This is a genomic window from Chitinophaga filiformis (assembly GCF_021646545.1).
Taxonomy (GTDB): domain Bacteria; phylum Bacteroidota; class Bacteroidia; order Chitinophagales; family Chitinophagaceae; genus Chitinophaga; species Chitinophaga filiformis_A.
In genome coordinates this window covers 115,344-173,014 of sequence record NZ_JAKIRP010000018.1, presented here as the reverse complement: position 1 = coordinate 173,014, position 57,671 = coordinate 115,344, and the positions used below count along the sequence as shown (strand labels likewise).

Annotated in this window: 41 protein-coding genes (2 of these 41 cut by a window edge); 13 read left to right on the top strand and 28 right to left on the bottom strand. The window is 43.2% G+C overall.

Annotated elements, in window-relative coordinates; all coding sequences use genetic code 11:
* A protein-coding gene (locus L3C95_RS30645; RefSeq protein ID WP_236394261.1) for a DUF3472 domain-containing protein crosses the window boundary here: on the bottom strand, positions 1-1,162 show its 5' portion. Its footprint begins 275 nt before the window's first position; only the first 1,162 of its 1,437 coding nucleotides appear in the window; its start codon is at positions 1,160-1,162; the stop codon falls past the left edge of the window.
* Between the two features lie 475 nt (positions 1,163-1,637).
* On the opposite strand from L3C95_RS30645, the gene L3C95_RS30640 reads away from it, so the two are divergent.
* From L3C95_RS30640 to L3C95_RS30625, 4 genes are all read left to right on the top strand, one after another.
* On the top strand, positions 1,638-1,973 hold the full coding sequence (locus tag L3C95_RS30640) for an EthD domain-containing protein (RefSeq protein ID WP_236394260.1): 336 nt from the start codon (positions 1,638-1,640) through the stop codon (positions 1,971-1,973).
* 206 nt (positions 1,974-2,179) lie between these two features.
* A complete protein-coding gene (locus L3C95_RS30635; protein ID WP_236394259.1) occupies positions 2,180-2,671 on the top strand; it encodes a helix-turn-helix domain-containing protein in 492 nt (163 codons plus the stop codon).
* Between the two features lie 280 nt (positions 2,672-2,951).
* Complete coding sequence (locus tag L3C95_RS30630) at positions 2,952-3,563, top strand: class I SAM-dependent methyltransferase (RefSeq protein ID WP_236394257.1); 612 nt, start codon at positions 2,952-2,954, stop codon at positions 3,561-3,563.
* Between the two features lie 199 nt (positions 3,564-3,762).
* Positions 3,763-5,580: a glycoside hydrolase family 2 protein gene (locus L3C95_RS30625; protein WP_236394249.1), complete on the top strand. Its 1,818-nt coding sequence runs from the start codon at positions 3,763-3,765 to the stop codon at positions 5,578-5,580.
* Positions 5,581-5,858: 278 nt separating this feature from the next.
* On the opposite strand, the gene L3C95_RS30620 is transcribed toward L3C95_RS30625, so the two are convergent.
* Positions 5,859-6,893, bottom strand: coding sequence for a WD40/YVTN/BNR-like repeat-containing protein (locus L3C95_RS30620; RefSeq protein WP_236394246.1), 1,035 nt, complete (start codon positions 6,891-6,893; stop codon positions 5,859-5,861).
* 127 nt (positions 6,894-7,020) lie between these two features.
* On the opposite strand from L3C95_RS30620, the gene L3C95_RS30615 reads away from it, so the two are divergent.
* Positions 7,021-7,896 carry a helix-turn-helix domain-containing protein gene (locus L3C95_RS30615; protein WP_236394238.1) on the top strand — a complete coding sequence of 292 codons (876 nt, stop codon included), beginning with the start codon at positions 7,021-7,023 and terminating at the stop codon, positions 7,894-7,896.
* Positions 7,897-8,061: 165 nt separating this feature from the next.
* Here L3C95_RS30615 and L3C95_RS30610 read toward each other — a convergent pair whose 3' ends face one another.
* Positions 8,062-8,502 (bottom strand): VOC family protein, encoded by a 441-nt coding sequence (locus L3C95_RS30610; RefSeq protein ID WP_236394230.1) that lies wholly within the window; start codon positions 8,500-8,502, stop codon positions 8,062-8,064.
* Positions 8,503-8,965: 463 nt separating this feature from the next.
* Here L3C95_RS30610 and L3C95_RS30605 point away from each other — a divergent pair, with 463 nt between their 5' ends.
* The gene (locus L3C95_RS30605) at positions 8,966-11,065 is read left to right on the top strand and encodes a T9SS type A sorting domain-containing protein (protein WP_236394228.1); all 2,100 of its coding nucleotides are present in this window, start codon (positions 8,966-8,968) and stop codon (positions 11,063-11,065) included.
* A gap of 204 nt (positions 11,066-11,269) precedes the next feature.
* Here L3C95_RS30605 and L3C95_RS30600 read toward each other — a convergent pair whose 3' ends face one another.
* A complete protein-coding gene (locus L3C95_RS30600) occupies positions 11,270-12,088 on the bottom strand; it encodes a hypothetical protein (RefSeq protein ID WP_236394221.1) in 819 nt (272 codons plus the stop codon).
* Between the two features lie 226 nt (positions 12,089-12,314).
* Here L3C95_RS30600 and L3C95_RS30595 point away from each other — a divergent pair, with 226 nt between their 5' ends.
* Positions 12,315-13,247: a hypothetical protein gene (locus tag L3C95_RS30595; protein ID WP_236394220.1), complete on the top strand. Its 933-nt coding sequence runs from the start codon at positions 12,315-12,317 to the stop codon at positions 13,245-13,247.
* A 136-nt stretch (positions 13,248-13,383) separates the two neighbouring features.
* Here L3C95_RS30595 and L3C95_RS30590 read toward each other — a convergent pair whose 3' ends face one another.
* Positions 13,384-14,880 carry a hypothetical protein gene (locus L3C95_RS30590; RefSeq protein WP_236394214.1) on the bottom strand — a complete coding sequence of 499 codons (1,497 nt, stop codon included), beginning with the start codon at positions 14,878-14,880 and terminating at the stop codon, positions 13,384-13,386.
* 141 nt (positions 14,881-15,021) lie between these two features.
* Between L3C95_RS30590 and yiaA the strand changes: the two genes are divergently transcribed.
* Positions 15,022-15,489 carry an inner membrane protein YiaA gene (gene yiaA, locus L3C95_RS30585; RefSeq protein WP_236394201.1) on the top strand — a complete coding sequence of 156 codons (468 nt, stop codon included), beginning with the start codon at positions 15,022-15,024 and terminating at the stop codon, positions 15,487-15,489.
* A gap of 376 nt (positions 15,490-15,865) precedes the next feature.
* Here yiaA and L3C95_RS30580 read toward each other — a convergent pair whose 3' ends face one another.
* A complete protein-coding gene (locus L3C95_RS30580) occupies positions 15,866-16,405 on the bottom strand; it encodes a hypothetical protein (RefSeq protein WP_236394187.1) in 540 nt (179 codons plus the stop codon).
* Between the two features lie 374 nt (positions 16,406-16,779).
* Between L3C95_RS30580 and L3C95_RS30575 the strand changes: the two genes are divergently transcribed.
* Together L3C95_RS30575 and L3C95_RS30570 are read left to right on the top strand one after the other, a co-directional pair.
* The gene (locus L3C95_RS30575; protein ID WP_236394185.1) at positions 16,780-17,259 is read left to right on the top strand and encodes a DUF2975 domain-containing protein; all 480 of its coding nucleotides are present in this window, start codon (positions 16,780-16,782) and stop codon (positions 17,257-17,259) included.
* Positions 17,260-17,262: 3 nt separating this feature from the next.
* Positions 17,263-17,490, top strand: coding sequence for a helix-turn-helix domain-containing protein (locus tag L3C95_RS30570; protein ID WP_236394183.1), 228 nt, complete (start codon positions 17,263-17,265; stop codon positions 17,488-17,490).
* A gap of 171 nt (positions 17,491-17,661) precedes the next feature.
* Here the strand turns inward: L3C95_RS30570 and L3C95_RS30565 are convergent, their stop codons facing one another.
* Together L3C95_RS30565 and L3C95_RS30560 are read right to left on the bottom strand one after the other, a co-directional pair.
* Positions 17,662-20,541, bottom strand: coding sequence for a LamG-like jellyroll fold domain-containing protein (locus tag L3C95_RS30565; protein ID WP_236394182.1), 2,880 nt, complete (start codon positions 20,539-20,541; stop codon positions 17,662-17,664).
* Between the two features lie 348 nt (positions 20,542-20,889).
* Positions 20,890-22,614 (bottom strand): T9SS type A sorting domain-containing protein, encoded by a 1,725-nt coding sequence (locus L3C95_RS30560; protein ID WP_236394174.1) that lies wholly within the window; start codon positions 22,612-22,614, stop codon positions 20,890-20,892.
* A gap of 318 nt (positions 22,615-22,932) precedes the next feature.
* On the opposite strand from L3C95_RS30560, the gene L3C95_RS30555 reads away from it, so the two are divergent.
* A complete protein-coding gene (locus L3C95_RS30555; RefSeq protein ID WP_236394167.1) occupies positions 22,933-23,874 on the top strand; it encodes a helix-turn-helix transcriptional regulator in 942 nt (313 codons plus the stop codon).
* Between the two features lie 129 nt (positions 23,875-24,003).
* Positions 24,004-25,071: an alkene reductase gene (locus tag L3C95_RS30550; RefSeq protein ID WP_236394160.1), complete on the top strand. Its 1,068-nt coding sequence runs from the start codon at positions 24,004-24,006 to the stop codon at positions 25,069-25,071.
* Positions 25,072-25,205: 134 nt separating this feature from the next.
* On the opposite strand, the gene L3C95_RS30545 is transcribed toward L3C95_RS30550, so the two are convergent.
* The 8 genes from L3C95_RS30545 to L3C95_RS30510 all read right to left on the bottom strand — a co-directional run bounded on the left by L3C95_RS30545 (position 25,206) and on the right by L3C95_RS30510 (position 36,061).
* Entirely contained in the window at positions 25,206-26,600 is a 1,395-nt protein-coding gene (locus tag L3C95_RS30545; RefSeq protein WP_236394158.1) for a sialate O-acetylesterase, read from the bottom strand.
* A gap of 84 nt (positions 26,601-26,684) precedes the next feature.
* Entirely contained in the window at positions 26,685-27,587 is a 903-nt protein-coding gene (locus L3C95_RS30540; protein WP_236394156.1) for an alpha/beta hydrolase, read from the bottom strand.
* A 71-nt stretch (positions 27,588-27,658) separates the two neighbouring features.
* Positions 27,659-29,629: a glycoside hydrolase family 97 protein gene (locus L3C95_RS30535; protein WP_236394155.1), complete on the bottom strand. Its 1,971-nt coding sequence runs from the start codon at positions 29,627-29,629 to the stop codon at positions 27,659-27,661.
* A gap of 184 nt (positions 29,630-29,813) precedes the next feature.
* Positions 29,814-33,107 (bottom strand): T9SS type A sorting domain-containing protein, encoded by a 3,294-nt coding sequence (locus L3C95_RS30530; protein ID WP_236394146.1) that lies wholly within the window; start codon positions 33,105-33,107, stop codon positions 29,814-29,816.
* A 482-nt stretch (positions 33,108-33,589) separates the two neighbouring features.
* The gene (locus L3C95_RS30525; RefSeq protein WP_236394139.1) at positions 33,590-33,946 is read right to left on the bottom strand and encodes a nuclear transport factor 2 family protein; all 357 of its coding nucleotides are present in this window, start codon (positions 33,944-33,946) and stop codon (positions 33,590-33,592) included.
* 54 nt (positions 33,947-34,000) lie between these two features.
* On the bottom strand, positions 34,001-34,597 hold the full coding sequence (locus L3C95_RS30520; protein ID WP_236394137.1) for an AraC family transcriptional regulator: 597 nt from the start codon (positions 34,595-34,597) through the stop codon (positions 34,001-34,003).
* Positions 34,598-34,694: 97 nt separating this feature from the next.
* Positions 34,695-35,030, bottom strand: a complete 336-nt coding sequence (locus L3C95_RS30515; RefSeq protein WP_236394135.1) for an L-rhamnose mutarotase — start codon at positions 35,028-35,030, stop codon at positions 34,695-34,697.
* 14 nt (positions 35,031-35,044) lie between these two features.
* On the bottom strand, positions 35,045-36,061 hold the full coding sequence (locus L3C95_RS30510; protein WP_236394134.1) for an aldo/keto reductase: 1,017 nt from the start codon (positions 36,059-36,061) through the stop codon (positions 35,045-35,047).
* Between the two features lie 270 nt (positions 36,062-36,331).
* Here L3C95_RS30510 and L3C95_RS30505 point away from each other — a divergent pair, with 270 nt between their 5' ends.
* Positions 36,332-37,213, top strand: coding sequence for a helix-turn-helix domain-containing protein (locus L3C95_RS30505; RefSeq protein WP_236394132.1), 882 nt, complete (start codon positions 36,332-36,334; stop codon positions 37,211-37,213).
* Here the strand turns inward: L3C95_RS30505 and L3C95_RS30500 are convergent.
* From L3C95_RS30500 to L3C95_RS30445, 12 genes are all read right to left on the bottom strand, one after another.
* Positions 37,203-39,308 (bottom strand): beta-galactosidase, encoded by a 2,106-nt coding sequence (locus tag L3C95_RS30500; RefSeq protein ID WP_236394130.1) that lies wholly within the window; start codon positions 39,306-39,308, stop codon positions 37,203-37,205. The two genes, L3C95_RS30505 and L3C95_RS30500, sit on opposite strands and share 11 nt — an antisense overlap.
* A 98-nt stretch (positions 39,309-39,406) precedes the next feature.
* Positions 39,407-40,861, bottom strand: coding sequence for a cellulase family glycosylhydrolase (locus tag L3C95_RS30495; RefSeq protein WP_236394129.1), 1,455 nt, complete (start codon positions 40,859-40,861; stop codon positions 39,407-39,409).
* Positions 40,862-40,894: 33 nt separating this feature from the next.
* Positions 40,895-42,112, bottom strand: coding sequence for a glycan-binding surface protein (locus L3C95_RS30490; protein WP_236394127.1), 1,218 nt, complete (start codon positions 42,110-42,112; stop codon positions 40,895-40,897).
* Between the two features lie 23 nt (positions 42,113-42,135).
* Positions 42,136-43,713, bottom strand: coding sequence for a RagB/SusD family nutrient uptake outer membrane protein (locus L3C95_RS30485; protein WP_236394119.1), 1,578 nt, complete (start codon positions 43,711-43,713; stop codon positions 42,136-42,138).
* Positions 43,714-43,740: 27 nt separating this feature from the next.
* Positions 43,741-46,899, bottom strand: coding sequence for a SusC/RagA family TonB-linked outer membrane protein (locus L3C95_RS30480; protein ID WP_236394118.1), 3,159 nt, complete (start codon positions 46,897-46,899; stop codon positions 43,741-43,743).
* 33 nt (positions 46,900-46,932) lie between these two features.
* Positions 46,933-47,127, bottom strand: a complete 195-nt coding sequence (locus tag L3C95_RS30475) for a hypothetical protein (RefSeq protein WP_236394109.1) — start codon at positions 47,125-47,127, stop codon at positions 46,933-46,935.
* Between the two features lie 129 nt (positions 47,128-47,256).
* The gene (locus L3C95_RS30470; protein WP_236394102.1) at positions 47,257-51,270 is read right to left on the bottom strand and encodes a hybrid sensor histidine kinase/response regulator transcription factor; all 4,014 of its coding nucleotides are present in this window, start codon (positions 51,268-51,270) and stop codon (positions 47,257-47,259) included.
* 511 nt (positions 51,271-51,781) lie between these two features.
* Positions 51,782-52,378, bottom strand: a complete 597-nt coding sequence (locus L3C95_RS30465; RefSeq protein WP_236394095.1) for a TetR/AcrR family transcriptional regulator — start codon at positions 52,376-52,378, stop codon at positions 51,782-51,784.
* 9 nt (positions 52,379-52,387) lie between these two features.
* On the bottom strand, positions 52,388-53,977 hold the full coding sequence (locus L3C95_RS30460) for an ABC-F family ATP-binding cassette domain-containing protein (RefSeq protein ID WP_236394089.1): 1,590 nt from the start codon (positions 53,975-53,977) through the stop codon (positions 52,388-52,390).
* Between the two features lie 266 nt (positions 53,978-54,243).
* Positions 54,244-54,738, bottom strand: a complete 495-nt coding sequence (purE, locus tag L3C95_RS30455; RefSeq protein ID WP_236394083.1) for a 5-(carboxyamino)imidazole ribonucleotide mutase — start codon at positions 54,736-54,738, stop codon at positions 54,244-54,246.
* A gap of 5 nt (positions 54,739-54,743) precedes the next feature.
* Positions 54,744-55,862, bottom strand: coding sequence for a 5-(carboxyamino)imidazole ribonucleotide synthase (locus tag L3C95_RS30450; protein ID WP_262915991.1), 1,119 nt, complete (start codon positions 55,860-55,862; stop codon positions 54,744-54,746).
* 450 nt (positions 55,863-56,312) lie between these two features.
* Positions 56,313-57,671 carry the 3' portion of a hypothetical protein gene (locus L3C95_RS30445; protein WP_236394076.1) on the bottom strand. It continues 345 nt past the right edge of the window, so 1,359 of the gene's 1,704 nt are visible here — the last part of the coding sequence; its start codon lies beyond the right edge, outside the window; it ends in the stop codon at positions 56,313-56,315.

Below are 57,671 nucleotides of genomic sequence, written 5' to 3'. Positions count from 1 at the left end.
TAAAATCTTCTATAAAGGAATAAACATACTTAGGATAACCTTGGGATTGAGGAGTTCTGATTTTGGCAATCATTTCCCAATGCTTGTCAAAACTAACGAAGAGTGTAAAGGTCGTTGAATTTTTGAATGAATCAGGCACCACATGTATTAAAAACTTATAAGTCGAATCTTCCTTCCAATCATAAACATAGTGAGTGTGAACCCCGCTACCCTCATTTCCAAATCTACTATAAACTGTATTTTTCTTTGCAGCAAGCAGAACTGCTCTTGCTGAATCAGGGACTTTCTTCTTATCATTGTCTCCTGAATTGGCATCCCATACAGAAAATATAATTCTTCGTTCCTTTTTTGAAATTGTTTGGATACCAGAGTAAAACAAATTGCCGCCTATTACAGAATAATAGGTATGAAGTGGAGCTTCACCTTGCGGAACCTTTATTTCTGCATACACCCATTCAACACTGTCAATGTTGTTTAAATCATAACTTAAAGTTAAGTAAGGAGCATTCAATCTTTTATCTCCCTTTGTTAAGTAACGGGTGCTGTCAAGGTTCGCCTGAGTAATAATGTTTAGTGGTGATATGGTATTTAAAGAATTATTTATGCCGGTAGTAGAAACATCACTGCCAACGATTTCGAATTGTATATTTTCGTCAAACCAAATTTGTCCTTCCCCTGAAAGCAACGCACCAAATGTTATGGTGGAAGCTGTATCGGGAACATCCAATACTATCTTGTATTCCCTCCATCCAACACTGCCTTTAATTGCTCTATCCTGCATATTGTCAATAGATATGGGTTGTGTCGAATTTGCTCGATTTATGCGCAACCAAAATCCAGACCAGCCGGTAACATTTTTTGATTTTAAATAACCAGTCATTCTAATCCTTTTGCCTAAATACTTACCAGCATCAACAGTTTGCATTAAAGCGCCAAAACCTTTTATGCCTATTTCAATGGATTTTATAGTCATTACAGATTGGCCTTCATGATGGATGCTCCTATCGATATCCATTTCGTACCTTTTGGGTTCACTTCCAGCTTTAATCCAATCAGCAGGCAGGTTAAAAGATAGAAACATCATTGTTGCCAGAAATAATACTGTTGAATACAATTTATTTGTCACCATCACCATATTTAAGAATTTACCAGTCGTTTCCATATAGAGAAGTTCCAATGCATTGCCCACAACATTATATTTCCACTATTACACGCTACTTTTAACGGGAAACAATATTTCCAAATTATTATTTTTGAGCTATTTATCCAACTGTGATCATCTCTCCTGCATACCCAAATGCACACCCAACGGCTCATATTCAATATTCTTCATTATGGTTCACGCTGTCTATCAGTGTCAAATGATCATGATATGTATGGAATGACAGAGAAAAATCCTACAAGCCCAGGATAGCAAAAAAAATCCGTTTTCGGGCTGTTTTTTGAACGTTTCGGGTTATTCACTTTGTCTATCATCATCGAACTTTGTCACAGGCTATGTTTATAAATAATAGGCTCACACTGGCTCCATTATTTTAGGAGCTATAGTTATACTGCGCAGTTAACTTATCATTTGATTAACAATTCATTGTCAAACAGGGGGAATTACATACCCCTCAATCTTATTAAAGTATTTTATGATTAAGTTAGCTATTTTATTAAAACGTCGAAAAGGTATGACTCACCAGGAATTTTTGAACTACCGCCGGGAAATACATGCTCCGCTTCTGCTATCAATTCCTGAGACGAAACAATATGTCAGAAAGTTTATTTTTTCAGGTTCCGTTCACACGCCAGGTTACCCGCACCCTGTATATGATGCCATGGTAGAGGCATGGTTCGATAGTCTTGAAGACCTGAATGCATTCTTTCAGTCCGATAATTTTGTAAATAAAGTGGATCCAGACCACGAACACTTCCTTGATGTTGATGCGGCTGTAAGGTTGATTACGGAAGAGACAGTGGTTATATAAACCAGTAAGGTTCAATGAACTTTAAGTAAGGTCAGGCCTAAGCGGGTGTTGCAATTGAAGGATGTCGGTCAATTGCAATACCCGTACTTTTCCAGGAACGAATGATTGCTTTACCTGCATGTGCTGAATGTAGTCCTGTCTATTTTGTAATTGAGGCTGCAGGTGAATTTTATTAATTTTGTCTTTTATTTGAAGTTGAGCAACTTATGAAGACCTCCATACGCATTAGAAAAGGATGTAACCTGGTTGAAGATCTGTCAAATGATTTTTTCTATAACGTTGTTACGAAAGATGCTGTCAACGTGCCCTCCCATTTAGGTGCCGGAAAGATCAGGGGCTTATATTTTCGTTCAGATTTAAATTTATACAAGTTATTTTCCATCAGAAAAAAGCTGATGGAAAATAGCCATTTAACAATAAAGCTCCCTGCGCTCGCGAAGGAGATAGGTATGGGGCAGAGTAAAATGGTTAAACTATTCAAACAGGTCTTCAACCGTTCAATTTCTCAATTTGCACAAAAGGCCAGGATCATCAAAGCAAAAAATCTTTTAAGTTCAAAGAAGTATAGTGTGTCTGAAGTTGGTTATATGGTGGGGTACAGTAACATGACTCATTTCGCAAAAGCATTCAGAAAATACTACAAAGTCAATCCTAGTGAGTATCTTAAAGACGTACTGCTTAATAAGATAAGTACCTAGTGTCTGGAATGGATATATCCAAAGCGGTTGATCATTAGAGCTCGAAAGATAGAACCGAATTGTGTCGGGAGAGGAATTATTACGTAAACCCTGTAAAAAACGTGACGAAATCATCGTCCTTAGGCAGAAGAATGTAACCAAAGGTTTGTTTGTTGTAACCGGAGGTCTTTCTACGGGTCCCCTGGCCAGGCAACATGACGAAATTGCCTAAGTTGTCAGTATGTGAATAATTGCACCGTTCTAAATTAATATCGAACTCCTTATTCTTTAACTTTGCTACATGCAATCAGAACTTCAGCAACTTTACGGAAATATAGACATTTATCTCTTCGACCAACTGCTTAAAGGCACTTATGATAATTGTAAAAAGGTGCTCGACGCAGGCTGCGGAGGTGGACGCAACCTGGTTTACTTCTTAAGAAACGGCTATGAAGTGTATGGGATTGATCCTAATCCCAATGCAATATCAGCAGTTAAAGAATTATCAGAAACACTGTCTCGTACTAACGTTAAAGAGAATTTCCTGATTTCTTCCGCTGAAAACCTACCTTTTGATGATAATTATTTTGACCTGGTGATCAGTAGCGCAGTATTGCACTTCGCCAAAAGTCCTGATCATTTCGATGACATGATCTACTCAATGTGGCGGGTGCTGAAACCTGGCGGCTATTTATTTGCAAGACTGGCCTCAGATATCGGAATTGAAACCCTGGTACAAAATCTGGGTAATGGCCGCTATCTTTTGCCCGATGGCAGCGAACGTTTTTTAGTTAACCAGCAGTTACTGTTTCAATATACTGAAAGCCTCAATGCAAGGCTCCACGAACCCATAAAAACCACCAATGTCCAAAATTTGCGGTGTATGACTACCTGGTGCTTGCTGAAAATTTAAAGTTATCTCTCGTCTGTTAAACAATGGAATCTATATACTATTTATCAATGAGCACGTATAACACTGCGCTTATGTTTAGTTAGCAATAGGTCATCGTAGGAATAATCAGATCGGAGCATGCATGTTCCTCCTCATACCCGAGTTTTGAAGAAAAAAATGTATTTTGTTTCGAGTGTAATATTGACCTAATATATTCATAATGACTGCAAAAAACTGCCTGCTTTTTTGGGGCCTCATACTGTTCCAGGGTATCACTATTAAAACTTCTTTTGCGCAGCAACCCAAACTACCTACCCAATGGACTAAGCCTGCAATGGAATCAACAGCTCCTTTTCCGGAATATCCCCGTCCACAGTTGGAACGTAAGGAATGGATGAATTTAAATGGGAAATGGGATTACATAGGCGGCAAGCACATTGCCAGCGCTTTGAACCCCATTAAGCCTGCGAGTTTTAGTGAGAAAACTGAAAAGATACTGGTCCCTTATTGTCCGGAGTCAGTCCTTTCAGGCATTGAGCGTAACCAGGAGATAAACATGTGGTACCGACGGACATTTGAAATTCCAAGCGCCTGGAATGGCAAACAGATCATTATAAATTTCGATGCGGTTGATCATGATGCGACCTTATTCGTCAATGGGGAAAAAGCCGGATCACATTCCGGTGGCTATAGTTCTTTTCATATAAATATCACAAAATTTATAAAAGCAGGCACCAATACAATCATCGTGGCGGCACACGATGCCAATGACGGCAGGACACCCTCCGGTAAGAATGGCCCACGGGGAGATTATACTTTTACTTCCGGCATCTGGCAGAGTGTATGGCTGGAGCCGGTGAATGAACATTACATTAAAAACATCCGGCTATTGCCTGATCTGGCAAACAACAGACTTGAAGTATTTGTAGATGCTGATGCAGCACAAGTAAAGGCTTCTGCATTTGATGAAAAAAAACTGGTGACTGAGACCTCTGGGCGCTCCGGAACCAAATTATATATTCCAATAAAGGATCCTAAGTTATGGTCGCCAGATAATCCATTCCTGTATGGTCTTAGCATTACCCTGATGGATAACAAGGGGAATGTCACTGACGAGGTCAAGAGCTATTTTGGTATGCGAGATATTAAACTGGGTAATGTAAACGGGGTGATAAGGCCGTTGTTTAATAATAAGTTCGTAATGCAGGTTGGATTACTCGATCAGGGATATTGGCCTGACGGTATTCTCACGGCACCTACGGAGGAGGCCTTAAAATACGACATAGAATTTACTAAAAAAGCGGGTTTCAATTTAATCAGAAAACACATGAAAACTGAACCCAAGCGCTTCTATTATTGGGCGGACAAACTTGGCCTGCTGGTATGGCAGGATATGCCGGCTATCTGGTATCAGCATGAAGACACTGCAAAGGTAAGAAGCTCTTTCCGGAAGGAATTACATGCCATGATCGATGATCTTTATAATTCACCTTCTATCATTACCTGGGTGCCATTCAATGAGAACTGGGGCGCTTTTAATGTAAAGGAGATAACTGACTGGGTGAAACAGCTCGATCCATCAAGACTGGTAAACGGTAATTCAGGATTTAACAATAATCCTGGTTATCAAAAGGCAGCTGGAGATCCCGGAAATGGGGATTTTGTAGATACGCACATTTATGTCGGACCGAATGGGGCATCAACCCCGGACGGCAAACGCGCCGCATCACTAGGCGAATTTGGTGGCGTCGGTCTGTTTGTGCGGGGACATATGTGGCCGGTAGAGAATAACGCTTATGCCTATGAGGCTACCAGCGATAGACTAACCGACAGGTACGTACTCCTGATGGATCAGGTGGAGCAACTGATGCGATATCAGGGCTTGAGTATTGCTGTATACACGCAGACGACGGATGTTGAGCATGAGGTCAATGGTATACTGACTTATGACAGGGCTATTGAGAAAATGGATATAAAAAGGGTGAAAGCGGTGAACGAAGCTGTGATAAATGCGGGGAATGAGTTAAATCGAAAATGATTGATAAATTATTCAACAACTGCCCGCCATGTGTCAATCCTCAGCTTGCTAATAATCAATACCTTTGGGTTCGAGCATGCTCCGCCACAGGGTACCACATTGGAAAGCTCCGAGAATTCGGAGCTTTCTTTATTTTCAGAGCTTCCCAACCCCTCGCCTGCCCTGCATATTCGATCAATTACCTTTCTATAGGGTATGGTTCAATAAGAATTATCATCAAAGACCAGTTTTTCGCCCTCCCGGCAGACATGAAATTCATTAATGTTAACCTGAATTTTTCAACATCCACCCTTGCTGGGTATGGCATAGATCACGTTGCCTGAAAAAAATAAATTGAAGACCTTATCTTGTACAGAAGGAAGTAATAATTGCCATGTTTTTCCCTTGTCTGATGACTTGAAAATGCCGTCAGGATGAACAGAAAAGAAGTCTTCGCCAACCGGGATAATTGAAGTCATGAAGGCTTGCAAACGAGGACGATCATTCCAGGTCCGCCATATTGAATCACTAACAATTTTGCCCTGAAGACCGGCATCAATGGGCTGCCAGGTTTTACCGCCGTCGTAGGATGTCCTCAGCCTTCTGGTATTCGACGCTGAACTGGAAGTGATAGCGGCAAATCCGCCTTTGATCTGTTTTACATCCCAGGCCACACCGTCCCCACTGCTCACCACCGTCCAGTTTTCGCCATTATCGGTCGATCTTATTATCCCTCCCGTACTGATCGCCACCAGTACACCATTCAACTCTGCCAAATGCCCTACCAGGTCTCCGGTATGGACATGTTTCCAGGTTTGTCCATCGTTAGCAGTTTTAAAAAAGCCTCTGTCAGTGCCGATGAAAATTGCACCTCCGGCAGTCTCAAAAGCGCTGCGTATTCGTGGCTCATGAAAATTTTCAAATATCGGTGACCATACACTCGTTCCGTTTGTTTTTTTCAAATTTACACCCCAGTAATTGTAGGCAAATATCAGGGACTTACCGGGAGCAATGCTGCCATGTTCGTCAGGGACAATCTCTTTGGTCCAAAAGGGAGCTGTGGCATTTGGTGCACTGTGATAGAGTCCGTTTCCAACCTTTAAAAACAGCCCTTTCTCATTTGCAAAGAAGCTATTTCCCTGGATACCATCTTGCGGCAAATTTTCCGGCAGCCCTTTGCTGATGTCCTGCCAGGTTTCTCCCCCATCTGTAGATTTAAAAACGATCTTTGCAGTTCCAGCCTTCTCAGTTTTTGGGTCTGGATGGCTATCAGGGACAAGAGAAGATGAGGAAACCGTGAAAAGGAGCAAAAAAGCAAGGATATAAAAATTCATGGCTATGTTCTTTTGATGAAACAATAGAGCAAAGCTATCAGACCTCAATTACCTCAGAGCTTTTTAGCAGTAAAACGTTGTAAAAAATGCGTAAAACGTTTGTAAAACCACCTAAAACGGGCGCCTAATGGTGTATTTTGCGCGCATGAAGCCATTTACCCTATTCGGATCTTCCATCATAATAATTTTTATTTTAATTTTTGCTGTTGCTTCTATCAATAAAAAAGATGAAATCTCTGAGAAGCATTTAGAAGTTGTGCTACGTTATATAGGACATCGGCTTCTGCTCTCAGCTAAAGATTCTTCGTCCCGGGTGCTGCCGGTTAAGAAAGTAAACGGGACCACCTACCAGCTTTCCTTTGAGAACAAGTTTAGTTTTGCTTCAGATTCTCTCATCAACCTGGTGCAACGCGAATTTCAAAAAACCGACCTGGCTACCAATTATATAGTGAACCTGAAGAATTGTGAAAAAAAGGAAACCGTCCTTGCATTTGAAATAAATGGCCGGGCAGGCCATTTAACACCTTGCAGGGGGCGCAGGCTGGCGGTTAGTTGTTATGTTATCGAGATTGAACTGTTCAAGAGGAATAACTTTAATTCCCTTTGGTTGTTGCTGGTGCCTATTCCTTTGGGTTTTATTGGTTTTTATGTAAAAGATAAGTTCCGGAAAAAAGAAGGGAAAGAATCAATCGCCAATAATAATGATCACATACAATTAGGAAGCTTTCAATTCTACGCTGATAATAATGTGCTGAAAACGGGTGATAAAAGTATTTCGCTGTCGGAAAAAGAAACGAAAGCGCTGAAAATATTTGCAGAAAATATAAACCAGATCGTAGAAAGGGAAACGCTAATGAAAGAAATTTGGGAAGATAAAGGCATCGTGGTCATCAGCAGAAATGTGGATGTACTGGTGTCTAAATTACGCAAGAAATTAACCGACGATAACTCCATTAAATTCATTACCGTACCCGGCAGAGGTTACAAATTTACTATTGAATAGGGACGAATTAAAAATCAGGGAATGTGTTAAACAGATCAGGTGGTATTACCGGGCACTAAATGGCAAATCCCGCTCTTAGAACGGGATTTTTCCCAACGTTCGAAATATAGATTTCCGTATACTTGATATTTTTTAATTGAACCGCTATGGGGTTCGATATTCGTGTTAACCTTGCCCGTTATAACCGGGATCAAACTCTACTATCCATTCAATACCATATTTATCCCTGAACATTCCGGCATAGGTCCCCCATGGACTGTCGCCAATGGGCCCTTCCACTTCTCCGCCTGCTGATAATCCGTTAAATATTTTATCTGCTTCTTCAAGGCTTTCGGCATTCACGTATAGTTTAGACCGGTTTTCATTTTCACTTACCCGCCCTAAAAATCCGGGAACATCATTGGCTATTAACACATTGTTTTTGCCAAGCGGCAAGCCGATGTACATTATTTTATTTGCCTCATCTTCAGCTACCTGAAACTCGGGGCCTGATAAGTCTTTAAAACGGATGATTTTTGTAAACTCGCCGCCAAAAACTGCTTTGTAAAAAGTGAATGCTTCTTCAGCATTGCCATTGAAGTTGATCCAGGGATTAATTGCTCTCATAATTTTTTATTTTGGGTTTATTTGATTTAATCCGATTCGAATAAATAAATAATTTCTTGAGTTTTCTATAATCCGGTGGCTGTTTCACAAGAGTATCTTCCATAATATTTGGGATTGATTTTAATGTCACTTTGAGAACAGCCCTTATCAATAAATGATATCCTTGTGTTGTCATCCGCAGCTTTTCACCATAGTAGAGAAGCTTTTGGCGTGTTTATAAACAGTTGCCCTAACATTGCCATAGCCATATGCTCATGTCAGCTTTGATGGCTTCTGGCCTGATATTCGGTTCTAATTAATAGTTACACTATGTTGTCTTGTCCCGGTAGACATCTACATTATCCGTCACAACACCTATAATTAAAAGTTACAATATTTTTATTATTTTTATTCCATAAAATTAACCCATAACTATATTCCTACATTTTCAACCCTAATATATAACCATTATTAAACCCACAAGATGAAAAAGCACTACTTATCAGTTCTTTTATTTTTCATTACCATTTCTGTTCGTGCCACTACCGACCCAAATCCAAAGAATGGGATCTGCGCGAGCTACACTGCCAATGAATTAAGTATTATACCACAGGATGCGACACAACACTGGACATTTGGCCTTACAGTAACAGACGTAGGTGGATATTCGCCAGTTGCTCACCCTCTTGTAACTACGCGTAACAATGCCGTTCAATTTGATCATGATCATCACTTCAAAGTGGAGTATATAAATGATGAACAGGGCATCCGGCAAAACTTCATCATCAACAAACCTGCCGGTACACTGACGGTTCGGCTACAGGTAAGCAACGGCTGGAGCGCCATCTACCAAAGCGTAAATGGGGTTCAGTTCAAAAACAAAGATCAACAGCTGAATTACAGTGGCTTGCACGCACAGGATGCAAAAGGTAAACAACTAACTGCCCATTTTGCCTTACAACAGGATCAGGTAGAAATTACTGTAGATGATGCACAGGCAACATATCCGGTTTCCGTTACCGTCATTGCCGGAGATATGACAATACAAAATGCCGAAACGCTGCTGAAACATGGCCAGGCTGGTGCGCGGTTGGGTACTACCGTTTCCGCCGCCGGAGATATAAATAGGGATGGATTCAGTGACATCCTTGTGGGAGCGCCATATTATTCAAATGGTCAAACACAGGAAGGGGCTGTATTCGTTTATTATGGTTCCGGAAATGGGATAAACCCTAACCAATTTACCATACTTGAAAGAAATGTCCCAAACGGGCATTTCGGAGAGGTAATAGCCGGTTCAGGAGATGTGAATGGAGATGGTTATGGTGATGTGCTGGTAGGCGTTCCTTATAATGCGGGTTCATGGACTTCCGAGGATACCGGGCATGTATATCTTTATTATGGATCAGCCACCGGTTTAAATACCACTCCTGAAATTATCCGTTCAGCAAGAAAAGGAGACCGGTTTGGTTCCAGTGTTGCCATTATTCAGGACCTCTTTTTTGATGGCACCAATGACATCATGATTGGAGCACCCGAAGGTCAGGGATATGTTTCCGTTTATTTTGGCAATACCAGGGGTATCAAAAATTCATTGATCCAACAACTGGCTGTCAGTGGTACTACAGGCTTTGGGAAAAAAGTAGCCAGTGGCGGGTTTGTAGACCAATTCAGGAACCTTTTAGCAATAGTGGTTGCTGATAACAAAATTTTTCTCTATCGTCCTAATGGCCAGTCAATTGATTCCGCAGCTACTACAGTGATAAATGCGCCTGCTAACTCAGTATCCTTCGGTTCTGCTATTTTATCCGGGCGGGACATCAACAGTGATATATATCGCGATTTGGTAGTCGGTGATAAGGATTTTGGAAACCATGCAGGTGCATTATATGTCTACAGTAGTAATAATAATGGTTTTTACAACACCCTGGTAACTACCATAACCGGCAGTCAGGATTCTGCACTCCTGGGATCACAGCTGACGTGGAACGGTTTTGCAAACGTGATTGCATCAGCTCCCAGAGAAGACATTAACGGACTCACAAATTCAGGGCGGGTGTACGTGTATCCCAGCTCTCCGTCTGGTTTAACGAATACAACAATGGCAACCATACGGTCTGACAAATCCTGGTCTGACCTGGGAACCAGCCTCGCAAATGTCGGGGATATAAATGGAGACGGATATACAGATATCATAATAGGCGCTCCATCTTACACTGATACACAAGCCAATGAAGGAATCGCAGCGGTCTTCATGGGTAGTGAGTCCGATCTGATTCTGTCCCGCAGGGCATCAAGCGGTACGCCTGAAAGCACCATTACAACAAAAACAAGAGCAGCAATTAAAACCTTCCCCAATCCCACCTCAAACAACCTTACCCTTCAGTTTGACGGATTGAACGCAGGCGCAAATACTTATCTCCAGCTACTGGATATAAATGGTGTAATCGTAAAAACGGTTCAGATAGGAAAGGTTGATAAAGGCAACCAGACTATTGATGTGAGCACACTTATACCCGGTACCTACATTATGATCATTCATAACGGCAGCAATGTGATCAAAGAAAAAATCATCAGGCAATAATAGTCATCCCCATGAAAAGGTATTACTTCTCATTCCTCACCATATTAGTAGCCTTCACATCTGAAAACGGAGGATAGCTGCTGTATGATAATGAGGTTAAAACAGGGAAAGTAATTAGCGACAACCAGGCGTAGGGGGTTTTAAAACATTCCACCACTGGGCATTTCACGAAAGCCGGACATAATATCTCCGGCTTTCGTGTTTTTATATCCTCAAGTTACTGGTTGTAAGTTTTACCAATATCATTGCAAGTATGAAAACTAATGAACCTATAAGATATAGCCCTAAAGTAAAACTAAGGATGTAGCTTACATTCTGGTGAAATGAAAAAAAAGAAAAAACAAATGTAGGAATTTTCCAAAAGGTCAAATACACACCGAAAATGGTTATTATAACGCCCGGTAGTTTTATCAGCCAATTGATATTTTTTCCATTCCGGGAGTATATACTCATGATTTTTGACAGCGAGGTAAGAACAAGAAATATTGAAATCAATAATATCAAAGCGAATGATATAATATTCTTATCAATCAGCATATTATTTGTCCTCATCACAAGTTCATTAGCTGCACTCAAACCAAACATTGTTTTGATGGCAACTAAAATGTAATAAAGCATTTCTGCTGTAGACTGAAGAATGTTCCCAGGTCCTTTTAGGGTACATAGACTTAATAGTAAGACAAATAACCAAACCAGTGAAGGTATAAGGCGAAAGAGCATTTGTTTTGTTCTTGACTTATTAAAAAAAGAAAATGGTAATTCCTCTCTGGCAATACTTCCCAAATCTTCCTTTAACATTCCCAATGGTTTAATATAAGCCCCTGTTGGCAACCAGCCTAATTGATATGTTGAGCCATTAATTTCCTTTTTTAGTAAGGAAAAGAAAGGATTTAAGAAAATTGAAAACTCTATGATCTTCACCTTCCACATTCTGCAAAGCCATACATAAATAATGTTGCTAAACGAAATAGATAAGAAGATTAATGCGCCTAAACAAAAGGCGTTATAGCTGAAGTGCAGCATAAGATTAAAAGTCAATTTGTTGGGAGAAATAATCACAGACTCCTTTCTCAAAGGAGCTTACAAATATATAATATTTTACATACAAATATTACCCTCCTGTCCGGCGTACACACAGGGTATCTGGTATACATATCCATTATCAGGCGAATAAAGCCTTCAGATCGTGAAGCTTTGGGGCTCTTTATTCATATGAATTATATTACATTTGCATACACATAAATAATATATGAATATAAGATCCATTCCTGTGCCATTGGTTCTATTACTGCTTTTAACTGCTTGCAAAAAAGATTCTCCTGCATCCCCCGAACAAAACACTAAAGACTCTATTGCAATCATTTCCAACGCATTATATTATCCAACGGGAGATACATCTGCTGCACCGGATATAATTTCTATCAATTATAATGCAGACCATAGAATTGAAAAAATAAGCCAGGCCTATCATTCACTCCCCGATACGGTCAGCTGGACATTTGCCTACAATACTGATGGAACAATTGCAAGTGTAAAAGGTAGTCGGTTGTATTGGGATACAAAACAGGACTATTATTTTTATTACACTACTTCAGGGCGACTGGATAGCATTTCGACTAATGATGTAGCCTATGGTGGCGATAGCATTCGTGTCAACAATGTGTTTAGCTATGACGCTAATAATCATATAAAAAGTTCCTACAGCTATGTCTCAGATGGGGGTACTGCTACAGGGCTGTATACCGGCGATACACTAGCAAAAGTTACGTTTTTCAGAAGTGCTGGTCTGGACTCAGTTAGCATTATAAGCTACAATCATACACATATCAATAGCACTCCCCCTGTAAGTTACGTGACTTCTACCAGAGGGGCGGCTCACTTCAATAAAGGAGCATTTGTGGATTTAAGTACTTTAGATAAATCATTCCTTTTCTGGCTTTCCATCAGGAACCGGGTACATGCTCCCATGAATTATTTTAATCCCTTCTGGTATCAGTATATAAATCCTGATATAGCCATGGCAACGGGAGGCACATTTAGCGAAACACCCGGAAGTTGGCGGGCTTATGATTTCAATGCCACAAAAAATGAACATGGTAGCATTAATGCTGTTTCATTGATTGATGCCGGAAATAGTTATTCAGACGCTTTTAAAATAGCATACATTAGAATCCCTGAATAAGCTACACCATAATGGCATACATTCCCAATTCATAAGTTGGAATATCTAACACCCGTCTTCTCTATGCCTAAGACAACAGCGCCTGCGAATCAAAGATTCACAGGCGTTGTATCAGTTTCTTTTCCACTATATTCTGCTATGATACGTGTTGTGGGATGAGCGTTAAAACCACCTTATAGCCCGTCTTTTTCTCCCACTGTGCTATTAGCCATGCAATAAAGCTCAGGGAAAAGATATCGTTATTTTCCACACTTTCCAACATGCTTAAAACCGTCTTCTGATACGCCAATTCAAAAATTACGTCGGTTTTTTGCAGGTACTTTTCTATCTGCTTCAGAAATAACAGCACCCGCTCCTCTGAAGTTTTTAGCAGATACTTTTTATAACGCCGCCGGAAGCTGATTAGTCTTGACATCGCCAGCTCGATGTTAGAGAACTGTGTATGTACCAGAATTTCCGCCAGATTCTTTCGGATGGTCCATAACATCCCCATTCTTTTTTCATACCAGGCATCTGTGCGCGTTAATAAAGCCAGCTGTTTCAAACAGCGCCGATCATCGCACAGTGCTAAGAACATGGTCAGACATATTCTTATATCCTCGACATCTTCGGGTTTACCTGTATGTTTTGTACTGCGCAGCGACTCCTGCAGGATGGAGATCGCGTCATCGGCAGAGCCACTGAAGAACAGGTTGAGCGCAGACAGTAACTGATGACGTAAATAAAACGATGCGTGATAGCGGCTATCCGTCAGCATCATCTCCATCATTTCCTTTAGATAGGCTGCACTCCTGGTAAAATCCTTTCGCCTCATGTGGAAATTAGCCAAAAAGTATAAGATGGAGATATGGTAAAAGAGATTGGCTGGTTTTTTATGTCCCTGCTCCTGTATAAATTGTTTTGTACGGTTGATATAGCGCTCTATTAATCCATAATTCTGTTGAATTGCCGCATATTCATTAGCGAGGAAAAGGATCTGGTAAATGGACTTATAAGTCATAATTTCCTGAACGGCAATTTTGTATTTCCGGATGGTGGTTATCATCAGGGAGGTTAAATTGACAATCTTTCCCTTCAGGTGTATTTCTTTCAATTCCTGCCTTAGAAATGCATAGGCCATAATAAGTTTAGCATCTCGTTGCATACACGCCTGGTTTTGGAGAAAGCGTGCGGTCAACACTTCAAGATCTTCTGCCCCTGGCAGATGAGCGTACTGCAGCTTTAACAGCAACAGCTCATTCAACAAATTAAATTGCTCCGACTGTTCAGCCAGACGTTCAGCCTTATCTAAACATTTGAAAGCAATTTTGACCACATCATTTTCTAATAAAAAACGACTCACCACGACCAGGCGCAGGGCGTCATAAGTGTCGGAATGAGTGCTTTCGAAGGTTTTCTGCGATAAGAATAGCAGCAGATTATCCTGCAGCCTTTTGCGTAGAGCATGGTATGCATCATTATTTTTTTCCGATTCATAGAGGTTATTCAAGCCATCTATATCGTCAGTTTCCAACAAATCAAGTAGTTGTAAGTTTTTTACATCAGATCTTTTGTTTTTCCGATGCAAAAATTGCCTAAACAATTGTTTTTCAGATGTATTGAGCAGATTTATCAATTCCAAAAGCGAGTCCATAAGGCTAAACAGGTGCTATTTACAATGTATTTAAAGGTACAAAATTGAAATTTATATCATCAGTTATTTACACAATCTGCCTTTTTTAGGTCTGCTTTACGGCCGACATTTGTTTCATATTAATCACTAAACCAAAGTAATATGGAACCGCTACTTCACAGAACAGAAGAAAATACACCCAACATAAAACAGGGTGAGAATGCCAGAAACCCATTTAAGCCAACTGGTGCATTTATAGGGGCTTCGTGGTTCGCCTTATTGGTAGGCACCGTAGGCTATTGTATTGGCTTATGGAATGCCGATATGCAATTGAACGAAAAAGGCTACTATTTGACTATTTTATTGTTTGGCTTATTCTCTGTAATCTCTGTACAAAAAAGCGTCAGGGATAGGGCCGAAGGGATTGCTGTTACGGAGCTATACTACGGCCTGAGTTGGTTTGCCACCATTGCGGCAGTGCTTCTATTGACAATCGGTCTCTGGAATGCCAATATGACGCTGAGTGAAAAAGGTTTTTACGCTATGGCATTCTGCCTTAGCATGTTTTCATCCATTGCTGTTCAAAAGAACACCCGCGACTCGAAGTTAGCCGGGAACAGAGAAGTGTAACGTAGCGGTTACAGCCCCGCAGTCCCTTGTTTGCAAGCCTGCGGGGTTAATTCTTATGTTATAAAAACATGGATGGCTATGATGATCCTGGAGTGGGTGCGCCTAAGCTGAACAAAGAAGAGAGGAAAACGTGCAGTACGATCGCCCATTCTGGATGCGACTATATTCCATTGGCACACCTATAAACATATCAAATATCTTACATATCTTTGCGTCCGCAAAATCCCTAGCCGAAAGCCCGTCCTACCCGTTTTTGACGAGGGAACAACACCTATCAAAATAATTCCCGCTGGCTGGCAAATTGGAGAATATTTCAGCTACGCAGGCAAAACTCCCCAATTAGAAAGTAACCATTCGTAAACAGTGAAGACGTTTTTTATGTAAGTAGCAATTCCTTCACCGTATACCTCCCTGGCAAATTTTCCACTTCCACAATGACTTTACCGCCTGCAGGCAGTGCAGCTGCTTTATAATGCCAATCTACGCCGTTCCAGCCCAAAACTGCCCGCCCACTCTCAGTAACAACACCGTCAGCGTCTACTACCTTTACCTCCACTTCTGCTACACGGAACTCATTTTTGGCAGTCACTACCACCTCCTCCTTTTCTAACCTGATACTTTGGATTTCAGGACTGCGGTAAGCATCCTTCACTGCCATATTATAGGCATTTTGTCCTGGTCCTGCCAGCGACGCATAGTAGGCTTTTACCTCCGGATCGGCCATCATTCGCTGCGCTCGTGCCGAAGCAATGGTCATCCTCTCCCTTGCTTCTAACTGCTTTTGGGTAGGCTTTTTCCTTGAAGGGCCGCGTTTCGTCGCCATAATGATCTGCCCATTCCGTTCATAGATCGTGAGTTGTTTGCCGAGGGTTCCCCGTACAAATTGCAGGAGGATATTGTCTTTAACAATGGCCATAAAAAGGTTTTTTGAGGTTATTAATTACAAGGTTACTGTTTCACTTCTCTAAGGTACCGATAAACTATCATACTTGGTATTAAAATAGTTCTTAAAGGTCACTTCAATATCGAATAGATATACAGATACCCTTTTAATACCCTTTTAATAACCTATAGGAGACCTTTGAGTAAGCCCATTTCAAGCCGATAGGTAGAGACTTCGGTGCCGGAGAAAGCAAGTAGCGACAGATATCCCTATTCCTCCCCTACCTTTATGGCAGAAAAGGAAAGCAAAAGACCAGACATTGATGAATTGTTAAAAACGCTAAATATTTATTGTTTATCGATAAATATTTATTATTATTGCGGTGTGATAAAACTCATAAGTTCATTATGAAAAGAATTTCAATAATATTTCTTCAGGCAGTCGTCGTGCTTATCGGTATTGTCGCACTTGCCATTTTAATCCGGGTTCCCCTAACCGAAGGAAGAGCCGCAACCTTAGACTTGTTTAGCATTTACGCTGACCCGTTCATCTTGTATGGATATGCAGCATCAATTGCTTTTTTTGTTGCATTATACAAGGCGTTTAAATTACTTGGATACATCGGGCAGAATAAGGTATTTTCATCAAATGCTGTTAAGGCTTTAAAGAGCATAAAATATTGTGCAATCGTACTAAGTGTTTTAATTGTGATAGCAGGGCTGTACATAAGGATATCCCATAATAAAGAGGACGACCCTGCGGGTTTTCTTGCTATTTGTATCGTAACTACATTTGTTTCGGCCGTAGTTGCAACTGCTGCAGCAATATTTGAAAAGATATTGCAAAATGCCATCGATATGAAATCTGAAAATGACTTAACAATTTAAGCAATGCCAATTGTTGTAAACTTAGACGTAATGATGGCAAAGCGAAAAATTTCTCTAAATGAACTTTCTGAAAGAGTTGATTTGACATTGTCCAACCTTTCTATCTTAAAAACAGGGAAGGCAAAAGCAATTCGTTTTAGCACATTAGAGGCAATTTGTAAAGCATTAGACTGCCAACCGGGTGACATTTTGGAGTATGTGAATGATGAAAAAGGAACAACGAACGACTAACGAACGGCTGGTTCGGGGAGACAGATTACAATAATGCTTTTATAGTGATGAATAAAAAATTATCTAAATTAAAAACCCCTTCAAATCCAAGGATCTGAAGGGGTCTATTTTTTAGTCCGGATAACAGGATAAGCGATGAAGGCACATCTGTTTTAGATCATTTGCAAGTCTTTATCGCTTTAGTACTTTATATTTCTCGCGGAGTCCATTACTATCCCTGATTTCAACTATGTAAGTTCCAGAAGGCAGGGAAGCGATATTCAGTGATATCCTGTTGTTGCCCTGGGTGAGTAGTGTTTTGTTGCGGTATAAATATCTTCCGAATATATCGATAACATTAACTGTTGCCGACACAGCAGACTTACTGATTACATCAAGTTGCACAAGCCCCCCGGTTGGGTTGGGATATATTTTTCCGCTAAAAGGCTTATTGTCCTCAACTTTATTCAAAAGAGGCGACTGCATTACCCTTGCTCCACTACAACCGCTGGCTGCAGTAGCCTGGTTACTCACCACATAGTTGCCGTAGAAAATAGGGCTGGAATATGAGGTTCCCAATCCGGCGGCGGCTGATGCCGGATTAGCATCGTTATCCAACGGCCAGTATAAGAACAGGTGGTTGAAATTGGGATGACAATTGCCCAGTAATTTATCCTTCCACGAATTGATGGTGCCGGACGTAAGCACGGTATCCCACACGCGCACTTCGTCGATCGCACTAAGTTTGGAGGCACTTGGCTCGCCACCAAATATGCAGGAAGGCGTTGATCCGGAAGTGATCGCAGGAATGGTACCTATAAAACTGAGGGTTTGAGCAACGCCATTGATATATATCTTCATCCGATTGGCATTGCCGGTTTGTGCCCCGTCAAATACAGCCGCAACATGGCACCACGTATCGTGGCTTACCACATTTGAAGCGGTATACCCTTTCACATCCGCGCCATTGGCTACAGTAAAATGAACGGACCTGGTGGCTTTATCCACATACAGCCTGATCCTGTCGGTAGATGAAACATAGTTACGAAAGATACTAGCCTCCGCATTGGACCAGTCGGTGTTCGTTGAATCATATTTAAACTGCGCCTCCACGGTAAAGGCAGATGCATTCTTAAATTCCGTCACGTTTCCTCCAATTATCCTACCTCCTGTGGCCGTAAAGGTTACCGCTTTGCCGGAATTGGCAGGGCAGGGAATCGTATCTAATGCTAACGTGCTATTAATATAGTTGCCGTAGAAAATCGGGCTGGAATATGAGGTTCCCAATCCGGCGGCTGCTGATGCCGGATTAGCATCGTTATCCAACGGCCAGTATAAGAACAGGTGGTTGAAATCAGGATGACAATTGCCCAGTAATTTATTCTTCCACGAATTGATGGTGCTGGCCGTAAGCACAGTGTCCCAGACACGCACCTCGTCGATCACACTAAGTTTGGAAGCACTTGGTTCACCACCAAATATGCAGGAAGGTGTTGATCCGGAGGTAATCGCAGGAATAGTACCTGTAAAAGTGAGGGTTTGAGCTACGCCATTAATGTATATTTTCATCCGGTTGGCATTGCCCGTTTGTGCCCCATCAAATACAGCGGCAACATGGTACCATGTATCGTGACTTACCACATTTGAAGCAGTATAACCTTTGACGTCCGTACCATTGGCTATAGTAAAATGAACAGACCTGGTGGCTTTATCTACATGTAGTCTAATCCGGTCAGTAGAAGACACATAGTTACGAAAGATACTAGCCTCCGCATTGGACCAGTCGGTGTTCGTTGAATCATATTTAAACTGCGCCTCCACGGTAAAGGCGGATGCATTCTTAAATTCGGCTACGTTCCCCCCAATTATCCTACCTCCTGTGGCCGTAAAGGTTACCGCTTTGCCGGAACTGATAATCGTATCAACGACAGTGATGGTCAGGGTATCCCGGGCAATTGCGGCCCTGTGATCCACCACATTTAATTGATATTTATATACGCCAGCTGTGGTCAGTCCGGAAACGGTTGTGGAGCTGGCAGTTCCGAAGGGCGTTGCAATAGTGCCGCCGGCCGGACCGGAGATCTTCCTCCATACATATCTCACAATCGTTCCATCACTATCAGTAGAAGTGCTGCCGTTGAGATTAGCAACGCCGGATGATGAAAGGATGGTGGTATCGTTGCCGACCCTTGCTACCGGTAGTACATTCGGAAGGGAATCATTATTCTGTCCCAGAAACCATTCGTAAATGTTAAGTACACCATCTTCAAGGTATGGATGCAGATGAAGTGAATACAAATACTCCGGTGCACTATGATGCGGGTGGGTTTGAACGTAGCCGATGGGCCATATGGTCAGCAGCGGCTTTACGGCAGGGTTAACCGCGTTGAGCCTGTTGATAGAATAAATGGTAGTATCGCGCATGGTAGTAGGGTCATCGTAGGCATGAAAACCCCAGAGCGGCAGCCTGGCATTTGAAACATTATCCGGGCCGTTGGTGTGAAGTCCCGTATTCCAGGCTGCAATTGGCACGGCGGCGGCGAGTTTCTTCGCATTGGCACTTGAAACGTTCAGGTAATTAAAAACACCCGCACCGCCCCAACTGTGACCACTGAGATAAATTCTGTTAGTGTCTGCTTTTAGAGAATCTGTACCATACTTAATGATTGCGTCTATGGTTGCAGGCGGCCAACTGGTAAATTGCGGCGACAAAGGCTGTAAGACAATAAATGTGTCGGTTTTGTTATTCCAGGTGAAGTTCATTTTATGTGGCCAGGGTATTTCTCTCATAGGTCCCCATCCTGCCACGTCCCAAACGGGGGCGCCTGGCGCAAGTGACGTATCGCTGCTCCAGATATCCCCTCCTCCGTGAAGAAAGATTATCAGGGGGTATCTTCTATTGGGGCCAGATGCATCATGAGTAGCTGGCGTGTATTGAAGAAAAGGTACAACCAGTCCAGTGCCGGACCTTACCTTTTTTGCTACAAATTGTGCATTTAGATGGTTTGGTAAACTTAAGAACAGAACAAATAATGCCAGGCGTAGACCGGCGATGGGGGTAAAACTTTTCATGAAATGAGTGTTTGGGTTTAAAGAATAATGCAAGCAATAACTATGTATGGGATGTTGGAGCTAGGGAGCCTTGAACAGAATAAGGATTAGTTGTGATGATTGTTTGGGATTGCTGATTCAGCTTACGGGTCCAAATACTTACTGAGGGTGTAACTTCTATCTATACTACTAATTTAGATGAAGTTAAGTAATTAAGATTAAATGCAAAAAAAGAAAAATTATTCGGGAATATCGAAAGACCTTCGCTGGCTAATGCCAGTACAGAAAACGGTGGGAATCATTTTCAGAATAAAGGCGTCCGGTAGATAACAGATCTACCGGACGCCCCTACAAATAACACCTGCTCTCCTATCTCGCGATCATCACCTGCTGAGCGTCAAATGTCTTTCCATTCCCTGTTTGCAGGATGTAAACATCCGGTTTCAGCCCTTCCACATTGATCGTGGCTCGGGAAGTACCGGCAGGGAACAACTGTTTGCGCAGCAAATTCCCCATTTTATCGCTGAGCCTCACTTCGCGGATATCCCATCCATCGCTGGCAGCTTGTTTTTTTGCGGCGGCAGATGTAGATGCGCTACTTACTACCAGTGTACTGGACGCCGGGTTAGGCGATACCACTACTTTAGCGGCATCTGCCATAGTTGTAGCACACCGTATTATCTGGAAGTCCGTACTGCTGCTTTCCGAACCACAGCTATTGGAGGTGGTCGCCATAATCGTATACTGTCCAACGGGGAATTTATGGGAGATCTCTGCCGTCGTAGCCGAAATAGTATGCCAGGTTCCGTTGCCCGATGTCCAGGTCCAGGTATAGGGCTCACCGGTATTTGGAATTGCCCTGAAAGTACCCGGTTGAACAATGTTGCCCGGCTGGCAATATACTTCCTCATAAATAGCGAAAGGGACCGGCGCTGTTCCGCTATACCCAATAGGTTTGCTTACTGTCAGGTTCCCACAGGGAGCGCTGATATGGGCCGTAAGCGTTACATTTCCATTCACGGTAAGCGTAGTAGCATCGCCGGTAGTGCTCCCCAGGCTTCCATTATCCCCGGCATTAAGGCTCCAGGTAACCGTGGCGCCACAAGGTAAAGCCCCATCGAAGCTATAATTACCAACCACGCCGCCACATAACTGTGCAGGCCCTCCAATAGTGGCAGAAAGCGGAGACACCTGAACAATAGCGGTATCCGTTTCATAACTCAATGCATCCCTGTATACCGTTACGCTTACAGGAGAGGGTGCTACACTACTACAGGGATCGGCCGAAAGAGTAATGGCGGTAAGGTTTGTTACAGTGACGGACTCCGGCGCGGGTTGGCCGTTATACAACCAACCGTTAGGCACAGGTCCTAAATGCCATACATAAGACGTGACCCCGCCAACTGAATTAACATCTGTAACCTGAAACAGTCGTGAAAGCCCCTGGCCACATTCTTTTGTCAGACTGGTAGGCGACAGCGTAAACCGGGGTGCTGTTTCTGTAATAGTGATCTCGCCGATGGCTGCAAGAGTGTACATATTACCGGCGCCTCCCGAGGACAGTACGGCTAAATAACTGAAATCCTGTTCTGCGTTAAATTCGCAAAATATCCGTTCGTCCTGCGAGTCATTCAGAGAAACTGTATTCCTGGAATCAAGCAGCATCGATCCCCAATACGACTGCCTGATGGCATCACAGGCGGTGGGCATGCCGCTTACCGTCGTGGGTAAGGTGGTATAGGTAGTAAATGTAAGTTGCGGAATACCAGTAGTGGCCTGGTTCGCCGCTTTCCATGCACGCCCGCTGATCCTATACAGGTAACCGCTTTTAAAAGGATATTCTATTGCATACGCAGCGCCTAGCTTGGTCGCGGAGGTGTTACCATTCTGACATTTCAGTATCAGCGTGTTATTATATATGCCTGCGCCGCCGTACACCGGATAATGTTTATATCCATCTATCGATACCGGTGTGCTGGTATTAAATACATTACAATCATTAGTTAAACCAGTGTTGGTATAATGAATGGTTTGAGAGAAGGTATGTAACGACAGTAACATACCTCCCAAAAGGGAAAGGAACTTGGTTCTCATAATAATACAGGGTTTTGGATTAAATTATCCATTGCGTCATATGCCGTTGGATATAAAGTGTCTGTTAATGTTATGCATAACGGGTAACATTCCAAATGTAGCACTAAATTTAATACATTACAAGAGGCCGGTGAACGCACAAAATATATCAAACAATAAGACAATCACTTAACACATTACGGGTCCCCAATCATACCTATGTGGATATTTTTGATCATGAAACCGGTGTTCCCAGTCGCTTAAATCTTTAAATTGCCAATCTAGCCAAAGCCAAACCTGATGATATTCAGTTTTATCGCAACCCCTAACTTTGACTTTATGACACATTTTGCCCGTCACGTCGGGGCCACGATCAATAATAACCAATTGATCATACCTGAATATTTAGGTCAGGGGTATATTCGTAAACTGGATTTCGGTCCCGATTTCAAAATCACGATTCACCAATATGTACTTAAAGAAGACCTTGTCATTAAACGTAACGCTTCCGGTCAGGCGAATGATCTGATTACTATATTTCTTTACAGTAATGAGCAGTCTTTAGCAATCACTTACAATGACAACCCCAGTATACAGTTTTCCCAACGGGATGATTCAGCTATTCAGGTTACATCAAACGATCTTAGCTCAACCATACGCTTTCCCGCAAATCATTCTATTCATTACATAGTTGTTGCGATCAAACCGCTGTATCTGTCATCGCTATTAGCTTCAGACAAGCCTAATTCTACACTTAAAACCATTTGCGGTAGCGGTAACTCTTTTCTTTACTTTGAAAGTATGACCTCCGAAACCAAGCTGCTACTAAAAAATCTGGGCCTTGTGGATATGCAGGATGGCCTTAGCCACTTCTATATGCAGATCAAGGTGCAGGAACTGCTCTATCTGGTATTTCACAAACTATCAACGCGCGAAAACACACCACAACAGAAAATCAATAGCTCAGATGCAGCAAGATTACTCCATATTCGTGATGAAATTATCAAAGACCTTAGTGTACCTCCGGTGTTAAGTGAGTTAGCACAGATTGCAGCCATGAGCGAAACCAAACTTAAACAACTTTTCAAGCAGGCATTCGGGGCAACTATCTATAATTATTACCAGCAAGCAAGAATGGAGGAAGCAGCCTTTCTGCTAAAACAAGGTAAACATTCTGTTGCAGAAGTGGGTTATGAAATGGGATTTTCTAATCTGAGCCACTTTAGCAGAGTGTTTGAAAAACATTACGGATTAAATCCTAAGAAGTACTCTTTATCATAAACCTTCCCTGACCACGCATCATCTGATCCCTTACGACTATCTGTCGTTTAGGACTATTTTTCTGACTTTTTACGCTATTTATCGCTGCTCAGACGGCGCAACTTTGTGTTGTAAATCAAAACACACAAAATGAAAAAGTTATTTCTTCCTTATACAAAAGGCCTGTTTCAACTAAAAAATCATGTCGTGATGGCTCCTATGACCAGAAGCAGGGCGGTCAATAATCTACCGAATGAACTCATGGTCACTTATTATAAGCAACGATCAGGGGCTGGACTGATTATTACTGAAGGCACATCACCGAGCCCGGAGGGATTAGGTTATCCGCGTATCCCAGGCATCTTTTCGGAAGCCCAGGTCGAAAAATGGAAAGTTGTAACCCAAGCTGTGCACGAGGGAGGTTCCAAAATCTTCTTACAACTGATGCACACGGGAAGGATCGCACACATCGCTAACCTGCCTGAAGGTTATCATCCGGTGGGCCTTTCCGCCATTAGAGCAGCAGGCGAAATCTTTACCGACCAGGAAGGCATGCAGGAACACTCCATACCCCTTACCCTGGATGCACAAGGTATTGAAAAGCTGATAAACGATTTTGTGCATGCAGCAGAAAATGCCGTTCGTGCCGGTTTTGATGGAGTAGAACTTCACGGGGCCAACGGCTACATCCTGGAACAGGCTTTGAACCCGCACGTGAATAACCGCACCGACAACTATGGTGGAAGTATAGAGAACCGCAGCAGATTAATTCTCGAGATCACTCAGAAAATCGCAGACAAAATCGGTCCTGAAAAGGTGGGGCTTCGTATCTCTCCATACTCTACCCTTAGTGATATGCCGGCATTCAATGAAGAAGAAGTGCATCAGACATATGCTTACCTGAGCAATGAACTTGCCCGCCTTGGAATAGCTTATATACATGTTTCTGATAGCCCTGCAATTCCTGAAAAAACCCATCAGGCTATTCGGAGCGCATTTCCCAATACCCTTATCTACTGTAACGGATTAACAACCGACACTGCTGAAGCAAAATTACAAGAAGGCTCCGCCGACCTGGTGGCCTTTGGTAGAACCTTCCTCGCAAACCCCGACTTCATAAAAAGGATAGAAAAAAACGCCCCTTTAAATGAAGTGGATTATATGAACCTATATACACCCGGCCACCAGGGGTATACCGATTATCCTATGATGGACTAGCCGATTGTAATTTCACTCAGATAAGGCAGTTGTCAGAGCTGCCGTCTTCTTCCTAAAAATCAAAATGAAAAAGGTAATCTATAAACAGTTTGGTGACGAAAGGGCCGGTGACGGGTATCACCGCCCCTTCTTATTTACTGTGCAATAGGACCATTATCAGTACGGAAAGGAACAACAGGCAACCCTTCCGAAGAAAAAATATTACCGATTGCGGTATTTGAGAAACTGTATCTCACTGTTTCAGGCTTCTCCACTTTTTTGCTCCAAACGATCAGTGCATCTTTTTCCACCTTAGCGGATGCTTCGTAGAAAACATTGTCTGCTCCGGCTATATACAAGGCAACCGGTGCTTTGCCGTTGATCTTGAGAGTAGTGGGAACGTTGGTGAAACGGAGTACTGCTTTGTTTTTGTTGATGCTCATTTCTTTGAATACCGGACTTTTCCAGCTAAAGCCGGTTTTACCATAATTCTCTCCAAGTGCCCAATCAGCAAGCCTGTTGCCAACTGTTTTCTTGTCCTGGGGATGAATATCTTTCACATTATCTGTAACGTCGGCGACTACTACCATACCAGTTCCCTCAAGAACACTGCTGCGGGCCTGTGCTTCGCGAAGCAGCGCAGCCTGATATTCCTTTTCATAGGAGAAAGGTGCTATCTGGACATAGTAAAAAGGCAGCGGTTTATGCCATGCATCACGCCATGCCTGTATCATACCGGTGAACAGCGGTGTGTAGGTATCTGCAGTATTCACGTTCGCTTCTCCCTGGTACCAGATCACCCCCTTTATATTAAAACTGGTAAGAGGAGCTATCATTGCGTTATAAGCATAACCTGGTTTATTCGGCCACCAGGCAGCTGGAACTAACTTAGCGGCAGCTGCCGAAAGTTTGGGTTCACCGGTTACAATGTGCTCCGGCGCCCATACTTCTGCCGGTGTTCCTCCCCAGCTGGCATTGATCAGCCCAACCGGTACTCCCAACGATTTTTGTAGTTTTGCTCCGAAAAAGTAGCCCACCGCACTGAAGGGCTTCAGGCTATTGCTGTCGCATACTTCCCAACTTCCGGAACAATCGTCCTGGGGATATCCTGCCGTAGTTTTGGGTATGTTAAAGAACCGAATGTTGTTATTACTACAAACAGGCAGTTCCTCTGCTATCTGCCGGATGCCGTTATAGTAGCTGTATTCCATGTTAGATTGCCCTGAACACAGCCATACCTCACCGATCAGGATGTTTTTCAGTACAATCTCATTAGACCCTTTCAATCTTATTTCATAAGGTCCGCCTGCTGCCGGTGTACGTACTTTCAAAGTCCACTTTGCATCACCACTGGTGGTGACCGTCACTGATCTGTTATCCCAGCCCGTAAATACCGTAATTTTTTCCGAAGGGTTTGCCCATCCCCAGATATTTACACTGTCACTTTGCTGTAGTACCATGTTGCTACCAACGAGTGCCGGCAACCTGATGGCGGCATGAAGTACTGTAGGCAATAGCAGTGCAATGCCATAAAGGAGGAGTTTTCTCATAATAGTGGAGCTATGTTGTCTCCTATCACAAACCCAAAAAAGACTGACAACTTTTTTCATCTTCTTATATATTTAGTTTTCTTACTACTGTTTAAAAATATGCTGGCAAAATAGATACAGGTTACGATCCCACTCAGTATTGTCATGTCCATTATTGTCTACATTCCAAACGTGGGGAAAACTGATTTCTTTAAGGTATTGATGGGCCCTTTCACTGATCTGCCAAAGACCATCTTTCTTACCGCATCCTATCCACAGCAGTTTCAACTTTTCCCGGGCAGCTTCAATATCCGGAATGAATTGAACATCATTATACATACCACCAAATTTATTCGTATTAGGGGCCGACGAAAATCCACCTATATAGGCAAACGTTTCCAGATGATGCAAGCCTATATTTAACGACTGCCCGCCGCCCATTGACAAACCTGCCAATGCACGATGTTCACGGTCACTGATAGTGGAATAATGTGAATCGATGTAAGGAATGATATCTTTCAACAAATCCTCTTCGAATGGTTTTCCGTAACCTTCAAAACTATCTGCTTTGCCCGAACGGCTGGCAGACAATGTGTCTGATACCGTCAACTTGGTATCACAATTGGGAAAAACCATCACTACAGGCTGAATTTTACCATCTGCAATCAGGTTATCTACAATGTTATCCGCCTGGCACCATTCAGTCCATTGACGGTAGTCTTGTCCCAGACCATGCAACAGATATAACACAGGATATTTCCTATCAGAGGAATATCCCGGAGGTGTATATACATTCATTTCCCGAAGCTTTCCCAGCGTTTTTGAGTCATACTGAACCGCTGCCAGTTGCCCATGGCCTACGTTATTACGCGGCACATTAAATCCGACAGGTGGGTCAGGAAAAGTGGGCATAGTGTCCGCTGTAAATGAGACCTTATCTGTTTGTGCCCGACAGATGCTACTGGCAACAATAAATATGATGGAAATAAAGAAATACCTGTTACTCATTTTATTTCTTATAAGCTAATTTGTTCCAAATCAAGGCTTCTGCTGATTCCAGCACTTCTCCTGTTTTAAACTCACTCAAGCACCATTACAAATCCACTACCTGCATTCAAAGTAAGATCCAATTTCTTTTGTAGCGTTGCATTCAGGACTGTTTTTGAAAACAGCTCACCTCTTGTACTGTCTGTAAACAGGGTTGCCCTGCTTTTCTTAAATGAGGACAGGTCAACATTCAATTTCTTTCCATTTTTATCTCCATTAATACCGGCAAGATACCAGCGTTTGCCACTACGCCTGGCTATAACTGCGTATTTCCCCGGGTATCCTTCCAAAAATCTCACATCATCCCAGTTGTCAGGAAGCTTTCTTAAAAACGCTTTCACATCATCAGGTACCTGCTCCATTCCTTCCGGTGATTGTGCATAGTGTTGGATGCCTGATAAGAACAAAACCGAAAGAGCCAGTTCAAAGGCAGGAGTGGTTTTTCTGATACAATTAGACGACGTAAGTCCTGTAAGATTCATGGGTGTAAAATCCATTGGGTCGAATGCGTTTCTGGTGAACGGCAACATCGCACAATGGTTTGCTTGCTTATCGGCTGCACGCTGGTCAAATGTCACCATCTCCATTCCATAAATTGCTTCGGCTGTCATAAGATGAGGATATGTTTTTTGCCAGCCTCTTGGCAATGTAGCGCCGTGAAAGTTTACGAGCAGCTCATATTTTGCAGCATCACTCAAAATGTCAATGTAATATTGAATCATGCTCTGACCGTCTCCGCCGAAGAAATCAATCTTTATGCCTTTAATGCCCAATGCCTGCAGACGACTAAATTCTTTTTGCCTTCCTTCCGTAGTAAGCAAGACATCTTTAGGATGATACCTGATCGTGTTCCAGTCGCCCGCAGAATTGTACCATAATAGCAACCCAACGTTTTTTTGTTTCGCATACGCTGAGAGTTCAGCTATTTTATCGTATCCAATCTTTGTATCCCAATCTGCATCTATCAGGCAATATTGCCAATGCATATCACAGGCATAGTCAATATATTTTTTTTGTTCATTGAAAGTGATGTTATCATCCTTGCTATTGATCCAACTCCAACTGGCTTTTCCGGGTTTCACAAAAGAGACATCCTTTAACACTGCTGCCGGTGCCAGATCGGTACCCAATGTTGATTCTGCAATTGTTTTCAAACTTCCAATCGTTATAATACGCCAGGGTGTAAGCCACGGCTTATTGTTTACCGGTAAATAGCCACCACCTGTAAACACTTCCCTTGGATCGGCAAAACCGATTGAATAAACAGACGAGGCAGAATCATTGATCAATCTTGTGCCGCAATAAGTACCATCGAGTGCTGCTTCACTGATCAATACCCATGTATCATTGGTTCTAAACAAAGCAGGGTACACCCAACCTGACTTTAACGGCGATACCGTGCCAACAGAAATGTCCTGTAAATAATGTTCTTCATAAGATGGATGACAATGCTCGAAACCTGTTTTTGCTTCACTCATGGGTTGTAACCAGGCCCTTGTTCCTTTATCAAAGGTAAATGAGGAATGTTCTTTAACTATCGTTTCATTATTTTTTATCCAGGGAAAACGGTACCTGAAGGCCGCGCCGTCATTAGATAACCGGAAAATGATATCCATTTTTTCATTTTCTTCATTAGCCAAAGACAACACCAGTTGATTGGCCTGGTAAAGAATGCTGCTTTTTTTCGCATTCTTCGTTTGATAGCTATCTGTTATGCGTTCCGGCTTTGATGTCATGACCAGTTTCATGCCGTGTGTAAAATCATGCCCCTTCATCATTACTCCTAAAGCCGAAGGCTGAATGATGTTAACGCCTGATCTTTGTATCCTGTATTGAAGTTCACCTGAAGCTGATAAGAATACATTTAACACTATAGAGTTATCCGGGCTTTGTAATTGGGCAACCTGCTGTGCCTGTAACTGATTAATTATTCCGATTCCCCGGCCATTCATGCCAACAAGGAGCCAAACTAAAAGGATTGTTTTTTTTAAACTCTTTTTCATAACTATACTGACTTACAATTTTATCAAACCAGAAAAAAGATATCGATCTTCCCAACGGTTCCAATGGACTCGTCTGACCGCTACAAGTGAGGTTAAAGGTACTCTTCAGGTGCAAACCGGCAAATTAAAAGAAAAAACCGGGAATGCTTCGGCGAAGCATTCCCGGTAACTGTTAAAAGATTTGTCAATGAACGATGAGCTTCTTAGTGAAACTTTCCCCTTTCGAATCTATTGTGACGATATACAGCCCTGCATTAAGCCCCGAATTGATCTCTATCTTGTTAGTGCCGCGAGTTTTCTTTTCGTAAAGCATTCTGCCCTGGTTATCATAAATTCTCACAACCGCACTTTCTGAAATTTCCTGAAGAAGGATCGTAAACCTTCCAGCACTGGCAGGATTCGGATATATGCTAACTGCATCTTCATTGATGTTGGTTGTCGGTGATATTCTGGCAGCCGCAGCACCACCTGCTTCCGGAACGAACGGAGACAAATAGCTTCCAGTGATCACCTGTTGTGAAATGCCAGGCCCCTGCCAGGCTACGGCTATATTATCTCCACCACTAGCTTCCTTATGAAGGATTTCAATATAGTATTTTAGCCCGGCAACCAGGTTAATGGTAGCAGATCGCTGTGAGCCATACTTATTCCATTCTCTCGAATTGGTCCACCCATTCACATAAGCTATCCTGGAGCTATTAGCGGGATTGTCGCTGGTGCTCAGGTATAAATCCGTGTTGTCATCTCCTGCTACCCAGAAAGTATAACTTCCACTTGCCGGAGGATGGATATATCCACGGATCCTGGTTCCATAGTTATCCGCCCAATTTGTCGGGGCTTCCAGGCTGGTGATTTGGTCTCTGCCTGTAGGATTGTTTGGATAATTGGTATTGGACGTCAGGCTACTAATAGTCGTTCCGCTAATTCCCGTCCAGGATTCTCTCAGTACGGAGCCGGCCACGGTGACATTAAAGGTCTGCGTACTCTGGCATCCTCCGCTATTGGTGTAAGTAGCCACATAGTTCCCTGCCTGATTGGCCTGGATATTTGAAATGGTTACTTCGCGTGTAGCAGCACTAAAATTATTCGGCCCGCTCCAGCTCCACGATCCACCTTGTATAGGCTGAGGGCCAAACTGTACGCTGCCACCTGGAGTTAATGAGGCATTGGCTGTTTGCTGCCAGTTGCCCCCATTTAGCTGTACGTAGGGGGTAATGGTGGTAGGTGTACAAGCAACAGGATCCCAGTAAATTAAACCTCTTCCTCCGCCGGCACTCATATATACCCTTCCGGCAACATTCATGTCTCCGATCAGCAATGGAGCGCCTGCAAACTCATGGGCGTCATCGTTCATCCTGGCCCAGGTGGCGCCCTGATCTGTTGATCTGAAAAGCCCTGTCACGCCTGAAACTGTTCCCCAGATGAAAACAGTAGGATAGCTGGATCCGGGCATCGCCTTGCCTATCCCAATCGATTTACAATAAGTTACATCTGATATAGTGGTATAAGCCGCTCCATAATTGGTTGAATATTTTAATCCATTGCGGCCAAGAGGTACCCACACATGTCCTTCAAAGCCCGGCACTGGCCGCATCAAGGCTGATTCCCACGGATGATTCGCGGTTGACGCCCCCGGCGTGCCTGCTACTGAAAAGCTGACTCCTTTATTGGAGCTCGTCAGCATTTGTCCGTTAGTTGGATTGTAAACATAAAAATAGTTCGGATTCACCTGGTCAGCCACCGGTGCAGCATCGCCGAGGGATACACCGGAGCAAGCCGACCAGCTGGCTCCGTTGTTGGTGGTATAGTAGGTAGTTGTGGAACGGAGGGGACAGTGAAGGATAGTGCCTCCATCTGCACTGATGGAAATCCTTCCATCCTTACCCATATTAGTGGTGCATCCGGTCCATGACGAACCCTTATCGTTGGAGTAGTAAACAACGCTTCCCTCATTAGCAGCTCTTACTACTCTGCTTGTATTGGCACCAGCATAAGCAATGCTCTGGTTGTTCTGATCTGTGGGAGAAAGTCTTTTTGTTGGATAAGAAGTCAGCGGCTCATGCACAAACCCTGTTACATCTCCAAAGGAAGAAATGAATGGCCCTCCGGGAATGCTTGTCCCGTCAAGCAGTGCTGTTTCTTCAATTCCTATCACATCATATTTCCAGGAAGGGTTTGTGGCTGTAATATCTGAACAGGTATATACGCCGCCGCCGCCGATTACCCTCACCTTTGAAAGATTGGATTGATCAAACTCGATACAGTCCATCCAGTTAACGGCACCACCCCTTGACCATTCCATGCCATTAGCATCGTAGGTTGCATTTGCGCCGTTCTTAAGGGTCCAGGTCGATCCTCCATCGGTAGTGAGGAAAACAAAGTCTCCCCAGCCGGTGCCAAACTGGTTGTTCCAATACATGCCGCAGGTAGAAACTATTACCCGGTTAACATTAGTCGGGTCTATACTTACTCCTCCATATGGATAATCCTTCGAATGAACGGGGGTAACGTTTGTCCACACACCGGTAGAAGTATTGAGCTTATACAACTTCCCATCTCCGCCACTGGATTGTGGACCCGCTTCATCCGCATAGGTAACATACATGGTGGTTCCCTGCAGTGCTGCGCGGTGCGGCATAAAACTGGTGGTTGGAGAAATGGCGGTAAAGGAGGCTCCTCCGTCTGTACTCTTATAAATATTCGCGCTGCCGGTGCGGGAAACGCCAATGTACATGGTTTGAGTTGCCCCGCCCACTACGGCGCCTGACGGGTCATAAACTACAAAACATATTCCGTTCTCATTGGGGGTGGTCGTTACACCGTTCCAGGCAAGGTTCCAGGTAACACCGCCATCCGTACTTTTCCATAACCCGTTAGCCCTTGTTCCGCAGAACAATATGTTACTGTTATTGGGATCTACCACCAGACGTTCTCCGTTACCGCGCCCGCTCCCATTCCCATGCGCTTTAAACAGAGAAGTAACATCTGTATAAGTGAAAGTATTTCCTTTGTCAGTGGATTTCAATATAGCCGTTCTTCCACCGTTGATGTAGGAGGTCCCGCAAAGCATATAAATATTATTGGCGTTCTGCGGATCCAGCGCCAAAGCTTCCACTCCAATAAATCCATTCTCCGACTCGTCAAGCCAATCGAGCAGCTGCACCCATGTATTGTTCGCAGCATCCCAGCGGTAAGCTCCGCCTACATCCGTGCGGCAATACCTATCACCGGATGTTTTATGAGTAACGATTCCTGTCACAAATCCCCCGCCACCAATAGGCGCATTCTTCCACACATAGCCGACAGTGGCCTGTGCCTTCGCTTCATAGCCCCAAAACACAATACTTACGAGAAGTAAACACAGAAAGGCAAGTTTTTTCTGCCCGAACTTCGAAAATAACTGAGGGAACATGAAAGATCCGAAGACAAAAAGTAGCATACCCTTTTGTTTAAATGGTGTCATTAATTTTGTTTTCATAGAGTGTATGGCTTGTTTAAGTGTTTGACAGAAGTTCCGACAACATGGCATCATACTGGGATGCCCCCGGAAAGCGCACAGGTAACAGACGTTTTTTCATAACGGCAATTATTCTCTTAAACTGAATGTTGTAAAGCTACTGAGATGTTCCAGGAGACAGGGTTCACAAATGTTGCAGATTATGGCAGAAAATGTTTCAATTTTCTGATTTTCATAGGAATGCTACCGGTTAAATTTCATTACGGGGCCTTTTCTTTTAGTATAGATATACTGTGACGACGGCCGCTAAATTTCACCTTGGTTCGGCTGATTTGACTGCTATTCTGTCATACTTAACTATCGAATACCAGTGCGGATGATTCTCTACCTTTAGCAGCGGCGTCTTGCCTGCCAGTGCAAAAAATACATCCGTACCGGCTACGATAGCGAAGGCCGTAGTGCGGGGCTTCGATATTGTCTACGTCCAACCTACTGCGATGCTTCTAATTGTAATGCCCCATCGCCTGGAACACCTTCCCATGCTCATCGAACATAAACAATTCCGCCGCTTTCTTTCCCTTAACACTCGTGTAATAAATAACCACAGTATTCATACATGATAAAACTTCATGCAGCTCGAAATGAAGATCGGAGTATTTCACCAGCGCCTTTTCCCAATAATTCCGCACGTTTTCCTTTCCTTTCAGACGGCCATCCGGGCTGATGCCCATTTGTAGTATAAAGGGACTGCTCATTTCAAAATCTTCCGTATAATGTGCGAGTACCGCATCAAGGTCGTGCGCATTCCATGCGGCTACCCATTCGTCCGCAAATTGCAGGGCTTGTTCGCGTGAGATCATAATTTTTTTTGATAAAAGTACAGCGCCGGAGTATGAGTGAATAGGACAAAAAGGTCAATTTGCTACCTGACCTGGTGTATGGCCGAAGGCCTGTTTGTACCTGCGGATAAAGTAAGATACATCTTCAAACCCACTCCTGTAGCAGGCTTCCTTCACGGACAAACGCTTGTGTTGCAAAAAGTATTGGGCCTGTTGTAAACGTTTTTCGATCATCCATTGACCGGGACTACAGCCCACGTTCTTTTTGAACCATCGTTTAAAAGTGCTCAGACTCATGTTGTGAGCGCTGGCATAATATTGCAACTGCATACGATCTGCAATGTGGCAGGCCATGGGGCTAAGTAATGTATCTGCATCGCCAAGCAGTAAGTTCAGGCTTACGAAAGGCTCCCGCTTCACGAGGATGTCAGAATATAAAATGGAGTTTTTCGGAACGAACAGCGCGTCACCAGCTTTCATATCGTATCGTTCACCGTCCAGAAAAACCACTTTCCGGCCTTCGCGTACGTAGGTAAGTGCGGCGTAAGGCATAAAGAACGCATCTTCGGAAGAGCGGCGGTACTGGCAGAAAGCCATGTTCACTACGCCATCCGCATATAACTGCTCTACCTTTGCCTTACGTTGGTTGAAGTTTTCATATAGCCGGATCATAGACCACAAATTACAAAGTCTTCGTGATTTTGTAATAAAAAGCTATACTCCGCCCGATATTATAAACATGGTGTTGCCACAGGCGCTGCTCATTTCTTTAAAGCTGAAATATCTGTTCCATTATAACCCATTTCTGTCCTTCCTTCGCCCAGGGTAAAGGTTGCTGGAACTTCCACATTAATTGTTCCCACTCCTGCACTTTAGGATTGGCAGCATCTGCAGCCATTTTTGCACTCGCATTAAACTCGTCATTGGTCTCCATAATCATCATTAAACGATTACCCGTTCTATAGATCTGCATTTCCGTGATCCCCGCATCAAGAATACTTCTTTTAACTTCGGGCCAGCCATTTTCAGCCCTGTGCCAATATTCGTATTCTGCGATCAACTGAGGATCATCCTTTAGATCAAGGGCTAAGCAGTATCTTTTCATATTCTCATTTAACATTATAAGTAGATGGAAGCATAAGACTTGTCAATCAATCCCTGTGCTGTCATTTCCTCCCAAAATCCCTCCGGAATTGTTGATTGGGGCAATGCGACATTCTCTGCAACCCTTTCTGCCTGGGTGGTATTCAGCGCGATACTCTTAACCCCGGGCGCATTCAGGCCGAAAACCACGCATGCCTGCGCCGGTTTTATCTTATAATCGAGGCACAACTGATAAAACTGCTGCCGCCATTGATATAAGTCTTTGTCTTTTGCCGGATCTGTTAACTGGTAATTATAATAAGCCGATCCTGTTAAAAAGCCTCCATTAAAAACAGAAGAATTTATAATTGCGGTCCCCTCCTGCTGAAGCTTTAACATAAATTCTACCAGTTCCGCAGGATGGCTGTGGACGGTCATACTATTAGCAATCATTACCCAATCCAGCTTCACATCAGCTGCTATTTTTTTTATGATCCGCCAGTTCTTTGCCCCCACTCCGATAGCCCTGACCTTCCCCGCTTCCTTTAATTCATTTAATGCCTGGTAAGCGTCCAGAATATCCTGGTAGCGTCGTGCTTGTTCCTGCTCAGTCTCTGATGCTGCCAGGTATTCGTCCGGGTCATGCACAGATACCAGCCCGGCATGATAGCCGCCAAGCAGCTCATTTCCCTGTTCATAACATTCCAGGATGCCTTTATAGCTGATTTTTTGAACTGCATCGTACTTCAGGTCCCGCCATATTCCAGGTTCAAAAGTGGGTTCGGCTGTTCTTAATTCGGTACGTAACCAACCCAGTTTATTACTGATCAACACATCGGAAGGGCTGACATTTAATTGCTTTAAAGATCTGCCAAGCGCTTCCAACGCCAGTCCCGCGCCATATTTTCCGGCTGAATCAAATACAGCTGGTGTTGAAGAACATTTCACGCTTTCATTCACAATGGCTAGCTTCACTTCGTCCGGGAGCGCTACATATAAATTTCCTAATCCGCTGGTGCCAAAGATTACTTTGGGCAATGTGATTTCCTGCATATTAAAGACCACTAATTTTCAATGAATACTTGAAACAGGTTAAACTTTCAGGCTTGCGCAAACAAACCGGCAACTGATGCCTGGTATATTTACAAATGATCTGCAGCCTATAATTGCGACTGATAGTGATAAAATCAAACTTACTTCTAAACGCCTATTAAATATTTAGCTTAATAGGACTTTTTTTTATACAAAACCGACTATTTTTCTATTATTGCTATAGCGGAGATCGTAAGGAATTTCAGCTGACCTCATTAATTATTACACGATATGATAAAAAAGGCGCTAAAACATACCTTTACCTTATTGAACGTTGACCATGTAAATCTTGATGCAAAGTGGAATTATAAGAACGTCATCAGCCCTTATTTCAGACTGTACTATATTGATGCCGGAGAGGGTGAAATCTGGGATGTTTCAACGAAGATCAGGCTTGAACCCGGCTTCCTATATATCATACCCAGCTTCACCCTATGTAATCTTTTCTGTAAAAGCTATCTTAGTCAGTATTTTGTACAGTTCTTTGAGGAGTCATCGGACGGCATCTCCTTATTTGCCAATAACAGGTCTATCCTCCGGGTTAAAGCAGCAGAAATTGATATCGTCAATTTTGCACGTTTACTGGAGATAAACCCGGGCAGAGGCATTAATCGCTCCGATAATCCAAAGGTATATGAGAAGAACATCTTTTATAAGGAATACCAGGAGCTTAATAACCAGCAAAGCTTGTCTACATTCATAGAAACACATGGCATACTTCTGCAACTGGTTTCCCGGTTCCTGACACCAGCCGTATTTGAAAATAAGGATAGTGGTCATGTGCCGGCAAAGATCCTGAGTGCTATCAGTTATATCCAATTAAATCTGCACCGCGATCTGTCAGTAAGCCACCTGGCGAAAAAAGCGAACCTGCATACAGATTATTTTTCGCGCCTTTTCCATCAACACACCGGAGAAAGGCCTGTAAGATATATACATGAAAAAAGGATCGAAAGGGCTCAATACCTGATGGTTACAACCCAGATGACCTATGCAGAAATTGCAACACAGACCGGTTTTGAAAATATCTTTTACTTTTCCAAAATATTCAAAAAAATCACAGGCATGTCGCCGGGGAATTATAAAAAACAGACGGACCTGATTAATTTTTGATGTAAGAGGGCAGCTTCCAGACCAGCACTCCGCCCGGTTGTAATGTTTTCTCACCTACAATAATGTTAGCTGTTTCGGGCATGTCCATGGTATAACTATCCGAAGAGTAGTTTACCGCTACATAAAAACCATCCCTCCAATAAACATATATGCCAGGCGGATAATTTTCAGTGTCAGCTCCTGCACCGTCATAAATGCCGCGCAATACGTCCCGTTCCAGTTTTGAATCATCTGTGTCCACACCGATATAAGTTACAGTGCCCTTGCCCACCTTATGCTTTACTACTGCCGCTTTTCCTTTATAAAACTGGTTATCAAATACAGCAAGTGTTTCCGTGCCTTTATCCGGCGCCAGCAGATCACCCCAGTTGTTCCAGCTGTAATGGGCTGATCCCATAAGGATCTCTCCTTTACCGTTATTTGAAAGCATATCAGTTGCCTTCACCTGCGCTCCTATAAGGGCCGATATAGGAGCAGCCCATTCCGCCTCCCAGAAGTGGCCCATGCGATCCTTGGTGGCGGTACGGCAGGTAATGATCAAATGTCCTCCATTAGCCACGTATTCACTCCATTTCTTCACCAAAGCACCGTCAGCCATTTCGTATGCCGGAACTATTACAAACCTGTATTTCGACAGATCTGCAGTTTCCGGGACCACATCTACCGGCGCACCGAACGATTTTGCTATTTCAAGGAATTTAACCGGGTAATTCCAGGTATCCCATTGCGAGGTTTGTTTTTGGCGGTCAATAGTCCAATAATTCTCCAGGTTCCAGAGAACAGCCGTTGACCGGGCAGCCAATGTCGCAGGCATAGCAACGCCTGGCTTGTATTGCTTCCTGAGCTCTTTCATTTCTTTGATGAATTGCATATACTCTTCACCTCCCTGCGAAGGCGTAATACCATCCGGTTGTATAACGCCGGCATGGTATTGCTCCGCACTGTAATTGATCTGACGGAACCGGTAGGAGCATGCCAGTTTTCCGCCTGCTGCAAAGGCGTGGTAGAGCCACATACGTACAGTACCGGGTAAAAGCAGCGGGTTGTAGTTGCCCCAGTTCACCGGCCCTGGCTGAATTTCCATTACGCCGGACACACCGCCTGCCATTTTATAATATTCAGCAGCAAAGAGAATTACCTTACTATTGCCCAAACGAAAACCCTGCTCCCCAATATTATCGGTACCACCGTTTGGATAAGCCGTATAAGTAGCAAAATCAAGTTTATTCGTTCGCCGCGGATCGGCGCCTGTGGACACTGCTGTATAATTGGTGGTTACAAACTGCGCCTTAGAAATGTAGCTCCGTAATGTCGTTGCCTCAAAATCCAAAAATTCCGCCTGGGCATCTGCCAGGTACCTTTTAAAATCAAGCAGGGCATGAGGATTATTGCCCCACCAGCCTACCAGGCTGGTATTAGGAATAATGATCTGATCAAAATCACTGTACCATTGACTCCAGAATGCAGCCCCCCAGGCTGCATTCAATGCCTCAATAGTTTTGTATTTGTTCTTTAGCCATTGCCTGAAAGCTTCCTGCGAAGACGGGCTATAGTCAGGTTTGGCATCCGGCTCATTATCGAGCTGCCAACCGATCACATTTTTATTCTGACCATAACGCCTGGCCATTTCTGTTACAATGGTAGCTACAAATTTGCGATAGACCGGATTAACAATTGACCCCAATCCGCGTGTGCCATGCTCGGCGCGGATGTAATGACCATCCATGACAAAAGTTTCAGGATATTGAGTCCTCATCCAGGCCGGCGTAGTCGCAGAAGGAGTACACATCAGCACTTTCAGATTATATCTGGCACAGAGTCTTATCACCTTATCGAGCCAGTCAAAATCGAATTTCCCTTCGCGTGGCTCCATTTTAAACCAGGCAAATTCGGCGAGGTGCACAAACTCATAGCCCATGCCGGAAATCTTTTTTATATCTCTTTCCCATTGATTTTCGTTCCAATGCTCAGGATAATAATAGATGCCGGTTGTAATAAGATCTTTCTCAGGGAAAAAGCGGTTGTCCTCCTGCGCAGTTGCGTTCAATCCTGAGATCAAAATGGTTATAATAAAGAGTATTGAATACTTATTCATCCTAAGGCCAGTTGTTTTTTTGTTAGCGCTCGCAATTAATCCCAATAAATTCTATTTAACCAGAATGTTTTTCCAATTTCATCGAATTTCCATTTCAACTATTTAGCACCCGCCACAATAGCATCAATAGTTCGTTTATCAAGCACGGTATTATTCCGTCTGTCCAAAGCACCGCCCGTATCCCAGTAAAAGGGCTTAAGACCGTTTGCTATAGCCTGCTTGGTTACATAGGTCAGCCAATAATCAACGGCATCATTGTGTGTGGCCAGATCTTTGGGAGCATACTTATTGTTGTCACGCCTATAAGTTCCATATTCACCCATTATGACGGGGATCTGTTTATCGGTGTATTTCGTTTTCATTCTGGCGAAGGAGGCGTCTACATCACTTTCCTCTCCCCAGGTAGCATTCCGCTCGGGCTCGATAGTTGAATGATGCCCTGCCCCCCAGTAATAAAACATTTTACCCCAGGAAGCGTCGCCATCCATCAGTAGACAGAACTGGGAGGGAGAATAATAATGGACCTCCACCATCATCCGGTCTTTCGCAGGGTCTGTAGGGAGAACATTCATCAGATCGTTGGTTTTTTCAATATTCGTTGACGGTCCCTGCACCACGAGCACGCGGTAACTATTACGCCCGCCAGTGGACCGTACTGCATTAACGAAGGTTTGATGATAGCTGGTTAGTATTGCCGTTTGTTCAGCATTGTCGGCAGCGGGTTCATTGGCGCTTCCGAAAAGCAGGTGCTCATCAAAATCACGCATGGTAGTAGCAATCTGTTCCCAGAAAGCCCTTTGCTTTGCATTAACCGAATCCTTCTTCTGGCTGTTAATATTATTCTCCAGCCAGCCACCATCCCAGTGGATATTGAGCAAAACATACATATCGTTATTGACACAATATTGAACCACTTGCTTTACCCGGCTTAACCAGGCATCCTGGATCTTCGCGGTAGCTTTATCGGAATGCTGGTTCCATGAACAGGGCAGGCGGACGGCATTAAATCCCTGCGCTTTTATAGCTTTGATATAGCTTTCTGTGATCAGGGGATTCCCCCAGGCGGTTTCCCCGCCGATAGCTTCCAGCGTATTCCCGATGTTCCAGCCCAGCTTAAATTTGGCAGCCAATTGCACTGCAGTACTTCCCATCCCGGTTGCATCTGCTGGTGCGGGCGATATATTATAACCCGGATATAAACTGCTGGCCTGCGTTACGCTTATCCGGCGCAGCTGCTTGTTTCCCGCGTTAACCTCCAATACGACAGAGCGGGCAATTCCTGTGGTATTGGCTACAGCGATCAATTGAACGGAAGCCTCGCTGCTATTGCCGTTCGTTTTGCTCAATTGCAACCAGGAAGAAGCAGGGTTGCTAATGTCCCACGCCACGTTACTGGAGATCGTTACCTCAGCGGTATCCCCGGTGGCCTTAAAAGCAATTTCAGATGGAGAAACTGACAACGTCGGTGTGATCACGCTCTTTTTACTACAGTATGCAGACATTATGGCCAGAATAACGAGGCCGGTGAGCACATACCAATTTTGAGTTTTCATATTCGCTGACATTTTTTGTTAAAAGTATTAGTACTATTTAATCTTCACCACCCTGATATTATCAATAGCGGCCTTTAGGCCAGAGGCCGATGGTAATGCGGAAAAGTTTTTGGTCTGGATGTTTACCGCACCATTACCGGTGGCACCTAATAACCCGGTCAGGCTTGCAGCTGCTGAACCTCTACCGTCATTGCTTCTAAACATTGACAGTGGAATGGTTACTGTATGCCACCCTTTTGTAGTGAAGGGTGATACAGCGCCATTGGTACCCTGCCACGGCTCATAGCGGGCCATATAGTCAAATGCGTAGCCTTTTATTACATAAATAGAAGTACCGGTCCATGCGGCGGGAACGCTGATCTCAAACTTAAGGGCATATTCATCAAGGGGAAGACTTAAACTGTCAGCGGGGACCCACTGTACATCGTTGGTATTTATACTCCGTTGCCAGTCCCACCAGGTGCCATCACCGGCCGGCAGAATACCATTGCTTAGCACCGCGTAATTACCTCTGTTGCCGGGAAAGTTGACGCTACTGTTATCTACGCCGGTACCCCAATTGAAAGTATTTATCTTATCAAAATCACATAGAACGCCTGTTGTAGCATCGTTCACGTTGAAGGGAGTAGAAGCCTTGCCGGATTTTGTAGTTACTACTACCGGCCCGCTTTGTGTAAGCGCCGGCAACACAAAGCCTATGGAGGTGCCATCACTGGCTGTGGCATAATTGGTAATCTGCGTACCTGCAAAGGTGACCTCGTTTATAAAAAATAAGTTCAAGCCGTAGATATAAACGGAATCGCCCTCATTGGCATTTTCGTTGGAAATGCTTGCAACGGTGGGCGGCGGGGCCACAATACCAAATGTAAAAGTAGTAGCCCCTTGCTGTGTAACATAACGGATCGTGTTCAGATCTTCTGCTGACACTGACGGAAACGGTATCACAGCGGGTACCAGCACGGTAGCGCTGGTATCAGAGAACATTACGCTATTGATGGTAGCAGGTATTCCATTGAAGGATATCTGTACAGCGTTTTTCAGATTATGTCCGATCAATACCACCCATTGACCGGTAGTAATATCACTGACAAGGGTATCTGCGGGCGACGGCGCATAATTCCTGACAGCTGTTATAACAGGAGCGCCTTCTGTCACCTCCTTCTTACAAGCAGCGTGCATACATGCTAAAGCCGTAGCCAGCGCCAGGAACAGTAATCTTCTATAGTGCTGGTTGAATATTACTTTATTCACGGTATAATTTTTTTAGTATTTGCTTAATAATATGATACCGGAGGTTGCAGCAATTTCGGGTTGGCGGTAACCTCAGAAGAAGGTAGCGGGAAAGTGAAGCTTTGAATAGTGGCCGGTGTAATAACACCATAAGGTGCTGCAGGCGTCAAAACACCATTTGACAGGGTAAATGTCACGCGCCTTTCCCCGTTTAATTTACTGATTGCCTTTGCCGGGTCGTAGTAAGACAACCTCACCAGGTCTATCCAATATTGCCCCTCTCCTGCCAGTTCGATCCGTCTTTCATTAATGAGGGTATCAATATCTATTTTGGTAGTTGGGTCGACACCGGCCCTTGTACGAACCTTGTTAAAGTAAAGAAGCGCATCGCCATCAGCAGTTGAACCGTTGTTACCAAGTATAGCTTCAGCATAAATAAGGTAAACGTCTGCCAGTCTTAATAATGCATTATGTTCTGTAGAGGAGGTCAGATTCATGGTAGGTGCATTATTATCTTTGTTTGTGCCGATAATATGCTTCTTTAATCCGCAGCTGCCTGTATACTTATAACCTCCACCTGCTGCGTTCAGCTCCGGGTAATAGTCACCATTGATCATAAACGTAGCCTTACGCCTTACAGAATCTTTTGTGGTGTAAAGCTGGTACATATCTACAGTTGGACTGATAGCAAACCAGCCTGCAGATCCGTTGGCAGATATTTCTGTTCCCCCGGGGGAATAGATCTGCAGCATATTTCCTTCCAGCCATCCGCCACCCGGCGCCCACTGCAATGCGAATAATGACTCGGGGTTATCGTTAAACTGTGTCTTAAAAAGGTCAGCATAATTAGTAACCAGCGCCAGGCCGCTGTTCTTACACACATTACCTGCGTATTTTCTTGCGCTATCGAGGTAAGCCTGATCCCTGTTGCCACCTTGCTGGTTCAATCCTGCTGCTGTCAAATAAACCTTACTTAACATGCCTTGCGCCGACCAGCTAGTTACCCTTCCGGCGGCATCTGCAGACGGGAGATTTTCCGCTGCAAAAGTCAGATCATTAATTGCGAATTTATATACATCCTCTGTTTTTATACGGTTGATCAGTGGAGATATAATCAGCTTACTGTTATCTTCAATAACCGGCACAGCGCCCCACAACACAGCCAGGTTATAATAGGCAAACCCACGTATAAAGCGTGCTTCAGCAATAGCTGCATTTTTGTCTCTATCGGAGATGGAAGCGGGCGCCTTTTGTGTAATGGCATTGATGGTAACATTGCAATGTGAAATAACACTATACATTCCTTTCCAGTTGGAGATCATGATGCCATTCAGACCGGTAACAGTAAAAGTGTTAAGCTGCACGGCATCTCCCCAGTAACCAACCGCCATGTTGCCACTCAGCACCTCGCCAACAGGTAAGTAACAGTTATAATTCCAGTCTGCCCAGGGTGTACCCGCATATAATGCGGCTGTTGCCAATCTAAGATCATTAGCTGTTTGATAAAAGTTGTCGGCACTTATTTGCGACAGGGGCGGACGATCTAAAAAACTTTTGGAGCATCCCGTTATAACTATCGTAGTTAACAGGAAAGCAATTATTTTGTCCAATATCGATTTCATAACTATTTATATTAAACAGATGAATATTTACTTACTCAATTTGATGTTGGCACCAATGGTATACACCCTGGGCTGCGGATAATAGCCGCCGTCAATACCTGCGCTTAGCGGATCCCACGATCCGATCTCAGGATCAATTCCTTTGTAGTTTGTAAGAATGAAAGCATTTGAAACATTGAAATAAACTCTCACATACTTAATATTGGCTTTCTCAATAAGCTTTTCAGGCAGAGTATATCCTAATGAAATAGTTTTACATCGTAAAAAGCTGCCGTCTTCCACAAACTTGTCAGAGTTCCTGTTATTATCGTTGGTATTATCATTTCTAATGCCTGGGATCCGGGTATCCGGGTTTGTCACCTGTATATTATTAATATCGGTAGCAGATCCATTGGGGTCGATCAAAGTCAGTTTTGCATAGTTCATCAGTTCCCTGAGATACCCAAAACTTGTTCCCGGGTATTCTCCGTTTACACGCAGCTGATTATATACTTTATTACCGATGTTTGCAGTGAAGAATATATTCAGATCAAAATTCTTATAAGAGAAAGTATTATTTAATCCAAGCTGGTACTTAGGTATGGGAGAACCGAGGAATGTCTGATCATGTTCATTAATAACGCCATCGCCATTAAAGTCTTTGAACTTCAGATCACCATACCAGATGCTACCACCAGCAGCGCCTACAGGTAAGGGTACACCATTTTTAGTGGGTAAGGCATGGGTCTTAAAATCCTCTTTCGTTGCAAACACACCTCCGTCAATAACATATCCGTAAAACTCGCCAATAGACCGGCCCACAACGGTTTTGCTGTACTGCCTGTCCAGTGACGCGCCATCCGTATTGAGCTTCAGCACCTCATTAATATTGCGTGAAACAGTTACATCCGTTTTCCAGGTAAAACTTTTGCCTTTAATATTGGTTGAACTAATCCTGAAGTCAAAACCCTTGTTATTAACAGTCCCTATATTGACGTACGGGGCATCCAGGGAGCCCGGTGAATAGCCGATCGCTGTACCGGAATACAATGGCAAAGGGATCTGTAATACAAGGCCATCGGTTCTGCGATTGTAAACGTCGACGGAGAAGTTTAATCTCCAGTTAAAAAACGTACCATCCAGCCCTATGTTTGTATATTTTGTCTTTTCCCATTGTACATAAGGATTGCCCACATTCTGGGTAAGTTGTGCTATGCCTGTGAGCCCGGTAGCCACAGTGGCCAGTGTGGAGGTATAGGCATAATCCCGGATATTTTGATTATTTGTTAAACCATAACCCAGGCGCAGCTTTAATTCATTAATTTTCTTTGCAGACTGCAGAAACTCTTCTTTATTTATCTTCCAGGCAAATGCCCCTGAGTAGGTATTCACCCAACGGTTTTCAGCAGCGAACTTTGAAGATCCGTCCGCGCGGAGATTAGCGGTAAACAGATATTTATCGTTGATCCCCAGATTTATACGGCCGAAGTATGATTCCTGGGCGCTTTGTGTCTTACTGCCGGAATTAGTGGCGGTAGTAGGATCTCCGCTACTGATCACCTGCACATTGTTGGATGGAAAATTCGATCTTCCGGCTGAAGTACTTTCACCGGTGCTGAGTTGCGCTTCATGCCCCAGCAACACATTTACATTGTATTTATCTTTAAACAGATGTGAGTAGGTAAAATAGTTTCTTATAGTTGTAAATAGGCTCTGCGAAAAATTATAAGATGCGCTGTTCGTATTATTTTTTACCAGGCCGAAGGTATAGGAAGGATTAAACCTGTCTTGCGTTGCCATTGAAAAGCTTGCCGTTGCTTCATTTCGAAGAACCAGATCTTTGGTAAAGGCAATTTCCGCGTATAAATTACCAAAAAGCTGTTTCCTGTTTGCCTGGTCTTTATTAATAAGGGCTATCGCATACGGGTTCACCATACTATTGACCCATCCATTCGGATTATAAGCGCCGCCCCAGCTACCATCCTCATTCTTTACAGCTATATCCGGTGTCTGACTTAATGCCGTATTAATTACATTCGAACTGGTCGAATTCACATTTTCTTTGATACTAACAAGTTGCAGGCTGGTGCCGATCTTTAGCCAATTGGTCGTTTTATTGTCAAGGTTCAGTCTTAGTGATATCCTGCGAAAATCGGATCCCAGGGCAATACCTTCCTGGTTGAAATAAGACCCTGACAGCAGGTACTGCGTTCTTACATCTCCTCCGCTGATGGTCAATGTATGGCTGGACGTCGGTGCATTTCTAAAAAGCTCCTTCTGCCAGTCAGTTCCCTCGCCCAGATATTTTGGATTTACAAACTCCGGACGGGTATCAAATCCCCAGCCTAAACCTGTATTTCTTTCATTTATAAAAGCTGCATACTCTCTTAAATTCATCACAGGCAGCTTTTTAGGTATTTGCTGGTAGCCTGTATACATATCGTAAGAAATGCTTGGCGGAGCCACTTGTCCCCTTCTGGTTGTTATCACTATCACGCCATTTGTGGCCTGGGATCCATAAATTGCCGTTGCAGATGCATCTTTCAATACATCAATGGATTCAATTTCAGAAGGATTGATACCTGCCAAAGGATTGACACCCGCACCTAATGCGGCTGTACCGCCAATAATGACGCCATCTATTACATACATAGGCGAGCCTCCGCTAAAAGAAGACAAGCCCCGGATCTGTATCGATACTGCTCCACCCGGCTGGCCTGATATCTGTTGCGCCACCAACCCAGGTACCTTTCCCTGCAAGGCCTGATCAAAAGTTACAGGTTGTGTTTTACGGAGCTCATTGCCCGAAACGGAAGATATAGCGCCTGTAACGTCCGGCCGTTTTATTTTGCCGTACCCGATCACCACTACATCCTCGAGCTGTGAAACATTTTCAGCCAGTTTCACCTGAATGGAAGTGCTTTTATCGACAATCACTTCTTTCTTCTGGAAACCTATCATTGTGATCACCAACACTTCTCCTGTTGAGGCGTCGATTGTAAACCTTCCCGTTTCATCAGTGATCGCGAAGCGCTGGGTGCTTTTTACGGTAACCGATGCTCCCGGAACCGGGGCAGATGTGTTTTGGCTGGTTATTGTCCCACTCACCTTCCCGGTTTGTGCAAAGGTGTTTTGGCTAAGGGTAAAAAGCATAATTGTTCCCCATAGCAGCAATATCCGCAAGCGAATAATTTTGGCTGACTTCATACGTGTGAATTTAAATTGGCTATTTTTTTATGTTTAGATATATCGCCCGTTCCGGTCAGGTAATAGTTGTCCGGGGAGCGGTTTAGCTGCATACGGTGAGCCGGTAAGTAAGGGGTGCGTAAAAAGTATTACGCCGTCGGGAAGTGTGATACAGGCAGATAGCACTGCCAATAAGTCATTCAAAAACGCAGTAGCCAACTGGCTAAACAGCAGTAATCTCAATTTCATATACGTGGATTAGAATGCTGTAAAGCTATTACGTGACCATCTGGAAGCAGGCGGTTGAATGTTTCAAATTGGGGGTGTAAATGTTACAAACGACTGGTTTTCACCACTATTTTTCTTACAGCAGGGAAACTAATTGTTTTTATTTTTAATATTTGTGATATACTGCGAGGGTAACATATTAAACTCTTCTTTGAAAAATTTGGAGAAGGTCTTGGGATCATTGAATCCTACCTCGTATGCAATTTCGGCAATTGACCTTCCGCTTTTATCTAATAATTGAACTGCTCTTTTCAAACGGATTGAACGGATGAACTCCAGGGGCGATCTGCCGGTAAGCGAAACTATCTTTCTATAAAAGGTAACACGACTCATACACATTTCACGGCTGAGATCTTCCACTGAAAAATCCGGGTTATCAATTTGCTTTTCAACAGCGTCCAAAGCCCGTTTGAGGAATTTTTCATCCACAGGGGTGATCGTGACCTCTCCGGGGTTGACCTCAATCTGCTTCTGGAATCTTTTCTGCAATAGTTTTTGCTGTGTCAGCAGGTTATTGATGCGGGAAGCAAGGATCTCAAAAGTGAACGGTTTGGTGATGTAATCGTTCACTCCTGCTTTCAAACCCTCCAGCTGTTTCTCTTCACTACCCATGGCGGTAAGTAAAACAACCGGAATATGGGCCGTGAGTGTTTCCGTCTTAATCTTTTTGGCCAACTCAACCCCGTCCATTAAAGGCATCATAACGTCGCTCACCACCAGATCAGGGTTTAGCAGCTTTATTTTCTCCCAGCCCTCTTTTCCGTTGACAGCTTCTTCTATATGATATTGCCCTTTCAGGTTGTCTTTTAAATAAAAGCGCAGGTCCTCATTATCTTCTACTATAAGTATGGTTTTCCTCTTTTCGCGCTTTTTACTTTCTTCTAATACTATTGGTTCCTCATTTTCTGCTGGTAAAGGAGTAGTTACAGCCGCGGCCGAAGATGCATAAATTTTCTTTGCAGGAAGCAGCACGGTAAAACAGGTGCCCTGACCCGGCTCGCTTTCTACGGTAATGATCCCATCATGTAATTTTACAAATTCTTTTGTTATAGCCAGTCCGATCCCGGTTCCCTGGTTCACCATGCTTTCAGGGACCTCCGTTTGAAAGAAGCGTTCAAATATCTTGTCATGCTGATCAGCCGGGATCCCGATACCGGTGTCTTTTACTTCAATAGCAATTGTTCCATCTCCTTCATCATTCACCGGCGCCCGATAAATAAGGTGAATGCCCACGATGCCGTTATCATGCGTATATTTAAAAGCATTTGAAAGCAGGTTAAATAGGATCTTTTCAATTTTATCCCGGTCGAAATAAATTTCCAGGCTGTCAATGTTTGTAGAGAATGAAAATTGAATCTTCTTCTTTTCTGCAATATCAGTAAAAGAGTAACTGGTATCCTTGCAAAATCTCACAATATCGCCTACGGAAGGATGTAATCTTAGTTCCTGTACTTCTATCTTCCTGAAATCCAGCAGCTGGTTTACCAGGTTCAATAAGCGTTTTGCATTCCGCTGTACCAGGTTTAATTGCTTTACCTGCTCTTCATCCCTGGTATGCTTAATCATCTTGTCCAATGGTGCAATAATGAGACTTAACGGTGTCCGGAATTCATGACTTACATTGGTAAAAAATTTTGTCTTTAACTGTTCCAGTGCATGCGCCCTTTCCGCTTCCCTACGTTGTTCCTGCACTTCATAACGCATGTGTATCCGGTCCAAAGTAATACGGCGGGCAAGCAAAAACAATCCTGCCGCAATCAACATATAAATGAAATAGGCAACAGGAGTTCTCCAAAATGGCGGCTCAATATTGATCTGCAGAGTTTTAACGCTGCTCCAGGAACCATCCCGGCCTAAAACCTTTACTTTAAAAACATAATGACCGGGATTAAGATTGGTGTAAGTAACCGTCCTTTCACTGCCATTTGTATAAAACCAATCTGTATTAAACCCTTGTAGCATGTATGCATACTTATCATAAGTATTACCACCAAAATCCAGTGAAGCAAATTCAATAGAAAAAACGTTCTCTGTATGTTTCAGTTCAATATGTTGCAGCTTTGACAAGGACTGTGGCAGCAGGATCCTGTCATTGATCAGCTCACCTGGCGCAACATATTTATTTAAGATCTGCAAACCCGTAAACACGATTTTAGGATGGTACGCTGGCTTTTTTATCTTATCCGGATCAATAATATTAAAACCAAAGGGGCCGCCAAAGATCAATTCACCTGCTCGTGTCTTGAGCGCTGCATTGTCATTAAATTCACGGTTCTGCAAATTATTCGCCTCATCATAGCTAATAATAGAAAAAGTAAGTTTGCCATTATCTTGTTTGGGCACGGCATTACATAAACCATTGGGCGTAGAGAGCCATAATGTCTGATGATCATCTTCAAGAATATCCAGGACCATATTATCCGGTAAGCCATCTGAGGTAGTGAATACCTGAAATTCTTTTGTCTGCTCATTAAACAAATTCAAACCTTCCGGAGTCCCCAGCCAGATTCGTCCTTTGCTGTCTTCCAGAATACTGGAAACAACATCGTTGCTTAAGCTATTTTTTTTGTTTGTATGCTGATAGAAAACCGGCATGCTTTTATCCTTTTCAAAGACAGCCGCACCGGCACTTGTCCCAATCCATAAATTGCCCTTTCTATCCTGTATGATATTGAAAATGTAATCGGGAAGTACAGCCCCTCCCCTGCCTTTGTAATGGTCAAACTTGTTTGTACTCCTGTTAAAACGATTCAGGCCACCCCCTAAAGTACCTATCCATAAATTCTGGCTCCGGTCCTCAAAGATCTCCCAGACCTTATCGTCTCCGAGACTGGAAGAATCGTGGTCGTCATGCCGGTAGTGCGTGAACTTCTTTCCGTCAAAACTGTCAAGACCACCCAGGTAAGTTCCAATCCAGAGTACACCGGTATGATCGATCCACAAGCTTACAACTACATTAGTGGCCAGGCTGTTTTGATTGTTGGGATCGTGCAGATACTGTTTGAAAGTATTATTTTTCCTATCAAAATAGATGAGCCCTCCTCCATTGGTCCCAATCCAGATATTACCAGACCTGTCTTCAACAAAACGGTTTATATCATCGTATTGAAGACTCTTTGGATTCAATTCCTGGTAATGATAGTAAGGGAATTGGACGATGTTGCTGTTCAAATAATTTACACCATGCTTGTAAGTTCCCAGCCATATAATTCCGTTATCATCTTTATAGATGGTGGTGATGCTGTTCTGGCTCAGGCTTTTGGGGTCTTTTACATCATTCAATAAGTAAGTGGTTCGGAAGTTATTTCCTTTATCGATCAGCGTCACTCCGCCATGGTCCGTTCCTACCCAGATCATTCCGTCATTATCCTGAATAATCTGGCTTACCAATTCTGACCCCAGCCTGGATGGAGAGGAATTTTTATTAAACAGTTTGATCGTATTGTTCTGTGGATGAAAAAGAAAAACACCATAGGTGTAACACCAGATCCAAACATCCCCATCACTATCTATAAAAAGGTCATTGTAATTATTTCCTTTATGCTGTTCCTGTAAAGCAGTGCTGGAGAATATAACTTTATCCGATGCTATGTCATATTCCTGCAAAAAACCGTCCTGGTATACGATCCATAACTTTCCATCTTTTGTTTCTTTAACGGAAGTGATCTTTTGAGAAATATGTAAAGTGTCCTGCCGGACGAATTGTTTTGCTCTTTTATCAGTAGCTGAATATAAATATAAACGCAGATCGTTGTAAAGAAACCAGTATCTGTTGTCATTCCCTTTTACGATACCCTCAATTGTACCAGGAGGTAAACCGAGAAGCTGCAAATATTTAAAATCATCCGGATCAAATCCTTCTATATCTGGATTGTAAATGCATGCTCCTCCCATTGTTGATACCCACATTTTTCCATCGGGAAGCTCATAAAGCGCCAGCACATTGTTAGCTTTCAGCGAAGCGCTATCACTATGATCTTTGCGAAATATCTTGCACGTATGTCTGTCGTAGCGGTTAAGTCCTGCCACGGTGCCAAACCATAAAAAACCCTCAGGATCCTTCAATATGGCATTCACCCGGTTGTGTGAAAGCCCGTTGTGCATATCAAGTTTGGAGAAATTATAACGATCCCTCTGAGCAAAAACCCAAACCGGTAGCAGCAAAAAAACAATTGCAACAAAAACGAATTTAAAATAATGCAAAGCAGACTGTGTCATTTTACATTTCATTGTTCAAAAACTCCATCATAGGAAAGGAACGGTACCAGCCCCGTTTCCAGCCGTATTCTCAGCTGGGCTCCAAATATACTTGATAACTTGGAAAATACATATCTGCAGTTCTCAAAGGTGCCAGACGACACCCAAAGCCAATATTTTCTACATATTAGCAAAAAAACACATTGTCTATTTGTGCGTTGCCTGGATCTGCTATCATAAAGGGGCACAATTGTGCAGTCATGGCCCTATGCACTACTCATTTTAACAAGTGGGGTCGTTTTAGCCTATGCCTCGTTGAAAAAATGGTATGATGAGCTGGTTCGCAAATGGTTACGGAAAATGCCTGGATAAGATCGGACCTTCGCATGGCCTCCGGATGGGGCAATAGCAGAAAAGTTCAATTATCAGATTTAAATAGCAAACTGACAATAACTTTCCCACGCTCATCTATCAATTTCTGGAATTCCTTCTCAGATACCTTGAACAACTTCTTATAAAGGGGCGCCATGATTAATGGATACGACAAAAGGGAAAACAAATTCATCAAAAAATGAATGGGATTCATCTTTTCAATCGTTCCTTTGTCCATTTCATCAGCGGCTTCTTTTAAATAAGTCTTTACAGGCCCTGATTGAATGTTAGTTAGCAGCTTCTTACCAAAAGTGTTGATCTCAGTAATAAGAAAAGTTTCCTGATATGGGAAGGCAACCATATCCTTAAGGAAGACCTTAATAATATGCTCTGTCTTAACTTTAAAAGGTTCGTCAGATATCATGCATTCATCCAGGCGTTGACTCAGCCCCTGCATGGCGTCCTGAAATATGGCGGAGATCAGCTGATCTCTCGAACGGAAATAATAATGTAATGCGGTCCTGTTAACACCAGCGGCATCTGCTATTTCCTGTGTCGTAGCATGGAGTTTCCCTTCAGCAAAAAGTAGCCGTTTTGCGGTATCCTTTATTAGCTGCTCTGTACCTGTATCTTTGAGTGGCATCTATCTTTCTTAAGTTAAACTTATTTTATAATCAATTCCAATTTCCTTGATAAAATAATCATCGTGCGAAATAACCAACAGCGTCCCCTGAAAGTTTTTCACTGCCAAAGTAAGCACTTCCAGGCTCTGAACGTCCAGATTATTGGTCGGTTCATCGAGGATCAGTAAATCCGGCGCCTGATTTGCCACCAACAGACAGCTCAAAGATAATTTCATTTTCTCGCCACCGCTTAGGCCTGAGCATTTTCTATCAAAAGCCTCTGGATCAAACTGATAATAGGCCAATAATTCTTTTAATTCCTGTTCCTCTAATAACCGCTTATTATGCTCTTGCATTTGTTCATACACAGTAAGCTTCGGATCTATTATTGAGTAATTCTGATCAAGATAAACATGAGAGAATTCGGAAGTTCTATAGCTCCCCTCACACGGTTCCAGTTCGCGCGTGATAATTTTAAGCAAAGTGGTCTTGCCACTTCCATTCTCCCCCTCGATCTGTACCCGCTCACCGGACTTAATCTGGAAACTGAGATTAGTCCATAGTGATCTATCATTGTATCTAAAGTTAATATCTGCAATGTCTATAAGCAACTTTCCCTGATCTGGTTCCGGATCGTTGATTTCGATTTTCAGTTTCTCATATTCCTCAATTTGTGTCCTGGTCTCTTCAATACTATCGCGAAGGATCGCTATCTTTTCTTCATGTGCGTTCATCATTCTTGCAGTACTGCGCTCCGCTTTGTTCTTCAAACCACCAGCAATAATACGCGGGATCGAATTGCTCAGCCCTACAGACCTGCCCTTAAGCTCTTGCTGTGCCCTTAGTCCACCCATATCTTCCGCTTTCTTCTCAGACTCCTTCAATGCTTTGGATTGCGCGTTCAACCGGGCGCGCAAAGCATTGACTTTTTCCATTTTCTTCTGTTGATAAAATTCAAAGTTGCCCCCGAATACTTCAATTCCCTTTTCGTTGAGTTCCAAAGTTTTGTTCATGAGGTTTAACAATGTTCTGTCATGACTAACGATAAGCATGGTTGACTTGCTTTGGAGGATCATTGAATACAGTTTCATTCTGGTTTTCATATCCAGATGATTGGAGGGCTCGTCTAACAAAACGAGACCTGGGCTATTCATATCCATAGCTGAAAGAAAAACCCTTGTTTTCTGGCCACCGCTTAGGCTCCCCAATAACCGATTTTCATCCAGATTACCAAGTTCCCATTTTTCAAGCACCCTTTTTACTTTATTTTCGATATCCCAATCATCATTTAACTGCGCAAAATATTGGGAATCAGCATCTCCCGACAAAATCGCATGCAACGCATCCAGCTTTTCGTCAACTCCTAACGCCTTAGCGACAGACCATGTGTCGAATTCTCCCAAATGTTGTGGCACGTACCAGGGCTTCTCGGAGTAGCTAATTTCTCCTGATGTCGCTTGAAGCTTTCCTGAAATTAAGCGCAGTAATGTTGATTTGCCTGCACCATTTATTCCAACTAATGCTGCCTTTTCCCCATCATTTAAAATAAAGTTCAAGTCATCGAATAGCGCCTCATTATCTGGATGAACATAATTTAATGATCTTACAATTAAGCCCACGGGATTCTTTGATTTAAAGATTAAGACTTGATTTCACAATGCAAATATGGGGTAAATATATATTTTGTTAGACAAAAATGTTAAGAAAAAATTCGGCGCTGTAAACGATGCTCTAAAAGCATGCATGGCCCTTCTACAGAAGAGACTGAGTGGAGTGAAACAAGAAGGAAATGGGCATAAAGAAACCCGCAGACTCGATGTCTGCGGGTTTCTCTGCGATACTTTATAAGTATTACAGCCTAAGGTAAGGGCACGCCCACCTTTTATTAAAAACGATCTAAGGTCTCATTTTGCTTGATAACCTTATCATTATTTTCCTTTTTCAATGCTGCCAGTTTTTGCCTGAGTGTACTGTTAGCAGTGGCCAGAATCTGTACTGCCAGTAAACCAGCGTTATGAGCACCATTAACACTTACGGTTGCCACAGGTATGTCGCCAGGCATTTGCACTATAGACAGAAGAGAATCCCAACCATCAAGAGAGTTGGAAGACTTGATGGGAACACCGACTACAGGCAAAGTGGTAATAGCTGCAACCATACCGGGAAGATGTGCTGCCCCGCCAGCGCCTGCAATGATCACCTTCAAACCACGTTCTTCAGCAGCAGCTGCGTATTCAAACATCCTTTGGGGACTGCGGTGTGCCGATACAACGTTAAACTCATACCCTATGTCGAATTTCTTCAGCACTTCTATTGCCTGACGCATGATAGGCGCATCTGAACTACTGCCCATAATAATGCCTACTTCTACCTGTTTCATATTTTTTAGTTTAGAATTTTCCGAATGGCTTCAGCTTTTGAGACAATGCCTTCCATGGTGCTACCAGTGATGGTTATATGACCTATTTTCCTGCCTAATCTGCCGCCTTTTTTGCCATACCAGTGAAGATGTGCCCCCGGTACGTCCAACAGCTGCTGTAGTTTTCCCAGTCTGTTCGAATTCAGTGCAGTGGTCTCCAGTATATTGATCATTAAAGAAGGAGAATGAAGGCTGGTGTCTCCCAGTGGCAAACCCAATATGGCCCGGAGTAGTTGCTCATATTGTGATGTATTGCTGGCCTCTATGGTGTGATGACCGCTGTTGTGTGGCCTTGGAGCCAGTTCATTCACCAAAAGCCTATTGTCTTTTGTGACAAACATTTCTACAGCTAGAATACCTACAAGTTTGAGCGCATCCGCTACTTTTTCAGCGAGGATTGTGGCTTCTTTTAGTATTCCCTCCTCTAACTGAGCCGGTGCTTCCTGAAAATCAAGTACGAACTTCTCTTCAGAAAACACCATCATCACAGGATCGTAGCATTTTACAGCGCCGTGCTCATTTCTTGCTACTATCACAGAAAGTTCGTTTTTAATATCCACCAGGTCCTCCAGGACGCATGGTTCATCAAAAGCATCGGCAATATCTGCTACTGTCTTCAACACCATCACTCCGTAGCCATCATACCCGCTACGACGTTTTTTAAGGCAGCCAGGCAGTTTATTTTCGTACTTGTACAGATCATTTTTACCTTCAATAGCTTCGCCCGGCACTACTGGTATATTATGAGACAGCAAAAACTGTTTTTGGGTAAACTTATCCTGGATCACTTTGATAGTATCCGGAGCCGGAAAAACCTTTACCCCTTGTTTTTCAAGTTCACGTAAGGCGTCAATATTTACCGCCTCCATTTCTATAGTAATAACATCAAGCCCTTTTCCGAATTCCAAAACCGCTTCATAAGATTTGGGATCACCGCAGATAAAAGAAGAAGTATAACGAGAACAAGGCGCATTTGCGTCTTTATCCATTACTGAAACGCTGAGGCCGAGATCTATGGCATGCCGTATAAGCATACCTCCCAGCTGACCGCCTCCTAATATTCCTATTTTCAAATTTTCAAGCATAATCTTCGATTGGGAGGCAAAGGTATAAAACTATTGCAAATGATCGTAATACCATTCTCTTATAGCCTGTACCATCGGCAGATAGCTACAAAATCCGATGGAATAAACTGAGCAACAAAAAGATAACAAGCCTGCAGCCCCCCCTACTTGCGAGCTTCCGGGACCTATTTTTTGTAGTAAATCATTGTGGAAGACTAAAGTCGAGCTTTTAATATTAAAGAATAAATTCATGCCTAGGTAACAATTTCACAAACCCTAACCAGTGTTTCCGCAAAAGACTAAGGATAAAATCCATTCGCTCCGGACAGGTCGAGCCGACCGGATCCGAACATATAACATTCTGATGATATACTTTTTTATTTGCCTGGAAGCGTATTAATAAAAAGAGGCGTAGTATAATGAATACTACACCTCTTTTGATTTTAATGTACATAAGGATTGGCCTGCCTCTTAGAAGTTAACCCATACTAAATACGCTTGTTTGTCTCTGCCTTTTCTTTCGATCATCATCGTTACAAACGATTTACCATCTTTAGATGCAGTATTCATCTCCAGCTGGCAGAATCTGTTCTCATCTTTGCCCTTAGGATCTCCGAAGAGGTATGATTTAACCACTTTTGAGCCATCAAAGTAAGCATATACTGTGTTGGTAAGACTGATACGTCCCATACTTTTATTGTCCTTAGTCGTTTCCTTTTCGCTCTCAGTATTCCGAACGTTCTCGTTATAGATAACGTATTCTTTGTCCTTTACAAACATGTAGTCGTACGAGTAGAAACCGGACAGGTTATTGTAGCTGTATCCGCGGCCCCTGAAATTCCAGTTGGACATTTTGCGGCTATAGATGTCAAACATACCCAGAGTGGCTTCAGCTGTCTGGTCCTTGGCTATAGCATAACTACGTAGTTCCTTACCATTCTGGTCCGTATTCACAATACCCATAGAGCCCAGGTCTGTATAGAACCGGGTAGTCATATGGGTGCTCATACGGCCATTGGTATAAGATGTGGATGTATGCGTAACACTGTAGTTATCCATCTCCTCAAACATATACGTGATTGTATTATCATCGTTCAGCTTGAAGTCCTGGATGATACCAAGGTATTTACGTTTTGCCTTCAGGTGTTCTTCTGCATAAGCGGTTAACTTCGGATGTTCTACGAAATATTTATTCTTCAGTTCCAGTGAAAACGGATCGAAGATGTTCATCTGCAGTACAAAACCCGTAGATTTTTTGCCTTTGTCCATGGTCGGCATACGTTTCACGCTTTCTGCATTAATTGCGGTCAGCATGTACAATTGCTTGTTAGCCTGGTTGTACTTCATTTCGGTCACTACTTGCTTGTAGTCGTCAGTATAGTCCAGGATCTTGTATTGGAAGCCTTTTGTACCATTCTGCATACGACCGATGAGAATACGCGAATCGTCACCACCGGAGGCTCTCGTATTAAATGCATAGCTGCCGATAAACACAAATTCGTCCTTGTGCACGTACATGTCCAGGAGGCTGAGATACTTGTATTTATTTTCCGGAGATTCAAAGTATGAGCGATTGATCTCTTTATGCTCCGGACTATAATGTACTACCTCTACTCTGGCGTTACGGTCGGAAGTCAGGCTGTTAAAGATACCCACAGCATAATAGTCCGAGTAAGGGTCCTTACTTACAGAAAAATGGGGCATAGCCAATCCTCCGAATGCCATTCCATAAGCTTTCCCCATAGTAACGCGCTGCATAGAAGCCACCACGTCTTCTCTTATCTTCTTCCCGGACTTAGCGTCAAACACCATACGGTACAGAACAGGGCG

What these genes read in the sequence shown, in the direction of transcription:
- L3C95_RS30625 (WP_236394249.1), top strand. Translation starts at nt 3,763, where the DNA reads ATGACTGCAAAAAACTGCCTGCTTTTTTGGGGCCTCATACTGTTCCAG.
- L3C95_RS30480 (WP_236394118.1), bottom strand. Translation starts at nt 46,899, where the DNA reads ATGAAGTCAGCCAAAATTATTCGCTTGCGGATATTGCTGCTATGGGGA.
- L3C95_RS30615 (WP_236394238.1), top strand. Translation starts at nt 7,021, where the DNA reads ATGGTGTATTTTGCGCGCATGAAGCCATTTACCCTATTCGGATCTTCC.
- L3C95_RS30475 (WP_236394109.1), bottom strand. Translation starts at nt 47,127, where the DNA reads ATGAAATTGAGATTACTGCTGTTTAGCCAGTTGGCTACTGCGTTTTTG.
- L3C95_RS30610 (WP_236394230.1), bottom strand. Translation starts at nt 8,502, where the DNA reads ATGAGAGCAATTAATCCCTGGATCAACTTCAATGGCAATGCTGAAGAA.
- L3C95_RS30535 (WP_236394155.1), bottom strand. Translation starts at nt 29,629, where the DNA reads ATGAAAAAGAGTTTAAAAAAAACAATCCTTTTAGTTTGGCTCCTTGTT.
- L3C95_RS30485 (WP_236394119.1), bottom strand. Translation starts at nt 43,713, where the DNA reads ATGAAATCGATATTGGACAAAATAATTGCTTTCCTGTTAACTACGATA.
- L3C95_RS30450 (WP_262915991.1), bottom strand. Translation starts at nt 55,862, where the DNA reads ATGCTTGAAAATTTGAAAATAGGAATATTAGGAGGCGGTCAGCTGGGA.
- L3C95_RS30470 (WP_236394102.1), bottom strand. Translation starts at nt 51,270, where the DNA reads ATGCACAACGGGCTTTCACACAACCGGGTGAATGCCATATTGAAGGAT.
- L3C95_RS30565 (WP_236394182.1), bottom strand. Translation starts at nt 20,541, where the DNA reads ATGAAAAGTTTTACCCCCATCGCCGGTCTACGCCTGGCATTATTTGTT.
- L3C95_RS30465 (WP_236394095.1), bottom strand. Translation starts at nt 52,378, where the DNA reads ATGCCACTCAAAGATACAGGTACAGAGCAGCTAATAAAGGATACCGCA.
- L3C95_RS30605 (WP_236394228.1), top strand. Translation starts at nt 8,966, where the DNA reads ATGAAAAAGCACTACTTATCAGTTCTTTTATTTTTCATTACCATTTCT.
- L3C95_RS30595 (WP_236394220.1), top strand. Translation starts at nt 12,315, where the DNA reads ATGAATATAAGATCCATTCCTGTGCCATTGGTTCTATTACTGCTTTTA.
- L3C95_RS30520 (WP_236394137.1), bottom strand. Translation starts at nt 34,597, where the DNA reads ATGATCCGGCTATATGAAAACTTCAACCAACGTAAGGCAAAGGTAGAG.
- L3C95_RS30505 (WP_236394132.1), top strand. Translation starts at nt 36,332, where the DNA reads ATGATAAAAAAGGCGCTAAAACATACCTTTACCTTATTGAACGTTGAC.
- L3C95_RS30600 (WP_236394221.1), bottom strand. Translation starts at nt 12,088, where the DNA reads ATGCTGCACTTCAGCTATAACGCCTTTTGTTTAGGCGCATTAATCTTC.
- L3C95_RS30555 (WP_236394167.1), top strand. Translation starts at nt 22,933, where the DNA reads ATGACACATTTTGCCCGTCACGTCGGGGCCACGATCAATAATAACCAA.
- L3C95_RS30510 (WP_236394134.1), bottom strand. Translation starts at nt 36,061, where the DNA reads ATGCAGGAAATCACATTGCCCAAAGTAATCTTTGGCACCAGCGGATTA.
- L3C95_RS30525 (WP_236394139.1), bottom strand. Translation starts at nt 33,946, where the DNA reads ATGATCTCACGCGAACAAGCCCTGCAATTTGCGGACGAATGGGTAGCC.
- L3C95_RS30575 (WP_236394185.1), top strand. Translation starts at nt 16,780, where the DNA reads ATGAAAAGAATTTCAATAATATTTCTTCAGGCAGTCGTCGTGCTTATC.
- L3C95_RS30580 (WP_236394187.1), bottom strand. Translation starts at nt 16,405, where the DNA reads ATGGCCATTGTTAAAGACAATATCCTCCTGCAATTTGTACGGGGAACC.
- purE (WP_236394083.1), bottom strand. Translation starts at nt 54,738, where the DNA reads ATGAAACAGGTAGAAGTAGGCATTATTATGGGCAGTAGTTCAGATGCG.
- L3C95_RS30635 (WP_236394259.1), top strand. Translation starts at nt 2,180, where the DNA reads ATGAAGACCTCCATACGCATTAGAAAAGGATGTAACCTGGTTGAAGAT.
- L3C95_RS30570 (WP_236394183.1), top strand. Translation starts at nt 17,263, where the DNA reads ATGCCAATTGTTGTAAACTTAGACGTAATGATGGCAAAGCGAAAAATT.
- yiaA (WP_236394201.1), top strand. Translation starts at nt 15,022, where the DNA reads ATGGAACCGCTACTTCACAGAACAGAAGAAAATACACCCAACATAAAA.
- L3C95_RS30550 (WP_236394160.1), top strand. Translation starts at nt 24,004, where the DNA reads ATGAAAAAGTTATTTCTTCCTTATACAAAAGGCCTGTTTCAACTAAAA.
- L3C95_RS30620 (WP_236394246.1), bottom strand. Translation starts at nt 6,893, where the DNA reads ATGAATTTTTATATCCTTGCTTTTTTGCTCCTTTTCACGGTTTCCTCA.
- L3C95_RS30560 (WP_236394174.1), bottom strand. Translation starts at nt 22,614, where the DNA reads ATGAGAACCAAGTTCCTTTCCCTTTTGGGAGGTATGTTACTGTCGTTA.
- L3C95_RS30545 (WP_236394158.1), bottom strand. Translation starts at nt 26,600, where the DNA reads ATGAGAAAACTCCTCCTTTATGGCATTGCACTGCTATTGCCTACAGTA.
- L3C95_RS30500 (WP_236394130.1), bottom strand. Translation starts at nt 39,308, where the DNA reads ATGAATAAGTATTCAATACTCTTTATTATAACCATTTTGATCTCAGGA.
- L3C95_RS30530 (WP_236394146.1), bottom strand. Translation starts at nt 33,107, where the DNA reads ATGAAAACAAAATTAATGACACCATTTAAACAAAAGGGTATGCTACTT.
- L3C95_RS30540 (WP_236394156.1), bottom strand. Translation starts at nt 27,587, where the DNA reads ATGAGTAACAGGTATTTCTTTATTTCCATCATATTTATTGTTGCCAGT.
- L3C95_RS30630 (WP_236394257.1), top strand. Translation starts at nt 2,952, where the DNA reads ATGCAATCAGAACTTCAGCAACTTTACGGAAATATAGACATTTATCTC.
- L3C95_RS30640 (WP_236394260.1), top strand. Translation starts at nt 1,638, where the DNA reads ATGATTAAGTTAGCTATTTTATTAAAACGTCGAAAAGGTATGACTCAC.
- L3C95_RS30590 (WP_236394214.1), bottom strand. Translation starts at nt 14,880, where the DNA reads ATGGACTCGCTTTTGGAATTGATAAATCTGCTCAATACATCTGAAAAA.
- L3C95_RS30495 (WP_236394129.1), bottom strand. Translation starts at nt 40,861, where the DNA reads ATGAAAACTCAAAATTGGTATGTGCTCACCGGCCTCGTTATTCTGGCC.
- L3C95_RS30515 (WP_236394135.1), bottom strand. Translation starts at nt 35,030, where the DNA reads ATGAAAAGATACTGCTTAGCCCTTGATCTAAAGGATGATCCTCAGTTG.